General features: G+C 63.2%; 50 protein-coding genes (2 of these 50 only partly in view). 37 read left to right on the top strand and 13 right to left on the bottom strand.

Annotated elements, in window-relative coordinates; genetic code table 11:
* On the bottom strand, window position 1 holds a 1-nt sliver of the coding sequence (locus AB3X94_RS22955; RefSeq protein ID WP_176111558.1) for a patatin-like phospholipase family protein. It extends 1,043 nt beyond the left edge of the window; a 1-nt sliver of its 1,044-nt coding sequence is all that appears in the window; its start codon straddles the left edge of the window (only 1 of its three bases is visible, at window position 1); its stop codon lies off the left edge, out of view.
* Between the two features lie 563 nt (window positions 2–564).
* Here AB3X94_RS22955 and AB3X94_RS22950 point away from each other — a divergent pair.
* The 7 genes from AB3X94_RS22950 (at window position 565) to AB3X94_RS22920 (ending at window position 6,911) form a co-directional block, all read left to right on the top strand.
* On the top strand, window positions 565–936 hold the full coding sequence (locus tag AB3X94_RS22950) for a GFA family protein (RefSeq protein WP_176111559.1): 372 nt from the start codon (window positions 565–567) through the stop codon (window positions 934–936).
* Window positions 933–1,055 carry a hypothetical protein gene (locus AB3X94_RS22945; RefSeq protein WP_255208695.1) on the top strand — a complete coding sequence of 41 codons (123 nt, stop codon included), beginning with the start codon at window positions 933–935 and terminating at the stop codon, window positions 1,053–1,055. The genes AB3X94_RS22950 and AB3X94_RS22945 overlap by 4 nt, the downstream gene beginning before the upstream one ends.
* Window positions 1,056–1,062: 7 nt before the next feature.
* Window positions 1,063–1,803, top strand: a complete 741-nt coding sequence (locus AB3X94_RS22940; protein ID WP_176111560.1) for a response regulator — start codon at window positions 1,063–1,065, stop codon at window positions 1,801–1,803.
* A complete protein-coding gene (locus AB3X94_RS22935) occupies window positions 1,800–3,143 on the top strand; it encodes an ATP-binding protein (RefSeq protein ID WP_368612806.1) in 1,344 nt (447 codons plus the stop codon). The genes AB3X94_RS22940 and AB3X94_RS22935 overlap by 4 nt, the downstream gene beginning before the upstream one ends.
* A gap of 376 nt (window positions 3,144–3,519) precedes the next feature.
* The gene (locus AB3X94_RS22930; RefSeq protein ID WP_368612805.1) at window positions 3,520–4,941 is read left to right on the top strand and encodes a basic amino acid/polyamine antiporter; all 1,422 of its coding nucleotides are present in this window, start codon (window positions 3,520–3,522) and stop codon (window positions 4,939–4,941) included.
* Between the two features lie 50 nt (window positions 4,942–4,991).
* Window positions 4,992–6,251: an arginine deiminase gene (gene arcA, locus AB3X94_RS22925; protein WP_176111563.1), complete on the top strand. Its 1,260-nt coding sequence runs from the start codon at window positions 4,992–4,994 to the stop codon at window positions 6,249–6,251.
* A 324-nt stretch (window positions 6,252–6,575) separates the two neighbouring features.
* Window positions 6,576–6,911 carry an RcnB family protein gene (locus tag AB3X94_RS22920; RefSeq protein ID WP_176111564.1) on the top strand — a complete coding sequence of 112 codons (336 nt, stop codon included), beginning with the start codon at window positions 6,576–6,578 and terminating at the stop codon, window positions 6,909–6,911.
* A 100-nt stretch (window positions 6,912–7,011) separates the two neighbouring features.
* On the opposite strand, the gene AB3X94_RS22915 is transcribed toward AB3X94_RS22920, so the two are convergent.
* The 4 genes from AB3X94_RS22915 to AB3X94_RS22900 all read right to left on the bottom strand — a co-directional run bounded on the left by AB3X94_RS22915 (window position 7,012) and on the right by AB3X94_RS22900 (window position 12,148).
* Window positions 7,012–8,268: an MFS transporter gene (locus AB3X94_RS22915; protein WP_176111565.1), complete on the bottom strand. Its 1,257-nt coding sequence runs from the start codon at window positions 8,266–8,268 to the stop codon at window positions 7,012–7,014.
* The gene (locus AB3X94_RS22910) at window positions 8,265–8,828 is read right to left on the bottom strand and encodes a GAF domain-containing protein (RefSeq protein ID WP_368612804.1); all 564 of its coding nucleotides are present in this window, start codon (window positions 8,826–8,828) and stop codon (window positions 8,265–8,267) included. The genes AB3X94_RS22915 and AB3X94_RS22910 overlap by 4 nt, the downstream gene beginning before the upstream one ends.
* A 39-nt stretch (window positions 8,829–8,867) precedes the next feature.
* Window positions 8,868–10,295 (bottom strand): MFS transporter, encoded by a 1,428-nt coding sequence (locus AB3X94_RS22905; protein ID WP_368612803.1) that lies wholly within the window; start codon window positions 10,293–10,295, stop codon window positions 8,868–8,870.
* Between the two features lie 68 nt (window positions 10,296–10,363).
* Window positions 10,364–12,148, bottom strand: coding sequence for a gamma-glutamyltransferase family protein (locus tag AB3X94_RS22900; protein WP_368612802.1), 1,785 nt, complete (start codon window positions 12,146–12,148; stop codon window positions 10,364–10,366).
* Window positions 12,149–12,369: 221 nt separating this feature from the next.
* On the opposite strand from AB3X94_RS22900, the gene AB3X94_RS22895 reads away from it, so the two are divergent.
* Complete coding sequence (locus AB3X94_RS22895; protein WP_368612801.1) at window positions 12,370–13,047, top strand: FadR/GntR family transcriptional regulator; 678 nt, start codon at window positions 12,370–12,372, stop codon at window positions 13,045–13,047.
* A 42-nt stretch (window positions 13,048–13,089) separates the two neighbouring features.
* Here AB3X94_RS22895 and AB3X94_RS22890 read toward each other — a convergent pair whose 3' ends face one another.
* Together AB3X94_RS22890 and AB3X94_RS22885 are read right to left on the bottom strand one after the other, a co-directional pair.
* Window positions 13,090–14,415 carry a type II toxin-antitoxin system HipA family toxin gene (locus AB3X94_RS22890; protein ID WP_368612800.1) on the bottom strand — a complete coding sequence of 442 codons (1,326 nt, stop codon included), beginning with the start codon at window positions 14,413–14,415 and terminating at the stop codon, window positions 13,090–13,092.
* Between the two features lie 2 nt (window positions 14,416–14,417).
* On the bottom strand, window positions 14,418–14,894 hold the full coding sequence (locus AB3X94_RS22885; RefSeq protein ID WP_176111571.1) for a helix-turn-helix transcriptional regulator: 477 nt from the start codon (window positions 14,892–14,894) through the stop codon (window positions 14,418–14,420).
* A gap of 877 nt (window positions 14,895–15,771) precedes the next feature.
* On the opposite strand from AB3X94_RS22885, the gene AB3X94_RS22880 reads away from it, so the two are divergent.
* From AB3X94_RS22880 to AB3X94_RS22870, 3 genes are all read left to right on the top strand, one after another.
* Complete coding sequence (locus AB3X94_RS22880; RefSeq protein WP_176111573.1) at window positions 15,772–16,149, top strand: hypothetical protein; 378 nt, start codon at window positions 15,772–15,774, stop codon at window positions 16,147–16,149.
* 11 nt (window positions 16,150–16,160) lie between these two features.
* On the top strand, window positions 16,161–16,376 hold the full coding sequence (locus AB3X94_RS22875; protein WP_368612799.1) for a hypothetical protein: 216 nt from the start codon (window positions 16,161–16,163) through the stop codon (window positions 16,374–16,376).
* A gap of 384 nt (window positions 16,377–16,760) precedes the next feature.
* Window positions 16,761–18,326 (top strand): alpha/beta hydrolase, encoded by a 1,566-nt coding sequence (locus AB3X94_RS22870; RefSeq protein WP_368612798.1) that lies wholly within the window; start codon window positions 16,761–16,763, stop codon window positions 18,324–18,326.
* A 40-nt stretch (window positions 18,327–18,366) separates the two neighbouring features.
* On the opposite strand, the gene AB3X94_RS22865 is transcribed toward AB3X94_RS22870, so the two are convergent.
* Together AB3X94_RS22865 and AB3X94_RS22860 are read right to left on the bottom strand one after the other, a co-directional pair.
* On the bottom strand, window positions 18,367–19,551 hold the full coding sequence (locus AB3X94_RS22865) for an endo-1,4-beta-xylanase (RefSeq protein ID WP_368612797.1): 1,185 nt from the start codon (window positions 19,549–19,551) through the stop codon (window positions 18,367–18,369).
* Window positions 19,552–19,896: 345 nt separating this feature from the next.
* On the bottom strand, window positions 19,897–20,205 hold the full coding sequence (locus AB3X94_RS22860) for a BON domain-containing protein (protein WP_368592094.1): 309 nt from the start codon (window positions 20,203–20,205) through the stop codon (window positions 19,897–19,899).
* Between the two features lie 846 nt (window positions 20,206–21,051).
* Between AB3X94_RS22860 and AB3X94_RS22855 the strand changes: the two genes are divergently transcribed.
* The 9 genes from AB3X94_RS22855 (at window position 21,052) to AB3X94_RS22815 (ending at window position 31,036) form a co-directional block, all read left to right on the top strand.
* Window positions 21,052–22,206 carry a porin gene (locus AB3X94_RS22855; RefSeq protein ID WP_176111578.1) on the top strand — a complete coding sequence of 385 codons (1,155 nt, stop codon included), beginning with the start codon at window positions 21,052–21,054 and terminating at the stop codon, window positions 22,204–22,206.
* A gap of 191 nt (window positions 22,207–22,397) precedes the next feature.
* Window positions 22,398–23,489 (top strand): LacI family DNA-binding transcriptional regulator, encoded by a 1,092-nt coding sequence (locus tag AB3X94_RS22850; protein ID WP_368612796.1) that lies wholly within the window; start codon window positions 22,398–22,400, stop codon window positions 23,487–23,489.
* 185 nt (window positions 23,490–23,674) lie between these two features.
* Window positions 23,675–24,922: an ABC transporter substrate-binding protein gene (locus AB3X94_RS22845; protein ID WP_368612795.1), complete on the top strand. Its 1,248-nt coding sequence runs from the start codon at window positions 23,675–23,677 to the stop codon at window positions 24,920–24,922.
* A 129-nt stretch (window positions 24,923–25,051) separates the two neighbouring features.
* Window positions 25,052–26,086 (top strand): carbohydrate ABC transporter permease, encoded by a 1,035-nt coding sequence (locus tag AB3X94_RS22840; RefSeq protein ID WP_368612794.1) that lies wholly within the window; start codon window positions 25,052–25,054, stop codon window positions 26,084–26,086.
* On the top strand, window positions 26,083–26,913 hold the full coding sequence (locus tag AB3X94_RS22835) for a carbohydrate ABC transporter permease (protein ID WP_368612793.1): 831 nt from the start codon (window positions 26,083–26,085) through the stop codon (window positions 26,911–26,913). The genes AB3X94_RS22840 and AB3X94_RS22835 overlap by 4 nt, the downstream gene beginning before the upstream one ends.
* A gap of 58 nt (window positions 26,914–26,971) precedes the next feature.
* A complete protein-coding gene (locus AB3X94_RS22830) occupies window positions 26,972–28,309 on the top strand; it encodes a GH1 family beta-glucosidase (RefSeq protein ID WP_368612792.1) in 1,338 nt (445 codons plus the stop codon).
* 115 nt (window positions 28,310–28,424) lie between these two features.
* On the top strand, window positions 28,425–29,555 hold the full coding sequence (locus AB3X94_RS22825; protein WP_368612791.1) for an ABC transporter ATP-binding protein: 1,131 nt from the start codon (window positions 28,425–28,427) through the stop codon (window positions 29,553–29,555).
* An 861-nt stretch (window positions 29,556–30,416) separates the two neighbouring features.
* Window positions 30,417–30,647 (top strand): type II toxin-antitoxin system Phd/YefM family antitoxin, encoded by a 231-nt coding sequence (locus AB3X94_RS22820; RefSeq protein ID WP_013093946.1) that lies wholly within the window; start codon window positions 30,417–30,419, stop codon window positions 30,645–30,647.
* Entirely contained in the window at window positions 30,647–31,036 is a 390-nt protein-coding gene (locus AB3X94_RS22815) for a type II toxin-antitoxin system VapC family toxin (RefSeq protein WP_018433686.1), read from the top strand. Before AB3X94_RS22820 ends, AB3X94_RS22815 begins: the two co-directional genes overlap by 1 nt.
* On the opposite strand, the gene AB3X94_RS22810 is transcribed toward AB3X94_RS22815, so the two are convergent.
* Entirely contained in the window at window positions 31,015–32,064 is a 1,050-nt protein-coding gene (locus AB3X94_RS22810) for a LacI family DNA-binding transcriptional regulator (protein WP_176111585.1), read from the bottom strand. The two genes, AB3X94_RS22815 and AB3X94_RS22810, sit on opposite strands and share 22 nt — an antisense overlap.
* Window positions 32,065–32,399: 335 nt before the next feature.
* On the opposite strand from AB3X94_RS22810, the gene AB3X94_RS22805 reads away from it, so the two are divergent.
* From AB3X94_RS22805 to AB3X94_RS22750, 12 genes are all read left to right on the top strand, one after another.
* Entirely contained in the window at window positions 32,400–33,632 is a 1,233-nt protein-coding gene (locus AB3X94_RS22805; RefSeq protein ID WP_246392326.1) for an extracellular solute-binding protein, read from the top strand.
* A gap of 60 nt (window positions 33,633–33,692) precedes the next feature.
* Window positions 33,693–34,610 (top strand): sugar ABC transporter permease, encoded by a 918-nt coding sequence (locus AB3X94_RS22800; RefSeq protein ID WP_312883693.1) that lies wholly within the window; start codon window positions 33,693–33,695, stop codon window positions 34,608–34,610.
* A gap of 3 nt (window positions 34,611–34,613) precedes the next feature.
* Complete coding sequence (locus AB3X94_RS22795) at window positions 34,614–35,444, top strand: carbohydrate ABC transporter permease (protein ID WP_176111587.1); 831 nt, start codon at window positions 34,614–34,616, stop codon at window positions 35,442–35,444.
* 69 nt (window positions 35,445–35,513) lie between these two features.
* A complete protein-coding gene (locus AB3X94_RS22790; RefSeq protein WP_176365351.1) occupies window positions 35,514–36,644 on the top strand; it encodes an ABC transporter ATP-binding protein in 1,131 nt (376 codons plus the stop codon).
* Window positions 36,645–36,924: 280 nt separating this feature from the next.
* Window positions 36,925–39,330: a glycoside hydrolase family 3 N-terminal domain-containing protein gene (locus AB3X94_RS22785; RefSeq protein WP_176111589.1), complete on the top strand. Its 2,406-nt coding sequence runs from the start codon at window positions 36,925–36,927 to the stop codon at window positions 39,328–39,330.
* Window positions 39,331–39,395: 65 nt separating this feature from the next.
* On the top strand, window positions 39,396–40,163 hold the full coding sequence (locus AB3X94_RS22780) for an SDR family NAD(P)-dependent oxidoreductase (protein WP_176111590.1): 768 nt from the start codon (window positions 39,396–39,398) through the stop codon (window positions 40,161–40,163).
* On the top strand, window positions 40,160–41,044 hold the full coding sequence (locus tag AB3X94_RS22775; RefSeq protein ID WP_368612790.1) for an SMP-30/gluconolactonase/LRE family protein: 885 nt from the start codon (window positions 40,160–40,162) through the stop codon (window positions 41,042–41,044). Before AB3X94_RS22780 ends, AB3X94_RS22775 begins: the two co-directional genes overlap by 4 nt.
* A 156-nt stretch (window positions 41,045–41,200) precedes the next feature.
* The gene (locus AB3X94_RS22770) at window positions 41,201–42,196 is read left to right on the top strand and encodes a LacI family DNA-binding transcriptional regulator (protein WP_368592106.1); all 996 of its coding nucleotides are present in this window, start codon (window positions 41,201–41,203) and stop codon (window positions 42,194–42,196) included.
* A 180-nt stretch (window positions 42,197–42,376) separates the two neighbouring features.
* Window positions 42,377–43,783 (top strand): MFS transporter, encoded by a 1,407-nt coding sequence (locus AB3X94_RS22765; protein ID WP_176111593.1) that lies wholly within the window; start codon window positions 42,377–42,379, stop codon window positions 43,781–43,783.
* 42 nt (window positions 43,784–43,825) lie between these two features.
* Window positions 43,826–45,610, top strand: a complete 1,785-nt coding sequence (locus AB3X94_RS22760) for an IlvD/Edd family dehydratase (RefSeq protein WP_368612789.1) — start codon at window positions 43,826–43,828, stop codon at window positions 45,608–45,610.
* A gap of 84 nt (window positions 45,611–45,694) precedes the next feature.
* Window positions 45,695–46,882, top strand: a complete 1,188-nt coding sequence (locus AB3X94_RS22755; protein WP_368612788.1) for a fumarylacetoacetate hydrolase family protein — start codon at window positions 45,695–45,697, stop codon at window positions 46,880–46,882.
* A 39-nt stretch (window positions 46,883–46,921) separates the two neighbouring features.
* Window positions 46,922–48,364 carry an aldehyde dehydrogenase family protein gene (locus tag AB3X94_RS22750; protein WP_018433696.1) on the top strand — a complete coding sequence of 481 codons (1,443 nt, stop codon included), beginning with the start codon at window positions 46,922–46,924 and terminating at the stop codon, window positions 48,362–48,364.
* A gap of 153 nt (window positions 48,365–48,517) precedes the next feature.
* On the opposite strand, the gene AB3X94_RS22745 is transcribed toward AB3X94_RS22750, so the two are convergent.
* The 3 genes from AB3X94_RS22745 to AB3X94_RS22735 form a co-directional block, all read right to left on the bottom strand.
* A complete protein-coding gene (locus AB3X94_RS22745) occupies window positions 48,518–48,784 on the bottom strand; it encodes a DUF4148 domain-containing protein (protein ID WP_368612787.1) in 267 nt (88 codons plus the stop codon).
* Window positions 48,785–48,982: 198 nt separating this feature from the next.
* Complete coding sequence (locus AB3X94_RS22740) at window positions 48,983–49,816, bottom strand: DUF2182 domain-containing protein (protein WP_176111998.1); 834 nt, start codon at window positions 49,814–49,816, stop codon at window positions 48,983–48,985.
* Window positions 49,816–50,577 carry a DUF899 domain-containing protein gene (locus AB3X94_RS22735; RefSeq protein ID WP_176111597.1) on the bottom strand — a complete coding sequence of 254 codons (762 nt, stop codon included), beginning with the start codon at window positions 50,575–50,577 and terminating at the stop codon, window positions 49,816–49,818. Before AB3X94_RS22735 ends, AB3X94_RS22740 begins: the two co-directional genes overlap by 1 nt.
* A gap of 167 nt (window positions 50,578–50,744) precedes the next feature.
* Here AB3X94_RS22735 and AB3X94_RS22730 point away from each other — a divergent pair, with 167 nt between their 5' ends.
* The 5 genes from AB3X94_RS22730 to AB3X94_RS22710 all read left to right on the top strand — a co-directional run.
* Complete coding sequence (locus AB3X94_RS22730) at window positions 50,745–51,974, top strand: helix-turn-helix domain-containing protein (protein ID WP_368612786.1); 1,230 nt, start codon at window positions 50,745–50,747, stop codon at window positions 51,972–51,974.
* A 14-nt stretch (window positions 51,975–51,988) separates the two neighbouring features.
* The gene (locus AB3X94_RS22725; protein ID WP_368612785.1) at window positions 51,989–52,663 is read left to right on the top strand and encodes a glutamine cyclotransferase; all 675 of its coding nucleotides are present in this window, start codon (window positions 51,989–51,991) and stop codon (window positions 52,661–52,663) included.
* A gap of 432 nt (window positions 52,664–53,095) precedes the next feature.
* A complete protein-coding gene (locus AB3X94_RS22720) occupies window positions 53,096–55,492 on the top strand; it encodes an alkaline phosphatase family protein (RefSeq protein WP_368612784.1) in 2,397 nt (798 codons plus the stop codon).
* 106 nt (window positions 55,493–55,598) lie between these two features.
* Window positions 55,599–57,029, top strand: coding sequence for a cytochrome-c peroxidase (locus tag AB3X94_RS22715; RefSeq protein ID WP_368612783.1), 1,431 nt, complete (start codon window positions 55,599–55,601; stop codon window positions 57,027–57,029).
* A 32-nt stretch (window positions 57,030–57,061) separates the two neighbouring features.
* Window positions 57,062–57,671, top strand: partial view of a hypothetical protein gene (locus tag AB3X94_RS22710; RefSeq protein ID WP_368612824.1) — the 5' portion only. It continues 68 nt past the right edge of the window; only the first 610 of its 678 coding nucleotides appear in the window; it begins with the start codon at window positions 57,062–57,064; its stop codon lies beyond the right edge, outside the window.

Below are 57,671 nucleotides of genomic sequence, written 5' to 3'. Positions count from 1 at the left end.
AGACGACTCCCGTGATGAGGAGTGCTCCATTTCGAGCTGACGCCGCATGCGCGGCGGACGAATGAACTGCTGGCCAATGCTTTGAATTACCGAATGACGTGAGGCGTGTTTCAGAGGTGAGGCATCGCACTGCACCATAGGTATTGGAAGTGGCTAGTGATTAAAAGTCAAGCGTATTCGAGGCGCCGCGCGGCTGTGCCTGGCAATGCCGGCCAGTCAGGCGGGACAGAGAAACCCGGTTGGTCACGCCGAGGTCAAAAGCAGCGTGTAAGGAGCCCGGCTGGCGTACCACGCCGAGGCGCTCACATAATCATGGATAAGCGGAGTATCTTTGCAGGGGGAGCGCGACAATGCGGCGGCAATGAATCAACCCGCATTATCCGTTTTGCGCGTGCCGCTTAAATGCTAATTCGCGCGCGCTTTAACTTCGCTGTTTCGCCTTGCGCTAATTGCCACGGCTTATTGCAATGTAATGTATCGTCTCGGCGGCCGGATACATTACGACATAATTCGACTGATGAACCAGGCTATAAAAGCAGGCATCGTCAAATCACGGAGATCACCATGAGCGCCGGGTTGCTGCAAGGGTCCTGTCACTGCGGGGCCGTCAAGTTCGAAGTTCGCACCGAAATCGTTCCGGCCGGCCGCTGTAACTGCAGCCTGTGCCGCCGCAAGGGCGCGCTGATGACGCCGCCCTTTCCCGCGAGTCAACTGAAGATTCTGAGTGGCGAGGATTCGCTGACGCTGTACCAGTTCAACACGAAGGTCGCGAAACACTACTTCTGCAAGCATTGCGGCATCTATCCTTTTCATCAGACGCGCAGGGATCCGCTGCAATGGCGCGTCAACATCGGCTGCCTCGACGGGGTCGATCCTTATGTGCTCGAAGCCAGCGTGGCCGACGGCGCGAGTCTTTCCGTGCTGGAGGACGCATGAAACGCCTGTTTGCCATCGCCGTGTTCGTCGTGGGCGGCTTCGCGGCGGAACTCGCGCATCCGTTGCAGTGTTCACTGATCCAATCGAGCGGCGTGCAACTCAAACGCCGCGGCAGATAATCCGTCGATGGAAACCTCCGACCACGTACTGATCGTCGACGACGATCGCGGGATCCGCGAACTGCTCGCGGGATACCTCGAGAAAAACGGCGTGCGCGTCACGCTCGCGGCCAATGGCCGCCAGATGCGCGCCGCGCTCGAGAACGGCGCGCCCGACCTGATCGTGCTCGACCTGATGCTGCCCGGCGAAGACGGCCTCGTGCTGTGCCGCGAGCTGCGCGCGGGCAAGTTCCGCGCGGTGCCGATTCTGATGCTGACGGCGCGCAGCGAGGAAGCGGACCGGATCGTCGGACTCGAAATGGGCGCCGACGATTACCTGACCAAACCGTTCGCCGCACGCGAGCTGCTCGCGCGAATCCGCTCGGTGCTGCGCCGCGCGCGCATGCTGCCGCCCGGCATGGAGGTGACGGAGTCGGCGCCGATGCTGTGCTTCGGCGACTGGCGGCTCGACACGACCGCGCGCCATCTGCTCGACGCGGACGGCACCGAAGTGGCGTTGAGCGGCGCGGAGTACCGTCTGTTGCGCGTGTTTCTCGATCACCCGCAGCGCGTGCTCACGCGCGACCAGCTGCTGAACCTGACCCAGGGACGCCAGGCCGATCCGTTCGACCGCTCGATCGATCTGATGGTGAGCCGCCTGCGTCAGCGCCTGCGCGACGGCGCGCGCGAGCCGCGCTACATCAAGACGCTGCGCAGCGAGGGCTACGTGTTTTCGGCAGCGGTCACCGCGATCGGAGATCCGCAATGAGCGTATCTGTGTCACCGTCGTTGCTGCGCTGGCCGCATTGGCCGCGCACGCTGTTCGCGCGGCTCGCGGTGATTCTGTTCATCGGGCTCGCGCTCGCGCAGGCTTTGTCGTTCTGGCTCACGATGACCGAGCGCGACCAGACGATGACCAACATCATGATGGGCTACATCGAGCGCGAGGTGGCGAGCTCGGTCGCGCTGCTCGACCATCTGCCGCCCGACGAACGCGCCCAATGGCTGCCGCGGCTTGCGCGGCGCAGCTACGAGTTCGTGCTCGGCGAGGGCGTGGCCGGCGCACCGGTCGACGCAAGCCTGTCGGCGCGCGTCGCGCAATCGATCGGCGACGGCATCGGCACGCGATATCCGTTGACCGTCAACGCGGTGCCAGGCGATCGCGAGCGTCTGCAGGTGCACCTGAAACTGAGCGACGGCACGCCGCTCACCATCGACCTGCGACCGATGCCCGGCGCACCGTTGTCGCGCTGGCTGCCGCTCGTGCTGACGCTGCAATTGCTCGTGCTCGGCGCCTGCTGCTGGCTGGCGGTGCGGCTCGCGACGCGCCCGCTCAATCAGCTCGCAGTCGCGGCCGACACGCTCGGCCCCGACCTGAAGGCCGACCGTCTGCCCGAAGCCGGTCCGTCCGAAGTGGCGCGCGCCGCGCGCGCGTTCAACGCGATGCAGGATCGGATCGCCACGTACATGACCGAGCGCATGCAGATTCTCGCGGCGATTTCGCACGATCTGCAGACGCCGATCACGCGCATGCGTCTGCGCGTCGACACGATGGACGACGACAGCGAAGCCGCGAAGCTGCGCCAGGACCTGCAGGAAATGGAGGCGCTGGTAAAGGAAGGGGTCACGTATGCGCGCACGATGCACGGCACGACCGAAGTGCCGCGCCGCATCGATCCCGATGCACTGTTCGATAGCCTCGTCTGCGATTACGTGGACGCCGGTCAGCAAGTGTCGCTGCAGGGCCAGTTCGGCCAGTCGCTGAGATTGCGTCCACAGGCGTTGAAGCGCATCGTCGGCAATCTGGTCGATAACGCGCTGAGGTACGCCGGCGCCGCGCAGATCGAGATCGGCGCGTTGCACGATGGCGAGGCGACCGTGTCGGTGCTCGATCGCGGTCCCGGCATTCCGGCCGAGTCGCTGGAGACGGTGTTCGAGCCGTTCGTGCGACTCGAAGATTCGCGCAATCGTCAAACAGGCGGCACGGGGCTGGGGCTCGCGATCGCGCGGCAACTCGCGCTTTCGATGGACGCGACGCTCACGCTGCACAACCGCGTTGGCGGCGGCCTCGAAGCGCGGCTGACGTTGAGGAAGTTGCGCGAGTCATAGTTGGACCCAAAACCCGCCACTGCGAAATCGTCATCGGGTTTGGACCATTGATGACGTTCGCGCGTCATTCCGAGCTGTCGCTCAACTGCTTATCAGTAGTTCTGAGCGACCACATTTTCAGCTCGCTTCAGCGATTCCCATCATTCGAGAAAACCGCGTTGGTGATGCGACACGTCGCATTATTGTTAAATCATCGATATTGAATGCGACTTATCGATGCGAGCGGCGATAAATTGACAAACGTCAGCGGACAGACCATTCTTTTCGTGTGGTGGTTGCAGAGTAACGCGGCTGATCAACAGCAAGATTGGCCGAGAGACACGTTTCGTTCGAATCTGATTACAGATCCTGGTTGGGTCACTAAAAAGGAATCCGAATGGCGTCCACTCCACAAAAGCTTTCAAAAGTGCAGCTCACCGGGATGGTCGTTGGCGGCATGGTCGGAGCCGGGATATTTTCCCTACCGCGTACCTTCGCCGACGCCACCGGTCCGCTGGGCGCCCTGATCGCATGGCTGATTGCGGGCACGGGCATGTATATGCTGGCGCGCGTGTTTCAGACGCTGGCGGAAAGAAAGCCAGAACTGGACGCCGGCGTGTTCGCGTATGCGAGAGCGGGTTTTGGCGACTATCCGGGCTTTCTTTCCGCATTTGGCTACTGGATCAGCAGTTGTATCGGCAATGTTTCTTACTGGGTGCTGATCAAGTCGACACTCGGCGCATTTTTTCCGGTGTTCGGCGAGGGTAATACGGTCGTCGCGATCGTCGTTGCTTCGATCGGCATCTGGCTATTTCATTACATGATCCTGAAAGGCGTGCAGCAGGCGGCCTTCATCAACAGTATTGTTACGGTCGCCAAGATCATTCCGATTCTGGTGTTCATTCTGATCCTGTTGTTCGGCTTTCGGATGGACCTGTTCCAGGCCAACCTCTACGGCGGCGGTCTCGAAGGCAATATCTTCGAGCAGGTGCGGGCCACGATGCTGGTCACCGTGTTCGTATTTATCGGCATCGAAGGGGCGAGCGTTTATTCCCGTTATGCAAAGAAGCGCTCCGACGTCGGGCAATCGACGATATTCGGCTTCGTCGTCGTCACCTCGCTGATGGTGCTCGTGACGATGCTGCCTTATGCGGTGCTCGAGCGCGTGGACATTGCGGCGATGCGGCAGCCGTCGATGTCTGCGGTGCTCGAAGCGGTGGTCGGTCACTGGGGAGCCGTTTTCGTCAGCATAGGTCTGCTGATTTCGGTGCTCGGCGCTTATCTGGCCTGGTCGTTGATCTGCGCCGAAGTGTTGTTCTCGGCGGCGAGGACCGAAGACATGCCTGCGATCTTCGGCAAGGAAAACGTCAACAAGACGCCGGCTAATGCATTGTGGCTGACCAACATCGTGGTGCAGTTGCTCGTCATCAGCACGTACTTCTCGCGCGATGCATTCGCGCTGATGTTGAATCTGACGAGCGCGATGTCGTTGATTCCGTACCTGCTCGTCGCGGTGTTCGGATGCATGAACGCGAATCGCGGCGACGGTTACGACCTTCGCGCCGACGAGCGCCGGCGCGACCTGATCATGGCCGCGATCGCCGTGATCTATACCGCATTCATGATCTTCGCGGGCGGCCTGAAATTCATTCTGCTTGCCGCGGTGCTGTACGCGCCCGGCACAGCACTTTATTTTTGGGCGCGACGAGAGCAGAGCAAGAACGTTTTCATCATTTCCGATTGGTTCATCTTTACCGTCATCGTCATTGGCGCAATCATCGGCATCTACGCCCTCGTAACCGGAAGGATCACAATCTAACGACATCAGATTGAACAGAGCGGGTCACCACTGATATTCAGGAGGTCATCATGGCGAACACGGACGCGAAAGCGGGTGAATTGGGCGTCTACTCGGAAGTCGGGCAGTTGCGCAAAGTGATGGTCTGCGCACCGGGGCTCGCGCATCAACGTCTTACCCCGAGCAATTGCGATGAACTGCTGTTCGACGACGTACTGTGGGTCGAGAACGCGAAGCGCGACCACTTCGACTTCGTCACGAAGATGCGCGACCGTGGCGTCGAAGTGGTGGAGATGCACAATCTGCTCTCCGAAACGGTCGCGGTGCACGAAGGCAAGAAATGGATTCTGGACAACCAGGTGGTGCCGAATCAGGTCGGCCTCGGCTTTATCGATGAATTGAGAAGCTATCTGGAAGGGCTCGACAATCGCAAGCTGGCCGAAACGCTGATTGGCGGGCTATCCACGCACGACTTCCCGGAAGCGCACGGCGGCAAGGCGCTGGAGGTTGCGAAGGAAGCGGCGGGCGGTACCGAATATCTGCTGCCGCCGTTGCCGAACACGCTGTACACGCGCGACACGACCTGCTGGATCTATGGCGGCGTCACGCTGAATGCGCTGTACTGGCCGGCCCGTCACGAAGAGACGATCCTGACCACGGCGATCTACAAGTTCCACCCCGACTTCGCGGGCAAGGTCAACGTGTGGTGGGGCGATCCGACCCAGGATCACGGTCTCGCCACGCTGGAAGGCGGCGACGTGATGCCGATCGGCAAGGGCGTCGTGCTGATCGGCATGAGCGAGCGCACTTCGCGTCAGGCCATCAGTCAACTGGCGGCAACGCTATTCAAGAAGGGCGCGGCCGAGCGCGTGATCGTCGCGGCGATGCCGAAGATTCGCGCGGCGATGCACCTCGATACCGTGTTCACGTTCGCCGATCGCGATTGCGTGCTGGTGGCCCCGGACTTCATGGCGAAGACGCGCACCTATTCGTATCGGCCGAGCAGTCATCCGAGCGGCGTCGAATTGCACGCCGAAAACAAGCCGTTCACCGATGTCGTCGCCGAGGCGCTCGGGCTCAAGCATCTGCGCGTAGTCGAGGCGGGCGGCAGCGACTATCAGCGCGAGCGCACGCAGTGGGATAGTGGTGCGAACCTCGTGTGCGCGGCGCCGGGCGTCGTCTATGCATACGACCGCAACACGTACACGAACACGCTTTTGCGCAAGCAGGGCATCGAGGTGATTACGATCGTCGGTGCGGAGCTGGGCCGTGGACGTGGCGGCGGTCACTGCATGACCTGCCCGATCATTCGCGATGCGGTCGACTATTGATCAGCCACGCGGATCGATTTGACGGTGAGTGGCGAATGCCGCCCCGCTCGCTGAAGTGGCGAGCGACAGCGCCGCGCGCGCGTGCGCCGCCGCCAGGCGGTCCGGCTTGAAGTCGAACTTCCTTTTACTATACTTTTTAACGACTTAGAGGCAGGCCTGAAATATCGAATTTGGCATCTCGCGATTTGCGAGGATCACGTTCGATAGACCAGCGATCGCTGCAATGAAGTTCGAGTTAATGAATCTGCGAGTAGCTGGACGATTACTTTTCACGTCAATCACGTGAATGCCCGGAGCTTTCTTCCACCGCACGGAGGTTCGAACATGAATAATCGCTTTGTTGCGCAACTCGTCGCCTTGTCGTTTGCCGGGGTGTCGGCGTTCGCGATTGCGGCTGGACCGCAGCCGCAGGACGAGGGCGGCCAGATGGCCGGTACTGGCCGTCAGCAGGTGATGCCGTCGATTCCGCATCGTGACTGGCACAAAGGCCAACGTGTGCCGACCGAATACCGTCATTACAATTTCATAATGGACGACTGGCGCGGACACGGCCTCAATGCGCCGCCGCGCGGGCATAAATGGCTAGGCGTCAATGGCGATTATGTGCTCGTAACGACGAACAACTGGACCATCTCCAACATCGTCGCCGGAAACGAGTAGTGCTTCATCCTGGTGCCCAGGTAATCCGGCGACCAGGATTTAGCGCCGGGTCCCGGGCATTTCTTTGACACGACATCATCTCGTCATGGTCGCTATGGATTCACTGTTGCGTATCGTATAGCCGGTCAGGAACGAACAATGCAGTCGCGCCGCTCAAAAAGAACACCGCGCCGACCACGAGAAAGCCGAGTCCGATCGAGAACTGCGTCGCGATAAAACCAATGACGATCGGCGCCGCCCCCGAACAGAAGCGCCCGAGGTTATACGAGCCGCCCACCGCGGTGCCCCGCACCGACGTCGCGAAACTCTCGGACATGAACGTGCCGATCGTGCCGAGCGGCACGCCGTACAGAAAGCCGAAGAACAGCATCAGCGTGGAAATGTTGTCGCGCGTGTGCCAGAAAATGATCACCGGCAGAAAGAGCGCCGCACCGATGCAGCCGAGCACGTACACGCCGCGCCGGCTCCAGCGATCACCGAGCCAGCCCGCGAAGATCTTACCGATGAAGGCGACCACGTACGTGCCGATCATATAGCCGGTCAGCGAACCGAACTTGATGTGCAGTTCTTTCTCGAGGTACGTCGGCAGCCAGTTGTTCAGACCGTAAAAGCCGGACAGCACGAAGATCGACGCGAAGGTCCACAGGATGAACATCGTGCGTGCCTGGCGGTCGCGGAAAATCTGCGCGTAGCGATTGTCGACGAGTCGCGTCTCGTTCGCGCGGTCGGCGGCCCGGCTCGCGAGCCATGCGGCCGGTTCGGGAACCGCGAACTTGATCGCGAACGCGAGCAGCACCGGCACGGCCGACACGTAGTACAGCGTGCGCCAGCCGTACTGCGGCAGGATCCAGCTGCTGAGCGCGATCACGACGATATAGCCGGCCGAAATGCCGGTTTGCAGCATGCCGAGCACCAGCGAGCGCCGCTCGGTCGGCACGTATTCGGCCACCAGCGTGGTGACCAGCACCATGCAGCCAATGCCGAGCGAACTGATGAAGCGCACCGCCGCGAATTCGATGAAGCTGTGCGTGAACCCGAGCATCCCCGCGCCGAGTGAGAACAGCGCGAGCGCCCACGCGACGACGCGCACGCGGCCCAGACGATCGCTCGCCCACCCGCCGGCGATACCGCCGATCGCCATGCCGAGCAAGGTCAGACTACCGAGCGCGCCCGCTTCGACGTTGGTCAGCCCGAAGTCGTCCTTGATGCGCGACAGGGTCAGGCCGTACATCATGACGTCGGCGCCATCGGCGATCAGCGCGAGGTAGCCGAGCACGAAGACCAACACCCAGCGGCCTTGCGAGACGGCCGGATGGGGCACGGCTTGATAGTGTTGCAGATCGGATGGTGTTTTCATGAACGCGCGACGCAAGCGGGGGATTGCGTACTCTGTTTGATGAGAGCGGGGGCAAGGAAGGCGCCGATCAGCAGGCCCATGCTTTCATGGCGGCTGGTGTACCAGCCTTCCTCGTGCGTCAGGTTCATCGTACCGATGCACACGCCGTCATAGGCGATCGGGACGTTCAGGATCGAGCCGAGACCCATCCCTGTCATCACTGCGTGATCGTCGAAGGCCTCGCGAATGCCTTTCGACGTGGCGGCGCGAAACGGCTTCAGCTCCTGGAGTATCTGCCGCGCCCAGGGGGTGCCTTGCTTCCTTTTGCGGCCGCCCAGTGGATAGACGTCCGGCATGTTCGTGTAGACCCGTTCGACCTCGTGTCGCTGCGCATCGTAGGACATGATCGTAATCAGGCTCAGGCCTATCGCCTTTGCCGCCACCGCGTGAACCGCGCGGAACAGCTCAAGTGGTTGGCCTTTCACGCGCATCGCCAGCGCGAGGCGTTCGAGGTCCGCGATATCCAGCATCTGCGTATCGTGCGGTGCGGATTCGGTCAGGTTGCCTTGCATCGTTTGCATCGCGTTTGGATCGGGAAATGTGAAGAGTCGCAGTGCGATTCAGCTGTGCATGCGGGTGGAGTTCAACTGGCCTCGCGCGTCGTGAGTCGGTTCGAGCTCGCTCGCTTCGATATCTTCGAGCGAGCGGTTGCGCGTTTCGATGCCGAGGAAGAACACCACGCATGCGCCGATCACCAGCACCGTCGTGGTCATCGCGAACACACCGAGAAAGCCGAACAGCGGATAAACGAGGCCGACGAGAATCGGCGCGCTGACCGAGCCGATGCGGCCGAACGATGACGACGAACCCGTGCCCGTGGTGCGCACCGCGGTCGGAAACACTTCCGGCGTATAAGCGTAGACGCCGGCGAATGCGCCGTTCATGAAGAACGACAGCGCGATGCCCGCGGTCATGATCTGTATGCCGGTGTGAGAAAACGCTAGCGTGATCGCAGCGATCCCGCCGAGCAGCATGTAGGAAGCGACCACCGCCTTGCGCCCGATTTTCTCGTTGAGCCACGCGGCCGAGAAGTAGCCGGGAATCTGCGCGCCATAGATCGCGATCGAATAGCCGAAGCTCTTCGTCATCGTCAGTCCTTCCTTGACCAGCAGGCTCGGGATCCACGAGAAGAACGAGTAGTACGCGAACGCAACCGAGAACCACATCAGCCAACTGACCGTGGTCGTGCGCGCGAGTCGCGGCGACCACAGCGCGAGCACGTTGCGCCACGCGTTGCCGCGCTTGGGCGTCGAGGCCGGCGTGGGCACCGCGTGAAGCGCGTTGGCCGCGCTCACGGGAGCAAGCGCAATGCCGCGCTCGACGAACGCCGCCTCGATGCGGCCGACGATGCCGTTCGCCTCGGCCGCGCGGCCCTGGCTTTCGAGCCAGCGCGGCGATTCGGGCAGCGTGCGGCGCCACCACAGCAGCATCACGACGGGCAGCGACGTGATCACCGCCAGATAGCGCCAGCCGTCGGCGAAGTTGCGCACCACCGCGAAGCCGAGAAGCGACGAGGTCAGGTAGCCGAACGACATGAAACCTACCAGCGCGCCGCAGAAAATACCGCGATAGCGGCGAGGCACGAACTCGGCGAGAAACGGCGCGATCACGACGGTCTCCGCGCCCGAACCGAAGCCCGCGACGACGCGCAATGCGAAGAACGTGTGCCAGTCTTGCGCGGTTGCGCTCGCGAGCGACGCGACGCAATAGATCGCGAGCGCGCTCATCATGATGCGGCGTCGGCCGATCACGTCGGCGAGCACACCCGACAGGAACGCGCCGAAAAAATAGCCGATATAGGTGCTGCTCGCGACCAGCCCGGTCTGCGCGCTCGTCAATTGCCACAGCTTGCTGACGACCGGCAGCAGGAACGCGAGCGACGACGAATCGAGTCCGTCGAACATGTACCCGAGCCCGCCGATCAGCAGCAGTCTGCGGTGAAAGCTCGATATCGGAAGTCTTTCAAGACGGGCAGCGACGGCGGACACGGCAATTTCTCCCGAGGAAATCGCGCGACGAGGTCGCGCGTTCTGTGCTGATGGCTGCTTCGGGCCGCTTATCGGCCGATCGCGTAAGCCTGCATCTGACGCGGCGTGGCCGCGCCTCGCATCAAACCGTTGCGGATCGCGACCGCGCAGACCCGGCCGAGCGCCCACGGCTCCGCGACGGTGAGATCGTGGCCGCGCGCGCGCAGTTCGGCGAGCGTGCTGTCCGGAAAGCGCGCCTCGGCGGACATCTTGCCGAGCTGCATCGCGCGCGGATAGAACGAGCCGGGGAAGTGCGCGGTCTGGAACGACGGCGCGTCGGCGGCTGCCTGGAAGTTCATCCCGCCATGCACGTGCTTGAGGAACAGTTGCAGCGACCACTGATCCTGCTGGTCGCCACCCGGCGTGCCGAAGGCTGCGTACGGCTTGCCGTCGCGCGTGACGAGGGTCGGCGATAGCGTGGTGCGCGGGCGGCGGCCCGGGCCGAGTGATGAAGGCAGGCCTTCTTCCATCCAGAACATCTGCGCGCGAGTAGTCACGTTGAAGCCGAGACCCGGCACCGCCGGCGATGCCTGCAGCCAGCCGCCCGACGGCGTAGCCGAAACCATGTTGCCCCAGCGGTCGACCACGTCGAGATGCACGGTGTCGCCGCGCAATTCGGGCAGTGGAGCGAAGGTCGGCTCACCCTGACCGAAGCCGCCGGCCTGCTCGCGCCCGGCGTTCGCGACGATGCGCGCGGCGCGTTGCTCGCTGTCGCCGAGCAGCCCGGGGCGGAATTCGAACGACGCGCGGCGCGGATCGATGAGGCGACGCCGCTCGTCGTTGTATGCGTCGCTGAGCAGCACGTCCATCGGCACATGGGAAAACGCCGGGTCGCCGTAGAACACTTCGCGGTCGGCGAATGCGAGCTTCGAGCACTCGATCACCGTGTGCACGAAATCGGGTCCGAGGGGGTCCATCGCGCTGAGATCGAAGCCCTTCAGCAGCGCGAGCTGCTGCAGGAACATCGGGCCCTGGCCCCACGGGCCGGTTTTGTGCACGCGCATGCCGGCGTAATCGTACGACACCGGGTCTTCGTAGGTCGGCTCCCAGCGCGCGAGATCGCCCGCATCGAGCAGGCCGCTGTTGCGCAGGCCCGAGGTGTCGAGCACGGCGCTCGAACGGAAGTACTGGTCGATCGCGTCGGCGACGAAGCCGCGATAGAAGGCATCGCGCGCGCGTTCGCACTGCTCGGCGCGGTCGCTGCGTGTGTTCGCCTCGCGCAGGATGCGCTTGTAGGTTTCGGCGATCGCGGGATTCGCGAACAACTGGTTCGGCATCGGCGCCTCGCCGTTGCGCAGCCATTGCTCGGCGGAGGTCGTCCATTCGGTGCGAAAGAACTCCTGAATCGCGAGAATCGACGATGCCATGCGCGGCAGCACCGGATAGCCGCTTTCCGCGTAGCCGATCGCATAGCTCAGCACGTCTTCGAGCGGCAACTGGCCATAGTCGCGCAGCAGCGCCATCCACGCGCCGAACGCGCCCGGCACGACCGCGGGCAGCAGGCCCGTGCCCGGCACCACGTCGAGCCCCATCTTGCGCATCCGCTCGATGGTCATACGCGCGGGCGTCACGCCCTGTCCGCACAGCACGCGCACGCGTTCTTCGCGCGCACTGTAGAACACCACCGGCAGTTCGCCACCCGGACCGTTCAGATGCGGCTCGACGATCTGCAGGACGAAGCCGGCGGCAGCGGCGGCGTCGAACGCATTGCCGCCTTTTTCGAGGACCGCCATCGCCGATGCGCTCGCGAGCCAGTGCGTCGAGGCCACCATGCCGAAGGTGCCGATCAGTTCTGGACGGGTTGTAAACGACATGCGCGGCTCCTTGGTGACGACGGCTCCGAACGATCAAACCAATGTTTAATGGTTCGACTGGAGAAAATGAAAGCGTAAGTCTAACGAAGCTGGGTTGCACCCGGTGTTAACCCGCGAGTTGCGAGCCAGTATAGCGAATCAAAAATCGCCGGGTGCTGCCGTGTCAAGTCGCTGCGATTCTGGTATCGTTGAGACCAATACAAATTGGTTCAGGGAATGACATGGAAAAACCGGTACTGGGTGTACTGCTCGACTACATCGCCGAACATCAGTTGAAGGACGGTGACGCGCTGCCGCCCGAACGAAAGCTCGCCGAAGAACTGGACGTGAGCCGCCGCGAGTTGCGCGCGGCGCTCGCTTCACTCGAGGCGTCGGGGCGCGTTTGGCGCGGTGTCGGCCGCGGCACCTATCTGGGCGCGCGGCCGCTGAAGTTTGCGCCGACGCTGCGCGGCTTGCGCGCCGGTACAAGTCCCGCGGATATCGCGGAAATGCGGCTGTTGTTCGAGCCGGCGCTGGCCGCGCTGGCCGCTACGAAAGCGAGTGGCGACGATCTGCAGGAACTGGAGAAATGCGCACGCAAAAATGCCGCCGCGAAAAACGACGAAGAGTGGCAGCAATGGGATCATCGCTTTCATTTGCTGATCGGACATGCCACGCGCAATCCCGCGTTGATCGCTTTGATGGAGGTGATCAACGGCATGCGGGTGAAGCCGGAGGTTCGCGAGAAAACGTCCGCGCAGGAGACGCGGCAGTTTTTCGCACAACAGCATCAGGTGATCGTCAATGCGCTGAAAGCGCGCGATGCGGACGCGGCCGCGCAATGCATGCGCGAGCATCTGCTGAGTGTGCAATGGCGTGCATCGGCGAAGACCGATGCAGCGGCGGCGCGGCGTGCGTGAGGTTGCCGTGGCGCCGCGCACTGGTTAAGCGATGGCGGAGCTTTACTGCGCAAGCTTCCGGTTCAACCGGCGCATGCCGTCGAAGACCGCATCGGCCACGTCCAGCGGAAAATCGGGGGGCAGTCGCGACGAGACGGTATCGATCACCGTCTCCGTTTGCGCGCTCAACTGATCGATCAGCGCATCGACATCGGTGGCGGAAAAGCCCACGCGCTGTCCTTCTGCGACCCAATGCCGGCGCTGGATCTGATTGAGCAGGTAGTGGACGTTCTTGCCGCGAACCGCCATCGCCAGTTTCACTTTTTGCGCCGCGAGACGTCCCGCACCGCTGCCGATGATCGGATGCGCGGACAGCACGTCGTAGAGCGGCGTGGCTTCGTAGCGATTGCGGGGCAGATGCGCGATGCTGAAGTTCTTCGCGTGGCCATCGGTCGCGGCGAGCAGCCAGAAAACCAACTGCGTCGCGAAGAAGTTGCGGCGGTCCGTCGTCGCGCGGGCGGAGCCCGCGAGTATCTCCATGATCGCCTCGATGCCCGGTCCGCCGTCGGACTCGTACTTGTGCAGCGCCGACGTACCAGTGGCCTGGCACATGTCCTCCTGCGGCAAACGCACGATCCACGTGGCGTCGCTCGACAAACGGCGATCGAAGCGCTCGACGATCAATACCTTCTGTTCGTCGAATCGCGCGATTTCGCAACGCGCGACCGGGAGGCCGTAGGCCGCGACGATCCGCGAGCACAGCCATTCGTTTTCCACCGACGTGCGCATATCGGCGCGCATGTTGCCGACGAGCCCGAGCGGCAGCTTGAAGATGTGCGTGGTCGGCGTGCTGCCTTCGGGCAGCAACCAGCGGTTGTGATGACGGAGCAGCGCGGTTTTTTCCTGCGCACCGGCGATCGACAGACGCAGGTCTTCGAGCGGATCGTGCTGCCCGAGCGGCGCCGCCGTCGTCGTGCCGCGCAGCAGCGCCGCGATGTCGCTGTCGCTGAGTTCGCGGCCGTGGATGCTCGTCAGGTCGCTCGGCTCTTCGTCCGGCGGCAGCAGTTGCAGAGCGCCGACGCAGTCGCGTCCGAGCGTGGTGAGCAACGCAAACGGCGCGGTGCTGCCGGTCCGGTAGCGCGCGGCGATGCGGCGCCGGATCGGTTCACTGTCGGGCAGCAGATTGTCGAAATAGTCGGCGACGATCTGGCCGCGATACGGCTGATTGCCTGGTGTGAACGGCAGCGACAGCGATAGCGGGCGTCCTTGCGGATCGTCAATCCATTCGTCGGCATAGGTCAGACGTTCGGCGCTGCGTGCCGTTTCCCAGGCGCCGACCCGCAGGCCGTTCATCCATAGGTTCAGACGGTTCGGTGTGCTGCGCGCCATGCTTACCAGTCCTCCCGTTTCTTGCTCGTGCTGGCCGCTTTGGTTGCCTTGGCGGGCTTGACCGCTTTGGGCTTTTGGGCGGTGCTGGCGGATTTGGCCGCTTTGGCGTTGGTGCCCGATGCCTGGGCTGCGGCGCGGTCGCTGGCCTCGCCGGGCGATGTCGTCGCCGCGCGCTGTGCCGCAGCCTGCGCGCGCGTGGCGCGTATGGCGTTGCCTTTTGCTGCGGCCGGCGGCGCGTCTTCCACGGCCACGCTTTGCGTCGATCCGCTCGGCGTGAGCTTCAGATCGACCTGCAAGACCCGTAACACCCTGAAGAGCCGTTCGACGCTGACGGCCGAGGGATTCGCTTCGAGTTGCGCGTAGGTCTGTTGGGTGACGCCGAGATGGGCGGCCATCGCGGTTTGAGTGAGCCCGGCGGCCTTCCTGAAGCCCTGCAGGATCGGTCTGAGCTGGCTCAGTGTCTTGATCGCGTAGTCCACGGTGGATCTCCGGTTCGGCTGCGGCGACGTAACAGGTTAAAACCTGTAAATTGCGGATACAGTCTATACCCTGTATTTCGTAAATACAAGCTAAAGACTGTTAATGGTGAGCGCGGAATCATTTGAAACGCTGTCCCCTTCACGCCAGCCATCACGCAACTAACGGTCCACCGCGCACCACCACTCCCTTCGCTGCTACGCAGCCAACCGCCGCAGGCAAGCTCCGCTGGTCACCGATGAAGATGATGGACAAACGCATCAATAGAAAATCGCATGTAATGCCAGAACAAGCGTCTCGAACGTAAATCGACAGATTCACCTCGTTTTCAATTAATGCGATCCAATCAGGAAGACGAACATTCACGAAAGGAAGAAGAAACCGTGTTCGGATTGCGTGGATAGAACACTGAATAGCCATCGATAAAACTCGCTAGCAATATCGCCAGCGCCCAATCGAGCGCAGGATAACCGATGAATGTTGACGCGCATTGCATCGCACTCCTTTCGCTCGTCGAATGAAATTGACACAAATTTCACGCGGCGTGCATCGAGCGGAAATGAGCTTGGAAATTGCAGAAAAGGCTGTAGACTCTATAGCGTGTGTTACGCGGCGATGCCAACGCGATTCCAATCGTTGCGCGCACACCGCATGTGTGCAAATCACTCCAATCCGTCACGAGATTTTCTGCCATCAAGGTGTCTATTCGCTGATACGACTCAACGCTAATAGAACCTGAACCGGCGAACCACGCCGACCGATGAACCTGAAAGGAGAATCGACGAGACCCACGGACCACTCTTCCAAATAACGCGATCGACACCGCCGGATGCGGTCGCCGGCCGGCCGCTGGAGAACATAACTTCCCTGGAGTATGTGATGGCAAGCAAACCACAATGGCGAACGCTGTTATCCGTGACTTTTCTGTCGCTGGCAATGATGGGCAACGTCGTGCGTGCGGAAAACATTCCAATCGTCACGGGCCAGCAATGGATGCAGTCGACCGACGAGCAGAAGAAAGCGTATCTGGTGGGTATCTCGAATGTGATCGACATCGAGCGCGCCTATGCCGGCAACACGGCGAACAGCAATGACATCGCGCAGCGCTTCGGCAAGGGCATGCAAGGCCAGACGCTCGACAGCGTGCGTCAAGGCCTCGACAGCTACTACGCGGCCAATCCCACGATGATCCAGCACCCGGTGATCGAGACCCTCTGGTTCCAGATGGTCGTGCCCGGCCTGAAGAAAAATCAATAAGGAGAACGATCATGAAACGACTTGGGTGGATCGTCAGTATTGGCGCGTTGGCCGCGATGATGGGTTGCACGGACATGAGCCCGCGGACGCAGGGAACGATAGGCGGCGCGGCACTCGGCGCGGGCGCCGGTGCGGGCATCGCGGCGATCTCTGGCGGCGACGCGTGGACCGGCGCGATTATCGGCGGCGCGGCGGGCGGCGTGGCCGGCAATATCCGCGGCCGTTAGTCATTGCCAGCGAGCAGGCAAGCCGGGGCGCGTCATGGATTGCATCCCGGCTTTTCGTTATTGACGCGCACGGCCCGATGATGCGGCCTTGATGGGCAGCACATAGGCGTCGGGCGAAGCGAGCTCGGAAGCGTCGCTGAAGGACTCTCCTTGCAATCATTCGCGCCTGGCATATCTTGCCTCTCCAGCATGCCGTGCCAATCATCCGGTCATACACAGTCTTCGTCGATGCCGCGCCGCGCGCGCTCGGACGACAAAGTTTGAACCGCTGATTAAAAGCCCTTAGGATATCCACACCGGAAGCCGTCGCGATGACGGCATGCGCACACCACGCAGAGAGCAGCCTGCGCGCGGTGCAACCTTCATCTCATCAAGAGAACACGAATGCTGCGCACGTCGCTGAAGGTAATAAAGATAAGTGCATGGGTCGTGGTGCTGCTGGCGGTGCTCGCATTGGGACTACGCGCGTGGTATTCGCAGCGCGGGCCAGAGCTGTCGGTATGGCACACTTATGTGCCGCGCGAAATGACCGTCGAAGAAATGAACACCGCCGACTGGAACGCGTACATCAAGGCGGAAAACCGGATTTTCGAAGCCGTGCGCGTCAATGTCGTCGATAAGATCCGGCCGTCCGAGCGCATTGCGGCGAACCGTTATTACGAGGGCTCGCCGATCTTTCCGTGGAATTTCGCCGAAAACTGGAATCGCTCGTACATTCTCGAACCGTCGGGCCCACCCGTCGGTGCGGTCGTGCTGCTGCACGGCATGACGGATGCGCCGTACAGCATGCGGCATATCGCGCGTCGATATCGCGATCGCGGTTTTGTCGCGATCGGCATCCGCTTGCCGGGACATGGCACGGTGCCGGCGGGGCTCACCGACGTGCACTGGAAGGACTGGACCGCGGCCACGCGGCTCGCGGTACGCGAAGCGCGACGTCGCGTGGGGCCGGACAAGCCGATCGAGCTGGTCGGGTTTTCGAACGGCGGCGCGCTCGCGCTGCAATATGCGCTCGACGCGATCGAGAATCCCGCGCTCGCGCGTCCGACGCGCGTCGTGCTGATCTCGCCGATGATCGGCGTTACGCGCTACGCGCGCTTTGCTGGTCTCGCCGGATTGCCCGCGGTGCTGCCGGCCTTCGCGCGCGCCGCGTGGCTCGGCATCGTGCCGGAGTTCAACCCGTTCAAGTACAACTCGTTTCCTGTAAATGGCGCGCGGCAGTCCTATCTCCTCACGAGCGTGATTCAGGAACAGATTGCGCGCCTCGAGCGCGAGAACCGGCTCGATTCGTTGCCGCCTATTCTGACGTTCCAGTCGGTGACGGATTTCACGGTCAGCACGCCGGCGGTGATGTCGTTGCTCTACGACAAGCTGCCTGAGAACGGCAGCGAAGTCGTGCTGTTCGACGTGAACCGCAGCGTGCGTTTCAGGACCTTCCTGCGCAACGCGTCGTACACGGCGCTCTCGCGACTGCTGCGCATCGGTCCGCAGAACTATCGCACGACGGTGATCGCCAACGCGTCGCCGGATTCGGCGCATACCGTCGAGCGCAGCGTTTATGCGGGAGAAGTGCAAAAACGCGTGAAGCCGCTGGACATCGATTATCCACAGGATATTTTCTCGTTGTCGCACGTCGCGATTCCTTTCCCGATCACCGACGCGCTGTACGGCATCGCGCCGGACGATTCGGAGAACTTCAACGAAAACCTCGGCACGCTCGCGCCGCGCGGCGAACGCGGCACGCTGATTCTGACGCTCGATTCGATGTTCCGCATCGCGTCGAATCCGTTCTTCCCGTATCTGCTGCAGCGGATCGACGAAGGCATCGGCAAAATGCCGCCGCCGGTGGTCAAGTCACCGCCGCGCACGCACGAAACGGCGGGCGGTCCACCCGACGATTTCGCGGCAGACCTGAACGCGCTCGAGGAGGCCGGCTCGGACGAGCCTTGAGGTGTGGATCGCCATCCGCTTTTCCGCGCGAGGAGCGACGTTACGGCTGATACGACGAATCGACGATCGTCCACAGCGCCGCTTTCGGCTTCAGGTTCGCATCGAACGGCAGCGGCAGGTTGTTGCGCGGCACCGGCGCCGACGTCAGCCACGTGTGCTTGTCCGAGTAGCCCCAGAACGTCACCGCCTTGATGCTTGGCTCCTGCTCGAATAGGGCGAACACCGCGCGATAACGCTCGGCCTGCGCACGCATGATGTCGTTCGGAACCGGATGGCCGAGGTCTGGCAGACACGCATGCGGATTGCTCCAGCATTCTCCCGGATCGGCATAGAGGCTCACGTCGAGTTCGGTTACCTGGTTTTCGAGGCCTAGCGCGGCGACATCGTCGAATGCCTGCTTGATATTCGGCAGTGGCGGCCAGTTCACGCTGATGTGCATCTGATGCCCGACACCGTCGATCGGCACCCCCTGCGCTCGCAAGTCGCGGATCACGGCGACCAGCTTTGCGCGCTTGAACGGATCGTCGGTGTTGTACTCGTTGATATAGAGCTTCACGTCCGGGTCCGCCGCGCGCGCCGCGCGGAACGCGATCGCGATGTAGTCCTTGCCGAGAGCGCGATACCACGGACTGTCTTCGCGATAGACCTGATGCGGATCATCGCTGATCACTTCGTTGACCACGTCCCACGCATAAACCTTGCCTCTGAAGTGTGTGACGACGTCGGTTATATATCGATCGAGCCGCTTCCCGACGATGTCGCGATAGTGCGGATCTTTCGGATCGCCGGCGAAGAACCAGTCCGGCGCCTCGGTCCAACCGCCGGCCTTGAAGTGCCACACGAGCGTATGGCCGCGCACTGCAATGCCGTGCGCCCGAGCGAACGCGACGATCCTGTCGGCCGGCTCGAAGTTGTACTTGCCTTCCGCGACGCCGATCGTGCCCGGCTTCATCTTGTTCTCGGCGGTCAGGCTCGAGAACTGAGCGGCGATCAGCGTCGCGTCGGCGGGGCTGTCGATCGAATCAGGTTCGATCGCCGCGCCGACCTTGAAGTGCGCGGCCATCACACTGCGCAGAGGCGGCAGCGTTTCGGCGGGCGCCGCGGCGAGCGGCGGGCCGTCATGAGCGACGGCCGCCCGGTCGAGCGCGCAGCTTGCGGTCCATGTGAGCGTACAAATGGTGGCGGCTGCGCAGAGCATGCGCATCGAGGTCCTTAGAGGACGCACTCCTGGTCTCCTGTGAGGAAATGCTGGTTCGGCTGCTTTTCTAACTACTTGTAACGTTATCGGTAACAGTGACGATGTTAAGCAGCGTGCCGCATCCCCGCTATGAGGGATTTACCCGACAGATCAACGAGATGACGAATGATGGATGAGCGTCGAGTCGACCGGTTTGACCCGGCGCGGGATGAAAGCGCTTTCAGGTAGGGGTGCACAAACGGGCCGCGCGGCTGACCGTGCGAAAACAGGGCGCCAGTCATCCAATCCAACTGGCGGAACAGGAAAACCGAATCCCTTCAACGCGCGGGGTCTGCTTCAATCGTCGTCCGCGCACCGCGATTCAGTTCGATCTCAATGCCCGTTCAACGAGCCACCGTCGGGCGTGAGCCGGTTGTCCACCGAGGTGACACCGGGCACCGACATCGCAGCCCGTTCGGCACGCGCGACATGCTCCCGCTCGGGCACAAATCCGAGCAGCATGATTTGCCCGGAGTGGGCAAAGACAAACACATGTGACATCCCGACGCCGCTGTGCGCCTCCGCAACCCGGACGCTATGAGCGAGTTGTTGGTCGGTGGCTTGCGAATCCTGGGCATAGGCAACCGGCGCGATTGCGCCTGAAACCAGCAACGCGAGCGTAGAAACAAGGGTTGTTTTCACGATACCTCCTTATTAGCACCAAGGTGTGCCGGCAAAATCCGCCGGCAAATCTTCCGGTCCGACTCAATGCGAGGCCTCGGAAGTGCATTGGACAAAACCCCTCTTTCACTGCTTGCGTCGCGGTTATCGCGATTGCGCGTCGAGGTTTGGCCAGTTGGGGGCGTTGGGCGGTCAAGCCGTCGCCCGCAGAAAAGTTCGCAAGGGCAGCGCGTTCGAGCGGGACGCCGCAGGCGCGGCGTGGCGGGGAACAGCGAGAGCCGAGGGATGGGAGCTGGTTGGAGCGTTCGTGACGGAGCGCGAGAGCCAGACGGATGCGCTGACAATCCCGCACTCAGCCTGCAATGCGGCTGAGCCCGGCTCGTTGCCCGGCATCGTATGCATTGATGATAGTCGGTAATGTCCGCCGCTGCTGACTGCTCCGACGCCGGTTCGTCAAGCGCAAACCGTCAATGCACGTGAGCCGGGTCGTTGCATCTTCGCAACAACAAGCGCGAGATTTTTCTTGCATTTGAGTGCGCTTCCCTTGTTAAGCGAGCGCTGAGCGACGCGCGAGACGGGTTTGCGCATCGTCTCGGTTCGTGAATTCAAACGGAGTTCCGACGCTTGTGACCATCACGTAATGGTCACAAAGCAGGGTGCTACTGCGGGATCGGGCGGCGCGCAACTGTTATCGATAACAGCGTTTTCCCTGAGCCGTTAGTTCGATGCGCGGCGCAAGGTCATCCCTATAATCGCCTCGAAATGTGATGCGGATACGAAGCGAACATTTCGGCAAGAGGGGAAACGTGTGAGAACGCGTGCGTCCTGTGCGGCTTGGAGACGCCAAAATATATATAGGATATCTAAATGAAGAAGAAGCTTATTGCTGTGGCTGTGATGGCAGCCGCGACGACGGTGGCTCATGCGCAGAGCAGCGTCACCCTGTACGGCCGTATCGACAATGGCATCCAGTTTGAAACCGGCCTCCCGGGCGGCCACCAGTGGTCAGCCCAAAGCGGCGATTGGGGTTGCTCGTGGTTTGGCCTCATCGGTTCTGAAGACATCGGCGGCGGCACGAAGACGATCTTCCAGTTGGAGGGTCAGCTCAATACGATGACTGGTGCATCGGCGGGCAATCTGTTCGGCCGTCACGCAACGGTGGGCTTTACGAACGACAGCTGGGGTCTGTTCAAGATCGGTAACCTCGGCGCCGGCGAACTGGCGCAGGACAGCTGGGGCACCGACCCGCAGGTGATGCAGCGCTACGCGATCTCGACCCTGGTGCGCGGCCGTAACTGGACGAGCACCAGCAACGGCGCAGAGTACAACTCGCCGGTGCTGTTCGGCGGCCTCGTGCTGAAGGGCCAGTATTCGCTGACCAACAACACGAGCTGGAACTCGGCGCCGGTCAACGCGGCGGGCGTGCCGACCGGCCAGGGTCGTACGAATGCGGTTGAGGGTATCTACACGTGGGGCTCGGGCGACTTCCGGGTGATCTACGACGAAGTGCGCGGCGCCAACGGCACGTTCAATAACGTGTACTCCGCTTCGCGTTACGTTCTCGCGGGCGGTACGTACGTGCTCGGTCCGGTCAAGCTGTACGCTGGCTACCAGCACCTGAGCGCGCCTGACGCAACCAACGCGAGCGTGGGCGTGACCAATGCGTCGCAGCCGCTCGGCGTCAGCGCGCCGACCAGTGTGAACCACGAATGGTTCGGGGCCGCATGGCAGGTCACGGCGCCCACGCTGTTGACGGCCGCGGTCTACCACGCGAACGCGAACAACGGCAACGGCAACGCGACGCTGTTCACGCTCGCCGGCACGTACGCGCTGTCGAAGCGCACGTTCCTGTACACGGAAGCGGGCTATGTGCACAACAGCTCGACGTCGAACCTGAACCTCGGCAACGGGCCGTACGGCAACAACAACTTCAATCCGGTGACGGGCACGTCGTCGAACAGCAACCCGAACTATGGTCAAAGCCAGACTGGTGTCTTCGCCGGGATCATGCATTCGTTCTGAGTTGAGGTTGCCTGATCAGCAATCGTAGTGATCTCTTTGTTTCAAGGACTGTTTCTTTCTCTTTCATAGAGAGGCCGGTGCGACGCCTCCTCCACCCTCGTCGCACCGGCTGCTTTTTCGATTTCATCATCGGACGGACCGCGTTTCTTCGTATCTGAAAGCGCTTTCATCACAGGATTCAGGCAGAACTCATGACCGACGACGGCTCAAACGACAACCCCGGCGCGCCCAAGGTACCCAACGTACCCGTTGCGCCCAACGTGACGCTCGAGGCCATCGCGCGCGCGGCCGGCGTTTCTCCGAGCACCGTATCGCGGATCCTGAACGGTTCTGCGCGCGTGCTTCCCGCCAAGCAGCAGGCGGTGGAGGAGGCAATCGCGCGTTTCAACTATCGGCCGAACGTGCTCGCGCGCAGTCTCGCGAGCGGCCGGACCGAAACGATCGGCGTGTTGACACAGGCCGTATCGAGCCCGTTTTACGCCGAGTGGCTGCGCGGTATCGAAGAGTCGCTTTCCGAGCCGGGCTTTACGCCGATCTTCGTGAGCAGCCGCTGGAACATCGCCGACGAAAAGGCGCGCCTCGAACAGTTCATCGCGCGGCGCGTCGACGGAATCATCCTGCTGCACGCGCAACTCGATGAGTCGACTTTGACCGACTACTCGCGGCACGCACCGATGCTCGTATTGGGCCGCTCGGTGCACAACAGCGCAACGCTCGCGGGCCTGCCGATCGACAACATGCAGGGCGCGCGCGACGCGACCCATCATCTGATCGAGCAAGGCCATCGCGAGATCGCGTTCATCGCCGGTCCGGCCAGTCACGAGGATGCGATCGAGCGCCTCGTCGGCTACCGGACCGCACTCGAGGAAGCGGGCATCGGCTTCGATGCCGACCTCGTCGAGCAGGGCGATTACCTCGAAACGGGTGGCGTCGCCGCGATGGAGCGCCTAATGGCGCGCCATCCATCGTTCAGCGCGGTGTTCTGCGCAAACGATCAGACCGCGTACGGCGCGCGCCTCGCGATGTTCCGCCGCGGCGTGCGGGTGCCGGACGACGTGTCGCTGGTCGGCTTCGACGACCTGCCGACTTCGTCGTACATGACGCCGCCTTTGACGACGGTTCGCCAGCCGACTTATGAAATCGGCCGACTCGCCGCGCAGGGCATCGTGCAAATGATCCGCAAGCAGTCGATCGCACTCAGCCCGATCCCGCTCACGCTCGTGACGCGTGAAACCACGCGGCGAATCACCCCGCCGGGAGAGCGGGGGGATACGCATGGGTAGCGGTTTTTTGTGCCTCGGCGTGAAAGCGCTTTCAGGTATCCAGTCAAGCAGAGATTCAGCAGCACATTCGGCACCAAGCAAAGCAGCACCAAGCAAAGCAGCAACAAAGACAACAGGGGAAGTAGGTCGCAGCAACCGGGTATTCATCAAATGCAGTTCAAACAGGTTTTTTTAGGAGACGAGTAATGAAATTCCGCTTTTCAGGCTCTGCCGCCGCCGTTCTGCTCAGCCTGGCCGCAGCCGGCGCGCACGCCAACACCACGTTGAACGTCGCGGTCTTTCCGAAGCTGGATCAGGAAATCAAGGACGCGCTGCCGGAGTGGAAGAAGCTGCATCCGGACGTCGACGTCAAGGTGTCGTCGCTCCAGATCGCCGATCACCACAACGCGATGACCACCGCTCTCGCGACAAGCTCGAATCTGCCCGACGTGATGGCGGTCGAGGTCGGCTTCATCGGCCGCTTTGCGGCGGGTGGCGGTCTCGAAGATCTGTCGAAGGCGCCGTATAGCGCGGGCCAGTACAAGAGCCAGTTCATCAACTACACGTTCGCGCAGGCGACCACGCAGGACGGCTCGATCGTCGGCATGCCGGCCGATATCGGTCCGGGCACGCTGTTCTATCGCAAGGACATTCTCGACAAGGCGGGCGTGACCGAAGCCGATCTGACGAAGTCGTGGGACTCGTATCTGGCGTCCGGCGTGAAGATCAAGAAGGCGACGGGTGCGTACCTGATGGCATCGTCGCGTGATATCGAGGACATCTACATTCGCGCCGACCTGAAGGAAGGCGACGGCGTGTACTTCGACAAGGCCGGCAATCCTATCGTCACCTCACCCCGTTTCGTGAAGGCGTTCGAACTCGCGAAGAAAGCGCGCGAGCTCGGTCTCGACGCGAAGATCACGCCGTGGTCGAACGAATGGGCCGAGAGCTTCAAGCGCGGCACCGTCGCGACGCAAATGATGGGCGCATGGCTCGGCGGCCACCTGTCGTCGTGGATCGCACCTGACACGAAGGGCCTGTGGCGCGCGGCCAATCTGCCGAATAACGCGTACGCATCGTTCGGTGGCACGTTCTGGTCGATTCCGGTGAAAGCGACGCAAAAGCCGATGTCGTGGGAATTCATCAAGTTCCTGACGACCCGCAAGGAAACGCAGCTCGCCTCGTTCCGTTCGATCGACGCATTCCCGTCGCTGCTCTCCGCGCAGACCGATTCGTTCTTCGCCGAGCCGGTCGCGTTCCTCGGCGACGAGAAGGCGCGTTTGATCTGGCGTGATGCGGCATCGCACATCCCGGCGATCCAGCGCAGCAAGTTCGACCAGGTCGCCGAGGAAGCGGTGCACTCGGCGCTCGACAAGGTCGTCGACGATGGCGCAGACGTGCATACCGCGCTGCAGGAAGCGCAGGACCAGATCGCCCATCGGGTCCGCCGTTAAGCGGTATAGATGCAAGGTCGCGGCACGCTGCGTGCCGCGGCCGAAGTGTCTCGCAGTGCGCTGCAAGTCTGCTGCAAACAGCGTGGCCGGTCATCGACCCATCCCACGCCCGACTGGACGGAACTATTGATGAACACTCCGCTGCCCACGACCGAAGAGGTCGCCCGCGATGCACGCGTGAGCGATGTGCTGAGCTCGCCCACGCCGTTCGCCGCGCCGCGCAAAACTTCGCGGCTCGATCCGGTGAAGGTCGCACCCTACCTGTTTCTCGGCCCGTTTTTCCTGCTGTTCGCGCTGTTCATGGCGTTCCCGCTGCTGTTTTCGCTGTACCTGTCGTTCCAGAGCTGGGACGCGACGGCAGGACTCGCGAGCATGAAGTGGGTGGGTCTGTCGAACTTCACGTTCACGCTGACCGACCCGTGGTACTGGAAGTCGCTGTACAACACCGCGTCGATGGCGGTCATGTCCGGCGTGCCGCAGCATCTGGTGGCGCTGCCGCTGGCGTTCTTTCTGCAAACCGCGTTTCGCCGCTGGCGCAACCTGATGGTCGGCCTGTACTTCCTGCCGTTCATCACGTCGAGCGTTGCGATCGCACTGATCTTCTCGTCGCTGTATTCGACCGACTTCGGCATGATCAATCTCGCGATCGCCGAGCTCGGCAAGCTGCCCGGCCTGCACTGGATCGTACCCGCGCATCCGATCGAGTGGCTATATAACCCGAAGAACGTCAAGCCGGCGGTGTCGGTGGTGATCTTCTGGCGCTATGTCGGCTGGAACACGGTGCTGTATCTGTCGGCGCTGCAAACCATTCCGAAAGACCTGTACGAGGCCGCACGCATCGACGGCGCGAACGGCTGGCAACAGTTCACCCGCATCACGATTCCGCTGATCAAGCCGATGATTTTCTTCGCGGTCACGCTGTCGATCATCGGCGGGCTGCAACTGTTCGAAGAGCCGTTCATCTTGCTGCCGAACGAAGGCATGGGTACCAGCCAGTCCGGCCTGACGACGGCCGTCTATATGTATCGCACCGCATTCCATGACGGTGATTTCGGCACCGCGAGTTCGATCGCATGGCTGCTGTTCATCTCGATCGGTGCGTTGATGTGGTTGAACACGCGGATCTTTCACCGCAGCGGCATGAACGAGGAGACACAGCGATGAAATCGTCGAACAACAAGGGCCGCTATATCGGCTATGCGATCGTGGTGGCCGGCGGGCTGCTGATGTTCTCGCCGTTCTACTTCATGTTCGTGTTCGCGACGCACACCAGCTCGGAGATTTTCTCGATGCCGCCCCCGCTGTGGTTCGGCAGCGCGTTTCTCGACAACATGGCCTCGCTGATGCGGCACATTCCGTTCTGGCGCAATCTCGGCTGGAGCTTGTATACGGCCGCGATGCAAACCGTGCTGACGCTGCTGGTCACGTCGATGGCCGGCTACGCGTTCGCGATGTACGAGTTCCGCTTCAAGAAGACGCTGTTCGCGATCGCGCTGACCGCGATGCTGGTGCCGCCGTTCCTCAGCATGATTCCGACCTTCATGACGATGAACCTGCTCGGCTGGATCGATCAGCCGCGCGCGCTGTATGTGCCAGGCGCGGCCGCCGCGCTCGGCGTGTTCCTGATGCGCCAGTACGTCGCATCGGCGATCCCATCCGAGCTGATCGAGGCGGCGCGCATCGATGGCTGCGGTGAATTCCGCATCTACTGGAGCATCGTGATGCCGCTGCTGGGACCGGCGCTAGGCACGCTCGGGCTGATCAGCTTCATTCAGGCATGGAACAACTTTCTGTCGGCGCTGGTCGTGCTGCGTTCGCCGTCGATGTACACGCTGCCGCTCGCGCTGCGCATTCTGCAAAGCCCGACCAATTCGGATTGGGGCGCGGTGATGGCGGGTTCCGCGGTCGCGGTGCTGCCGTTGCTCGTGCTGTTTGCGTTCACCTCGCGGCGTTTGATCGACGGTCTGACGACCGGCGCGGTCAAGGCCTGAGATTTTTCCTTTCATCTTCACGCCCTGGCGGGCATGACCATTCGGGACAACAACATTTATGTCGACGTATCGATTCAACGAAGACTTCGTCTGGGGCGTGGCCACCAGTTCCTACCAGATCGAAGGCGCAGCGCATGAGGACGGCCGCGGCCCGTCGATCTGGGACGCATTCTGCAAAGTGCCGGGCAAGGTCGTGAACGGCGAGAACGGCGATGTCGCATGCGATCACTATCACCTTCTCGAGGAAGACCTCGATCTGCTGGCTGAACTCGGCGTCAATGCTTACCGCTTTTCGATCGCGTGGCCGCGCGTGCAGCCGACTGGACGCGGCGCATTCAACGACAAGGGTCTCGCGTTTTACGATCGTCTCGTCGACGGTTTGCTCGAGCGCGATATCCAGCCGTTCGCGACGCTGTATCACTGGGACCTGCCGTTGTCGCTGCAGCATACGCAAAACGGCTGGGAAAGCCGCGACACCGCCTATCGCTTCGCGGACTACGCGCGCAAGATCGGCAGCGTGCTCGGCGACCGCGTTGCATCGATCGCGACGCACAACGAGCCGTGGTGCACCGCATGGCTCGGCAACGCGACCGGCTATTTCGCGCCGGGCAACGCCGATCTGAAGAAAGCCGCGCACGTCGCGCACCATCTGCTGTTGTCGCACGGTCTCGCGTTGCAGGCGTTGCGCGCCGATGGCGTGAAGGCGCCGCTCGGCATCGTTCTGAATCAGTCGCCGGCGCATGGCGCAACGGATTCGCCTGAAGACCAGGCCGCCGCGTCGCTCGAATACGCGAAGTTCGTGCGCTGGTACATGGACCCCCTGTTCAAGGGCGAGTATCCGGCCGAGGCGCTGGAATGGTATGGCGCAAACGGTCCACAAGAGGCGATCCTGAGCGGCGACTTCGACGTGATCGGCACGCCGATGGACTTCCTCGGCATCAACTACTACACGCGCATCTTCGCGAGCGCATCGGGCGAGAAGCGTCCGCCGGGCGTGCTCGGCTTCACCGATATGGATTGGGAAGTCTATCCGCAAGGCCTGACCGAATTGCTGACCCGCATCAACGCCGACTACAAGCTGCCGCCAATCTACATCACCGAGAACGGCTGCGCGGCGAAGGACGTGCTGGCTAACGGCCGCGTGCATGACGCCGAGCGAGTGCGCTTCTATGACCTGCATCTGGCCGCGTTGTCGGACGCGGTGAGACAGGGCGTCGACGTGGCCGGCTATTTCGCCTGGAGCCTGATGGACAACTTCGAATGGGCGTCGGGCTACGACAAGCGCTTCGGCATGGTCTACGTCGACTATGCGAGCCAGGAGCGCACGCTGAAGGACAGCGCGTTCTGGTATCGCGACGTGATCGCGCAACACGCCGGCGTCGCAGCCGTGCGCTGACGCGCACGCCCGGCGGCGGGCGCACCGAACCTCGCGTGGCGCGACAGTAGTGGGGCAGTGGGATAGCGTCACGCGGGGTCTGCAAGTACAAGGACTGAGGAGGAGGAGGCATCAAATGGGCGAACTCGTATTGCGCAACGTCTCGAAGACGTATGGCGAAGGACCGCAGGTGATTCAGGGCATCGATCTGCATATCCCGGACGGCCAGTTCACGGTCTTCGTGGGACCGTCGGGCTGCGGCAAGTCGACGATGCTGCGCATGATCGCGGGGCTCGAGTCGATAACGGGCGGCGACATTCTGATCGACGGCGTACGCGTCAACGATCTGCAGCCTACGGACCGCGGTATCTCGATGGTGTTCCAGAGCTACGCGCTCTACCCGCACATGACGGTCGCGGAAAACATGGGCTTTTCGCTGAAGCTGTCGGGCAAGTCGAAAAATGAAGTACGCGAGGCGGTGGGCCGTGCTGCCGAGATCCTGCAGATCACGCATCTGCTCGAGCGCAAACCGAAGGCGCTGTCGGGCGGCCAGCGCCAGCGCGTCGCGATCGGACGGGCGATCGTGCGCAAGCCGCGCGTGTTCCTGTTCGACGAACCGCTGTCGAATCTCGATGCGGCGCTGCGCGTGCAGATGCGTATCGAACTCGCGAAGCTGCATCGCGAACTCGGCACGACGATGATCTACGTCACGCACGATCAGGTCGAGGCGATGACGCTCGGCCAGCAGATCGTCGTGTTCAACAAAGGCCACATCGAGCAGACCGGCGCGCCGCTCGAACTGTATGAGCGACCGGCGAACCGCTTCGTCGGCGGCTTCATCGGTTCGCCGCAGATGAACATACTGGCCGCGACGCTGGTGTCGCAAAGCGATACGCAAACCGTCGTGGCGCTCGCCGGCGCGAGCCAGCGCATCGTGCTGCCCGGCCGGTCGACGCAGTCGCTGAGCGGCGAGCTGACGCTCGGGGTGCGCGCCGAGCATCTGGGCATCGGCTCGCTCGACGACGGTCTCGCCGCGCGTGTCGAACTGGTCGAGCATCTCGGCGACGTGTCGCTGCTGCATGCGCGACTCGATGGCATGGCGCACGCGATCACGCTGAAGCTCGACAAGAAGGACGCGCAGCATGCGGTCGGCGCGCGCGTCGGGATCAAGGTGGCGTCGTCGTCGGTCACGCTGTTCGATGCGGACGGCGCCGCGGTGAGTCTCTCGCGACCCAAAGTCGGCGAGGACGTAGGCGCGGTCGTTTGACAGGCCGATGCCGACGAGCGAGCACCAGCACACCGATGGCGGATAGCGCGATGGAGAAAAATGTAGCGAAGGACGATGGCGCGGCCGCGGCTAGCGGCCCGTCCGGGCAGCGGTATGCGCAGACGCCTGGTGAAACGGCGGCTGCCGCGGACCGCGGGCAATCGGCTATCGAACGAGCGCCGCAGCAGCGAGGAAGGTTGAAGAAGCCGCGCGAATCGCTGCATGCGTGGATCGTACATTTCGATGCGGAGCCTTCATCGAGGCCACCTGCATCGGACGACGAAGAGTGAGGCAAAAGCAGGGATGTCGTTAGTTGGTCTGCATCAAATATTATGCTTTGCTGTCTATGCCTTGCACGGAGCTTTCATCCTTGCTGGGCTTGGCTTTGAGGGTCGGGTCGGGTGGTTCCGGATAGTGGTTCCGAGCTTAGGTTAACTCCGCATGGCGGCGGCGGGTCGGGGCCATTAACATCCGCTAACGTTAAGGGTAACGTTCCGGCTGTTTACATCTATTCGAAGAGCTAAAACACGGAGCAGACATTGAAACCCGAGACGCGTCGCGCTCCTGTCCGGCACGACCCTGTATGGCCGGAGCGTTCTGCGTAAAACGTATCGATTAGATGGAAGCGCAGCGGTTGCGCGCAGGGATTGGCGCTACCGGTGCGGGCTGTGCCGCGGTTACGGCAATCGTCGCCGCGAGTTGGACGGGAGTTCGAGGGAGCTCCTGGCAGTAGGTTGGGAAGAAGTGCCTGAGAGCAAGGTTGATAAAGAATGTCGGGCCGCGCATCGCGGGCGTTCGCATGCGCGCGCGTCGGCCCGACACAAAAAATAACCGTTGGAATTTTGCTGGGTGGAGAGCGTCATGGAAAAGCGAGTATCTAAAGCCATCTTCAAGTCCCGGGCCTGCGAGCTGTTCCGTCAGGTCGAGGCATTGGGCGAAACCGTGGTCGTCACCGACCGCGGGCAACCCACCATCGAAATTCGGCCGTATCGCAGCAAACAGGAAAATCCGCTCGAGCTGCTGCGCGCGTCGATTACGCATTTCAATCTGAAGCATGCGTTGCAACCGGTCACCGCCGACCAGGAAGAGTAATGATCACGCTCGACACGCTTGCGCTCGTGTGCTGGCTCGGCAGGCAGAAAGCGCTGAGCCAGGCCGCGCACGATGCGATCGATCGGGAGCTCGCCGGCGGCGAGATCCTGATCTCGGCGATCAGCGCGTTCGAAATCGCGGAGTTCGTGAAGGTCGGCAGTCTCGGGCTGTCGATGGACGCGCGCAGCTGGATGTCGACGTTTCTGTCGCTAGACGGCGTGCGGATGATTCCGGTCGACACCGAGATCGCGTTTCGCGCGGCCACGCTGCCGCCTTCGCTCAGCTTGCATCAACGCCTGATCGTCGCGACCGCGCGCACGCATGGCGGCGCGCTCGTGACTTCGGATGCGAAGGTGCGCGCGTCGACTTACGTCGAAACGATCTGGTGACGGCCGCGGCGCTGCTTGGTGCGGACAGGGCCGGTGGAATCGCGCACCACCAGTTCCGCCGGCAGCGTGATGCGCTGCGAAGCGGCGTCGATCCCGGCGATTTGCGCGAGCAGCGTGTTGACCGCCGAGCGCGCCATTTGCTGGAACGGTTGACGGATCGTGGTGAGCGCCGGATGGAACTGCTCGGACATCGGGATGTCGTCGAAGCCGATCACCGAGATGTCGTCCGGCACGCGCAGGCCGGCTTCGCGAATTGCGGCGATTACGCCGAACGCGCTCTGGTCGTTGGCCGTGAAGATCGCGGTGGGGGGCTCGGCGAGGTTCAGCAGATCGAACGTGACGTCGAACGCCATCATCTGCGACAGGTCGCCCGCGGCGACCAGCGAGTCTTCACGCGGCAGGCCGAGACGAGCCAGCGTGTCGTGGTAGCCGCGTTGCCGGTCGCGCACACCTTCGATCGTTTCGTCGCCCGCCAGAAACGCGATCCGCTTGTGACCGAGCTCCGCCAGGTGTTCGACCGCGAGACAGGCGCCGCCGTAGTTGTCGACCGACACCGACGGGAAGCCCGTCAGCGTGCCGCGCTGATCGACGACGACGACCGGCACCTTCGCGGTGGCGAGCGCCTCGAGGCACAGCGACTCGCGCGGAAGAATCGCGAGGATGCCGTCGGAGAATTGCTGGATCAGTCCGAGCAGGTCGTGATGCGTATGACGATCTTCGTCGAACACCGTGTAGACCAGCATCTCGCAGCCCGCGCCACGCGCCGCGCGGCCCGCGCCGAGAATCAGTTCGCTGGAGAATTGCGTGTCGAGCGTCGGCGTGATGATGCCGATGATGCCATTGCGGCCACCCGACAGTTTCTGCGCGGTGCGGTTGACGACGTAACCGATGTCTGACGCGATTCTCAGTACTTCGTCACGGGTTTCGCGCGACACGCCAGGACGGCCGTTCAGAGCGCGCGATGCGGTCATCTGGGACACCCCGGCAAGCTTGGCGACGTGCTCAAGTGTGGGGGTTTGCCTTGCCATGCGGGTCGGAGCTGTGCGAGAGGTCATTGGATGGGTCGACTCGCTAATCGCGTTAGCGATACCGTTTATGTAGTCGCTATTCTAGCAGAACCCTATATATTTCCGCTTTCCCACAATCAATCAATCTTATGCAGGTGTTGCGTCGCAGCCCGCCGAGACCAGGTAAAATCCCGCATAGCCTTACTTCCCGCATCGACCTAACATTCACTAACGTTAAGGCTAACGTTAACGTTTCGGCGGTTTCTTAAAAATCCACAAGAGGGGACACACACATGGCGTACCCGGCGTTGTTTAAAGCGCGGTCCATTGTCGGCGCGACGGCGCTGCTGTTTTCGTTGTCTGCAGTTGTTTCGAACGCCCTAGCGGCGGACTCCAAGACGATCACGGTATGGGACCAGCAGACCAATGCGTCGTCGAGCAAGATCATTCGCGACGCGTCGGATCGATTCGAAAAGGCGGTTCCGGGCTACAAGGTCGAGAATTCGCACGTGCTGAACGAAGCGTACAAGACGAAGCTGAAGGTCGCTTTCGGCGCGAACCAGCCGCCGTGCGTGTTCGAGAACTGGGGCGGCGGCGGCCTGCACGAGTACGTGAAGTCCGGCCAGATCGCCGACCTGACGCCGTACCTGACCAAGGACCCGGCGTATCGCAACCGCTTCATGCAATCGTCGTGGGATGTCACGACATTCGACGGCAAGACCTACGGTGTTGCTGCCGAAAACGCAGCGGCCGCGGTGATTTTCTACAACAAGGAAGTTTTCAAGAAGTACGGCATCACGCCGCCGAAGACGTGGGATGAACTGATGCACGTCGTCGACGTGCTGAAGCAGCACAACGTTGCAGCGTTCTCGCTCGCGAACAAGAACAAGTGGACCGGTTCGATGTACTACATGTACCTCGTCGACCGTATCGGTGGTCCGCAAGTCGTGAAGGACGCGATCGCAGGCAAGGGCAAGGGCTTCGAAGATCCGGCGTTCGTCGAAGCCGGCAAGCGCATTCAGGAGCTCGTGAAGGCTGGCGCGTTCGCACCGGGCATCAACGGTCTGGATTACGACTCGGGTGCGTCGCGCCGTCTGCTGTACACGGGCAAGGCCGCCATGGAGCTGATGGGCGCCTGGGAAGCTTCGACGATCGCGAACGAAAACCCGACGTTCTCGAAGGATCTGGACTTCTTCCCGTTCCCGAGCGTGCCGGGTGGCAAGGGTGACCCGCGCGACCTGATCGGCACGGTGGGCGACGGCTTCCTCAGCATCTCGGCCGAGTGCAAGACGCCGGACGCAGCATTCAAGCTGATCCAGGCACTGACCGACGAACAGGCAATGCAGGCTCGCGCGTCGGATGACCACAAGCTGCCGCCGGTCAACAACGTCAAGATCGAGGATCCGTTCACGCAGCGTCTGCAGCAACTGCTGGCCGCGGCTCCGAGCGTGCAGCTCTGGTACGACCAGGCACTGCCGCCGGCCCTCGGCGAAATGCACAAGGACACGACGCAGGCGCTGTTCGGCCTGTCGGTGACGCCTGAAGCTGCTGCGCAGCAAATGGAAGCCGCTTCGAAGAAGGGCGGTTAATCTCCAGTCTCAAAGAAAAGTCCGGCCAGCACCGCAAGGTGCCGGCCGGCATACAAGCCCGTGAATATCGCACTTTCCGCTACACCCGAACGCCGGCTGAGATTCTCATCGCAAACGCTCGTCACGGTGGTGTTTCTTGCACCGTCGCTGCTGCTGCTGGCCGTGTTCCTGCTCTATCCGCTCGTCTCCAGCCTGCGGCTGTCGCTGCTCGACTGGAACGGCCTCGGCAACACTGCCCGTTATATCGGGCTCGCGAACTGGGAGCGGCTCGCGCACGACATGGTGTTCTGGCAATCGCTGCGGAACAACGTGATTCTTGCTGTCGCATCGATCGTCATCCAGCTTCCGATCGCGCTCGCGCTCGCCGTGCTGCTGGAAAAGGCCGGCCGTGGCTCGCGCTTGCTGAAGGTTCTGTATTTCCTTCCTCTGTTGATGTCGAGCGTGGCGATCGGCGTGCTGTTCAAGCAAATCTACGATCCGAATTTCGGTCCGGTCAACGTCGCGTTGCAGGCATTCGGGCTCGATGGCCTCGCGAAGGACTGGCTGGGCGACCCGCATTTTTCGCTGGGCGCGACGATTGCCGTGATCATCTGGCAGAACGCGCCTTTCTACATGATTCTGTTCCTCGCCGGGCTCTCGTCGATGCCGGCCGAGGTCAACGAGGCTGCGCTGCTCGACGGCGCATCCGAATGGACCATTTTCTGGCGCATCAAGCTGCCGCATCTGCAGGGCACGGTGCGCACGGCAGTGCTGCTGTCCGTGCTCGGCTCGCTGCGTTACTTCGATCTCGTCTTCGTCATGACCGGTGGCGGCCCCGAAGGCTCGTCCGAGGTGATGGCCACCTACATGTATCGCACGGTGTTTAGTTCGTTCCAACTCGGCTACGGCAGCACCATCGGCTCGGCGATGTTCCTTATCGTCATCACGGTGGCGGCGGTGTCGATGTACTTCACCCGCCGTTATGCAACCGAGGTCTGAACCATGAACAAGAAACTACGCTTCCCCCGCGTCGGGATTCCTCTGCTGGCACTGATCTGGCTGGCCGTCACGACGATTCCGTTTCTCTTCATGGTCGCGTCGAGCCTGAAGAGCCAGGAGGAGACTTTCGCGACGTCCGTGTGGGCGCCCCCGAGCCATCTGTACTGGGGCAATTACGCGGCTGTGCTGCAGGGGCCGTTCTTCACTTATTTCCGTAACAGCGTGTTCACGGTGGGCGTGTCGGTGCTGCTGATCGTCATCATCAGTGCGATGGCGGCCTACGTGTTTGCGCGCTTGCGCTTCTCGCTGAACAAGACGCTGTTCGGACTGGTGGTCGCCGGCATGATCGTGCCGCTGCATGCGACGCTCGTGCCGATCTATCTGCTCACGCGCAACCTCGGCCTCTACGACACCGCGTTCGCGCTGCTCGGCCCGTATGTGGCGCTCAGTCTGCCGGTGTCGATCTTCATCCTGACCGAGTTCATGCGCCAGATTCCGCGCGAGCTCGAAGAAGCTGCGCAGCTCGACGGCTGCAGTCCGTTTCGCATCTTCTGGCGGATTTTCTTCCCGCTTTCGGCACCGGGGCTCGCCACTGTGACGATCTTCAACGGCATTGGCCTGTGGAACGAGTTCATCTTCGCGTACATGCTCACGTCGACGGCCGAGCACCGTACGCTGCCGCTCGCGATCTGGGACTTCATGGGGCAATACGCGTCGAACATTCCTTCGATGCTGTCCGTCCTCGTGCTCACCTCGTTGCCGCTGATCGTTGCCTACGCGTTCGGTCAGGAGCGCGTGATCAAGGGGATGATGGCTGGCTCGCTCAAGGGCTGATCCGCATCGCACACCACCTCGAATCGTGTGGGCCGCAGTGGCCCGCACACCGAACTTCGCAAAAACGACATGGCAAGCATCTCTCTCACTAACGTACAGAAGTCCTATACGAGCGGTAACTCGGTGATCCGCGACGCCAACCTCGAAGTCGGCAAGGATGAATTCTGCGTGTTCCTCGGGCCGTCTGGCTGCGGCAAGTCCACGCTGCTGCGCATGATTGCCGGCCTCGAATCGATCACCGACGGCGAACTGCGCATCGACGGTGAACTGATGAACAACGTCGAACCCGCGAAGCGCCAGGTAGCGATGGTGTTCCAGAACTACGCGCTGTATCCGCATATGAGCGTGTACGAGAACATGGCGTTCGGTCTGCGTCAGGCGAAAGTCGACAAGGCCATCATCGACAAGAAAGTGCGCAGCGCCGCTGCCGCACTGCAACTCGACAGCTATCTCGAGCGCCGCCCCGCTGCGCTGTCCGGCGGCCAGCGCCAGCGCGTGGCAATCGGCCGCGCGATCGTGCGCGAGCCGGGCGTGTTCCTGTTCGACGAGCCGCTGTCGAATCTCGACGCCGCGCTGCGCGTGCAAACGCGTACTGAAATCGCCCGTTTGCATCGCGAGTTCAACCGTGCGAGCGCGGTGTACGTCACGCACGACCAGATCGAAGCAATGGCGCTCGCCGACAAGATCGTGCTGCTGCACGCCGGCGCGGACATGGAAAAACACGGCAGCATCGCGCAGATCGGCGCGCCGCTCGATCTGTATCACCGGCCGAAGAGCCGCTTCGTCGCGGGCTTCATCGGTTCGCCGAAGATGAACTTCATGCCGGCCACGGTCCTCGCGGTCGACGAAAAGGGCATTCAGGTAGAACTGACCACAGGCGAGCGCGTGCGCGCCGAGGTCGACGGCCGCAGGCAGCGGGTCGGCTCGCAGGTCACGCTCGGCATCCGGCCGGAGCATCTCGCCCTGCCGTCGGCGCAGCCCGGCGTGCAGACGATTCGCTGCGCCGTGCGTCTGGTCGAGCGGATGGGCGAGCACAGCTACGTGCACGTGGACGGTGGCGTGCGAGACGGCAACACGATGATCGCCAAACTGCCCGGCGACGGTGGCGTGAACCACGACGAACGCGTCGAGTTGGCGTTCGCACCGCACGCGTGCCACGTCTTCGACGACAAGGATTTCGCGCTGCCGCGTCTGCACTGATCCGCTTGTGACCGCGCTCGCTGCGCGAAGCGGGCAAGCGCGGTCCCACTGAATCGCGTCGCTAGACGCACCGAACGACCCGCAGCCGATCAAACACCGCGAATCTCGAGTCGCGGCCGCGTTCGGTCGATTAGCAGGACTGCGAAGTACGGAAAGTTATCTGAAATGGAACCGGATGGCTCCGGGCCGAAGCAAAGCCCTGCCGCACGCTTGTCAGGAACTACGGATTTGTCGGCGCTTCATGCGCTTCGTACACCAGCATAAATAAAAGGAGTTTTCGATGTTGCTTCGCCAAAGTGAGATGCCGCTCTACCGCAGTCCCGCCGCAACCGTAGAAGAGCGCGTGGCCGATCTGCTCGCGCGCATGACACTCGACGAAAAGATTGCGCAGCTTCATGCCGCGTGGCTGGTGCTGTCGGCCGATGGCAATCACAAGGCGCGTAGCATCGATTTCGCGCAGAGTGCCAACCAGATCACGGTCGACGAAATCTTGCAATATGGCCTCGGCCAGATCACGCGTCCGCTCGGCACGCATACGGTCGATCCGAAGGAAGGCGTGCGCGCGCTCAACGAACTGCAGCGCAAGATGGTCGAAGATACGCGCCTCGGCATTCCGGTGATGGCGCACGAGGAGTGCCTCGTCGGCCTCATGATCAAGGACGCGACGCTGTTCCCGTCGCCGTTGAACTATGCAGCGACGTGGAATCCGCGACTGGTCGGCGAAGTCGGCACGATCATCGGCGAGCAGGCGCGTTCAATCGGCTGTCACCAGGGGCTAGCGCCGGTGCTCGACGTGTCGCGCGATCCGCGCTGGGGCCGCACCGAGGAGACGCTCGGCGAAGACCCGTATCTGGTCGGCGTGCTCGCTTGCCATTACGTGAAAGGCCTGCAAGGCGAACAGCGCGATCTGCTCGCGACGCTCAAGCATTTCGTCGGTCATTCGGCGAGCGAAGGCGGCCGCAATCATGCGCCGGTGCATGTCGGTCCGCGCGAGCTCAACGACGTGTTCATGCTGCCGTTCGAAATGGCCGTGAAGCTCGCGAACGCGGGCTCGGTGATGCCCGCGTATCACGACGTCGATGGCGTGCCTTGCCATGGCGATCGCACGCTGCTGCACGACACGCTGCGTGAGAAGTGGGGCTTCGACGGTCTCGTCGTCGCGGATTACGCGGGCGTGGACCTGCTTTACAGCCATCATGCGGTAGCGCGCGACAGCGCGTCGGCCGCGGCTCTCGCGTTCAACTCCGGCCTCGACGTCGAGCTGCCGGGCCACGAGTGCGCGGTGCATCTGAAGGAGGCGCTCGAGCGCAACGAGATCACCGAAGCGACGATCGACACCGCCGTCACGCGCGTGCTGCGCGTGAAATTCCAGCTCGGCCTGTTCGAGAATCCGTATGTCGATCCCGAACGCGTCGACGTGAAGAGCGCGGCCGCGGGCGATACCGCGTATCAGGTCGCGCTCGAATCGGCGGTGCTGCTGCGCAATCAGGGCGACGTGCTGCCGCTCGACGCGAACGGCGCCGACAAAATCGCGGTGATCGGCCCAACCGCCGACGATCCTCTCGCGCTGCTCGCCGGCTACAGTTTCCCGGTGCATCTCATCAACAGCGGCGAGCAGTCCACTGCTTCGATCGCGACGCCGCTGCGTTCGCTGCGCGCGTTGCTCGGCAATGAGCGCGTGATTCACGCGCAGGGCTGCGACATCATCAAGGAACGCCGCGCGGGCGCGCCGGTGTTCCCGGGCGACGTGTCGCTCGATCTGACCGGCGACGCGCATTGCGACGAACTGATCAGCAAGGACACCGACGGCATCGCGGCGGCGGTCGAGGCCGCCCGGCAAGCCGGCGTCGCGCTGGTGTTCGTCGGCGATCTGGCGGGCCTGTTCCAGTCCGGCACGGTCGGCGAAGGGTCCGATACCGACAGCCTCGACCTGCCGGGCGTGCAGCAGGCGTTGCTGCAGGCGGTGGTCGACAGCGGCACGCCGACGGTCGTCGTGATGACGGGCGGCCGCCCGTACAATCTCGGCGGCCTCGAAGATCGCATCGCCGCGCAGATCATGGCGTTCGCGCCGGGCGAGCGCGGCGCCGAAGCGCTGGCCGATCTGCTCGTGGGCCGCGCCAACTTCAGCGGCCGTCTGCCGCTGTCGGTGCCGAAGAGCGCGGGCGCCGTGCCGTACGTGTATAACCATCGTCTGAAAAGCGCTGGAACGCCGATTGCATACCATTTCGGTTGCCGCTATCCGTTCGGCTTCGGTCTCGGCTATACGCAGTTCCGTTACGGCGATCTCGCGCTCGCGCACAGCGAAGTGCCGATCGAAGACGGGACGATCGAGCTGAGCTTCACGCTCGACAACATCGGTGCGCGCGACGGCACCGAGATCGTGCAGATCTATGTGCGTGACCGTCACGCGTCGGTCGCGCGGCCGGTGCGCGAGCTGAAAGCGTTTGCGCGCGTGCCGCTCGCGGCCGGTGCCTCGGCGCGTGTGCGCGTGAAGCTGCCGGTCGATATGCTTAACTTCACCGACGCGCGCGGCGAGCGTATCGTCGAGCCCGGTGATTTCGATCTGCTCGTCGGCAGTTCGAGCCGCGACATTCATCTGAGCGGCACGGTCGCGGTCGCGGGCTCCGCGACCAGAACGCTCGAACGCAACTGGCGCATGCTGAGCGAAGTCGAGATCGTGGCCTAAGCGGCGGGTCGGGGCGGCGAGTGCCGCCCTGTGTGTGGTCCTACTCGTTTCAAGTGGAAAATCTGATGTCGTACGCAACCTATCCAAGCCTGGCGGACAAAACCATCGTCGTAACCGGCGGCGGCAGCGGGATCGGCGCCGCGATCGTCGAGGCCTTCGCGCAGCAAGGCGCGCGCGTGTTCTTCCTCGACGTCGCCGAGCACGATTCGCTCGCGCTGCAGGAAACGCTTCGCCACGCGAAGCATCAACCGCTGTTCCGCCGCTGCGACCTGAAAAATGTCGATGCAATCGAAAGCACGTTTGCGGCCATCGTCGAAGCGGCAGGTCCGATCGATGTGCTCGTCAACAACGCCGGCAATGACGACCGGCACGAAATCGGCGATCTCACCGCGAGCTACTGGGACGACCGTATCGCGGTGAATCTGCGCCACCAGTTCTTCTGCGCGCAAGCCGCCGCGAACGGCATGCGTCGCGCGGGGCGCGGCGTGATCCTGAATCTGGGCTCGGTGTCGTGGCATCTCGCGCTGCCGAACCTCGCGATCTATATGACGGCCAAGGCCGGCATCGAAGGGCTCACGCGGGGTCTCGCGCGCGATCTGGGCGGCGCGGGCATCCGCGTGAACTGCATCATTCCGGGTGCGGTGAAGACGCCGCGGCAAATGCAGCTGTGGCAATCGGCGGAGAGCGAAGCGAAGGTCGTCGCGAGTCAGTGTCTGCAACTGCGCATCGAGCCCGAGCACGTCGCGCGCATGGCGTTGTTCCTCGCGTCCGACGACGCGTCGCGCTGCTCCGGTCGTGATTACTTCGTCGACGCAGGGTGGTACGGAGAATGAGCATGCCGGTACCTGTGTGCGTATGGGCGGTCGGCGCCGAACTGGCTGAAGGGCCGCTGTGGCAGGCCGCCGAGAACGCCGTGTATTTCGTCGATATCAAGGGGCGCCGGATTCATCGGCTGTCCGTCGCGACCGGCGAGCAGCGGACGTGGCAGGCGCCCGACCAGCCCGGTTTTCTGGCGCCGCTCGCTAACGGCACGTTCGTGTGCGGGCTGCCAGGCGGCCTGCATCGCTTCGATCCGGCGAGCGGGGAGTTCAGCAAACTCGCCGACGTCGAACCCCATCTGCCGGGCAACCGCCTGAACGACGGTTTCGTCGATGCCCAGGGGCGCTTGTGGTTCGGCTCTATGGACGATGCCGAAGAGGCGCCGAGCGGCACGCTGTATCGCGTGAGCGAGCGAGGCGCGGCGATCGCGCAGGACGATGACTACGTGATCACGAACGGCCCGGCGATGAGCCCGGACGGCCGCACGCTGTATCACAACGACACGATGCGGCGCGTGGTCTATGCGTTCGACGTCGCCGCGGACGGCACGCTGTCGGGCAAGCGCATCTTCGCCGCGATCTCGGGCGACGGCCATCCCGACGGCATGGCCGTCGATGCCGACGGCTTCCTGTGGATCGCGCTGTTCGGCGGCTGGCGGATCGAGCGTTACTCACCGGCGGGCGAACTGGTCGATCAGGTGCCGTTGCCGTGCGCGAACGTGACGAAGCTCGCGTTCGGCGGCGACGATCTGCAAACCGTCTATGTGACGACCGCATGGAAGGGGCTGACTGCCGTCGAGCGCCAGCATCAGCCGCAGGCGGGCGGGCTGTTCTCGTTCCGAGCACCAGTGGCGGGACAGGTTCATGCTCGCTGCACGGTGGGCTTCGAGCGTTAAGACGACAAAACACAGCGACAGGACAAGCCGCAATACGCAACCCTGACGTTGCCTGGTCGCTCCGCAAGGAGCGGCCCGCTATCATGTGCGTTCCATGACTTCCGCGCATTCGCCCCGATTCCTATCATGACGTCCAGGCCGCCAGTCCCGCCCCGCATGTCCGATGTTGCCGAACGTGCGGGCGTCTCGAAGATGACCGTGTCGCGCGTGCTCGCGGGCCGCAACGTGTCGCAAGCGACCCGCGAACGCGTGCAAAAGGTCATCGACGAACTCGGTTACGTCGCCGATGCGGCGGCGGGCGCGCTGTCGTCGGGACGCTCGGAGTTCGTCGCGGTGCTGGTGCCGTCGCTGTCCAGCTCGAACTTCTCCGACACCGTGCGCGGCCTGAATGCCGCACTGAATCCGCATGGTCTGCAACTGCTGCTCGGCGATACGGACTACCTGCTGGAACAGGAAGAACTGCTGGTGCGCTCGATGCTGCGCCACCAGCCGCGCTGCGTCGCTTTGACGGGCGGCCGGCACACCGACGCGACGCGCATGCTGTTGCAGCGCGCCGGTATCCCGGTCGTCGAAATGTGGGATTTGCCCAGCGATCCGATCGATACGGTCGTCGGCTTTTCGAACTCGGCGGCGGCGCGCGCGATGGTCCGCCATCTGCACGAGCGCGGTTATCGCCGGATCGGCTTTATCGCGGGCGCCAGCGAGCGCGACCGGCGCGGGCACGACCGGATGCGCGGCTACGTCGCCGAAGTCAAGGCGCTGGGACTCGGCGAGCCGCGCGTGATCCGGCTTGGCGATTCGCCGATCACGATGAGCCACGGCGCGCCGGCGATCAGCGCGTTGCTGGACACGTGGCCCGATACCGAGGCCGTGATGTGCGTGAGCGACATGTCGGCGTTCGGCGCGATCATGGAGTGCCATCGGCGCGGGCTGTCGGTGCCGGGCGACATCGCGGTTGCCGGTTTCGGCAACTTCGAGGTGTCGTGGTGCTGTCAGCCGAGCATCACGACGGTATCGGTCGATGCGTACGGCATCGGCCTGCGCGCCGGCGAGACGCTGCTCGCGGCGCTCGCTGACCGCGAAGCCGGCGGCGTGCATCGCAGGAAAGCGGTGAAGATCGATTTCACGGTGATTGCGCGCGATAGCGCGTAATGGGCGCGTCGCTGAATTCGCAAGCCGCGAACGCGTCGAACTACCCCTTAATCAGACAGATCAGGGATATCCCTTGGTTGTCCGGACGGTAGGCCGGGCGTAACATCCACAGCCAGAAATGTTACCGGTAACTTTGCCGGCAACGGCATTTGCCAACAAAACACGCTGATGGAGAAACGAATGACCGCTGTACCGTCCGCCATCGCCGCGCCCAGCGCGCGCGTCGACGAGTTCGAGGAAAGGACCTATCGCAAGGTCGTACGCCGGCTGCTGCCGATACTGTTGCTGTGCTATGTGGTTGCGTATCTGGATCGCGTGAACGTCGGCTTCGCGAAGCTGCAGATGCTCGACGATCTCGGCCTGTCCGACACGATGTACGCGATCGGCGCGAGCGTGTTTTTCTGGGGCTATTTCATCTTCGAAGTGCCCAGCAACGTGTTTCTGCATCGCTACGGCGCGCGTTTCTGGATCGCGCGCATCATGTTCACGTGGGGGCTCGTGTCGATGGCGCTCGCGTTCGTCGCGCCGCTCGCGCAGATCGCGCACGTCGAAACCGCGACGATGTTCTACATCCTGCGCTTCCTGCTCGGGCTCTGCGAGGCTGGCTTCTTCCCCGGCGTGATTCTGTATCTGAACTTCTGGTTTCCCGCGCAGCGCCAAAGCCGCGTGATGTCCGGCTTTCTGATCGCGATGCCGGTCAGTCTGATGCTCGGCGGGGTCGTGTCGGGCTGGCTGATGGAACATACGGCGGGCCTGCTCGGCTATCAGGGCTGGCAATGGATGCTGCTGATCGAGGGCGTGCCGTCGCTGCTGACCGCGTTCGTCGTGTACTTTTCGCTCGACGACGGCATCGACCGCGCCCGCTGGCTCACGCCGCAGGAAAAGAGCCTGCTCGCGGCGAATCTGCAGCGCGAGAGCGCGCACAAGACCGCGCGCTTCGGCTCGGCGGTGCGCGATCCGCGCGTCTGGCTGCTGGTCGCGATCTTGCTCACCTTCAATACCGGCTTCTACGGCCTCGCGTTCTGGCTGCCGTCGATCATCAAGGCGACCGGCGTACAGGACCCGCTGCATATCGGCCTGTTGACCGCGATCCCGTACGGCGTGGCGATCGTCGCGACGCTCGCGAACGCCGCGCATTCGAAGAAGACCGGCGAGCGGCGCCTGCATGCGGCGATTCCGGCGCTGATCGGCGGAGTCGGTCTGATCATGAGCGCGGCTTTGGCGCATCATGTGGTGTGGGCGATCACGTTTCTGACGATCGCCACCGCTGGCATCCTCGCGTTGATGCCGATTTACTGGACGTTCCCGGGGCAGTTGCTGTCGGGCGCCGCGGCGGCGGCCGGCATCGCGATGATCAACGCGATCGGCAATCTGTCCGGATTTACTGGTTCGATGATCACCGCCGTGGCCAAAAACCTGACCGGCGACATCAACAACGGCACCTACGCACTCGGTGCGTGTCTGCTGGTCAGCTGCGTGCTGATCCTGCTCGTGCCGCGCACGATGCTGACGCGGGCCACGTCGAATGAAGACAGCGCGCCTGGCCGCGAGACGGCGCGGGCACGGAAACACGCAGAGCACGCATAAGCGCGTATCAGCAACCCTCACCCAGACAGAGAGACACGCATCATGTCAGCATCCACCCCGCGCCGGCTGCGCAGCCAGGAATGGTTCGACGATCCCTCGCATGCGGATATGACGGCACTGTACGTCGAGCGATTCATGAACTACGGTCTGACGCGCGAAGAGCTGCAGTCGGGCCGGCCGATCATCGGCATTGCACAGACGGGTAGCGATCTCGCGCCGTGCAACCGCCATCACATCGAACTGGCAGCGCGCACGAAGGGCGGCATTCGCGACGCGGGCGGCATTCCGATGGAGTTTCCGGTGCATCCGCTCGCCGAGCAAAGCCGCCGGCCGACCGCCGCGCTGGACCGCAATCTCGCGTATCTGGGCCTCGTCGAAATCCTGCACGGCTTTCCGCTCGACGGCGTCGTGCTGACCACCGGCTGCGACAAGACCACGCCCGCGTGCCTGATGGCCGCGGCCACCGTCGACATGCCGGCGATCGTGCTGTCCGGCGGCCCTATGCTCGACGGCTGGCACGACGGCAAGCGCGTCGGCTCGGGCACCGTGATCTGGCATGCGCGCAATCTGCTCGCGGCCGGCGAGATCGACTACGAAGGCTTCATGGAGCTGACCACCGCATCGTCGCCGTCGATCGGTCACTGCAACACGATGGGCACCGCGCTGTCGATGAATAGCCTCGCCGAAGCGCTCGGCATGTCGCTGCCCGGCTGCGCGAGCATTCCGGCCGCATATCGCGAGCGCGGCCAGATGGCCTACGCGACCGGCAAGCGCATCGTCGATCTGGTGCGCGAGGACGTGCGGCCGTCGAAGATCATGACGAAAGAAGCGTTCGAAAACGCGATCGTGGTCGCATCGGCGCTCGGCGCGTCGACCAACTGCCCGCCGCATCTGATCGCGATCGCGCGGCACATGGGCGTCGAGCTGAGTCTCGACGACTGGCAGCGCGTCGGCGAGCAGGTGCCGCTGATCGTCAACTGCATGCCCGCGGGCGAATATCTCGGCGAGAGCTTCCATCGCGCGGGCGGCGTGCCGGCGGTGATGCGCGAGCTCGCGAAGGGCGGCCTCGTGCACGAGGAATGTCTGACGGTGTCGGGCCGCACGATGGGCGAAATCGCGGCCGCCGCGCCCGCACCGGACCGCGAGGTCATCAAGACGACCGAGGAACCGCTGAAGCACGGCGCGGGCTTCATGGTGCTGTCGGGCAACTTCTTCGACAGCGCGATCATGAAGATGTCGGTGGTCGGCGATGCGTTCCGCAAGACCTATCTGAGCGAGCCGGGCGCGGAGAACACCTTCGAAGCACGCGCGATCGTGTTCGACGGCCCCGAGGACTATCACGCGCGCATCAACGACCCGGCCCTCGAAATCGACGAGCATTGCATTCTCGTGATTCGCGGCACCGGCACGGTCGGCTATCCGGGCAGCGCCGAGGTCGTCAACATGGCGCCGCCGGCGGCGCTCGTGCGCCAGGGCATCACGTCGCTGCCCACACTGGGCGACGGCCGTCAGAGCGGCACGTCCGCGAGCCCGTCGATTCTGAACATGTCGCCGGAAGCGGCGGTGGGCGGCGGCCTTGCGCTGCTGCGCACGAACGACCGCATCCGTGTCGATCTGAATTCGCGCAGCGTGAACGTACTGGTCGACGAAGCCGAACTCGCGCGACGCCGTGAAACCGTGAAGTTCGAGATTCCGGCCGCCCAAACGCCGTGGCAGGAGCTGTACCGCAAGACGGTCGGCCAGCTTTCGACCGGCGGCTGTCTGGAACCGGCGACGCTTTATCTGAAGGTGATTGCCGAGCGCGGCAATCCACGGCATTCGCATTGACCTGCAGGTGACAAGGCCGGACTTCGCACGCAAAGCGACGCCCGGCCTTGCCCGTTTCTCCACTTATTCGAAAGAGCCCATCCCATGTCCGCAACTTCCTCCTCCAGCTTTCTTCCCGGCGATCTGAACGACGCGCTGCTGATCGGCCGCGTGTGGCGCAAGACCGAGCAGCATGAAGGACCGTGCGTGGTCGTCGTGCGCGGCGGCGAGGTGTTCGACATCACCGCGAGCGTGCCGACCACCGCCGATCTATTCGAACGCGACGATGCCGCGCAATTTGCGCGCAGCGCGCCGGGCGCGCCGCTCGGGCCGGTCGCGCAACTGATCGACGCAAACCTGCCGGGCGCGAGCACCCCCGCCGTGCGCCTGCTCGCGCCGTGCGACGTGCAGGCGATCAAGGCCTGCGGCGTCACGTTCGCGGTGAGCCTGATCGAGCGCGTGATCGAGGAGCAGGCCGGCGGCGATCCGGCGAAGGCGAAGGAAGTGCGCGAGACGATCGCATCGACGATCGGCACCGATCTGTCGAAGATCAAGCCGGGCTCGGAGGCCGCGATGAAGCTGAAGGCCGAGCTCGAGCGTCGCGATGCGTGGTCGCAATACATGGAAGTCGGCATCGGTCCGGACGCCGAAGTATTTTCGAAATCGCAGCCGATGTCGGCGGTCGGCTTCGGCGCGGACGTCGGTCTGCTCGCCGCGTCGGTGTGGAACAACCCGGAGCCGGAGATCGTGCTCGCGGTGAATAGCCGCGGCAACATCGTCGGCGCGACGCTGGGCAACGACGTGAACCTGCGCGACATCGAAGGGCGCTCGGCGCTGTTGCTCGGCAAGTGCAAGGACAACAACGGCTCGTGCGCGATCGGCCCTTTCGTGCGGCTGTTCGACGACACCTTCTCGCTCGACTCGGTGCGCAGCGCGAGCGTGTCGCTGCGCGTCGAAGGCACCGACGACGAGTTCGTGCTCGACGGCGTGAGCCATATGAGCGAGATCAGCCGCGACCCGGCCGACCTCGTCGCGCAGACCTGCGGCCGTCACCATCAGTATCCGGACGGCTTTATGCTGTTCCTCGGCACGATGTTCTCGCCGATCAAGGACCGCGACGCGCCCGGCGCCGGGTTCACGCATCACCTCGGCGACCGCGTGACGATTTCGACGCCGCAGCTCGGCGCGCTGACCAACACGGTGCGCCTGTCCACCGAAATCGAACCGTGGACGTTCGGCGTGCGCGCGCTTTATCGCAACCTCGCGGCTCGTGGCCTGCTGGTTGCTCAATAACTGGATTGTCGCTGCAATTTTCGAAAGGAGAATCAGGACATGAGTCAATTTGCAAACTACATCGACGGACAGTGGGTCGACGGCGCGAGCGTATCGCGTAACGTCAATCCGTCGAATCTCGACGACGTGATCGGCGAATTCGCGCAAGCCGACGCCGAGCAGACGCACCGCGCGATCAGCGCCGCGCGCAAGGCTTTCGCGACGTGGTCGCTGTCCACGCCGCAGCAGCGCTTCGACGTGCTCGACCAGGCGGGCAGCGCGATCCTCGCGCGCAAGGCAGAGCTCGGCAAGCTGCTCGCGCGTGAAGAGGGCAAGACGCTGCCCGAGGCGATCGGAGAAGTGGGCCGAGCCGGCCAGATCTTCAAGTTTTTCGCGGGCGAAGCGCTGCGCGTCGGCGGCGAAATCGTGCCGTCGGTGCGGCCGGGCATGACGGTCGAAATGACGCGCGAACCGGTTGGCGTGGTCGGCCTGATTACGCCATGGAACTTTCCGATCGCGATTCCGGCGTGGAAGATCGCGCCGGCGCTCGCGTACGGCAATACGGTCGTCATCAAGCCGGCCGATCTGGTGCCGGGCAGCACGTGGGAGCTGGTCAAGATCATCGCCGAGGCTGGCGCGCCGGCGGGCGTGATCAACCTCGTGATGGGCCGCGGCTCGGTGGTCGGCGAGGCGCTGGTGTCGTCGCCGCACGTGGATGCGATCAGCTTTACCGGTTCCGTCTCGACGGGACGCGCGATCGGCGCGAAGTGCTTCGAGTCGGGCAAGAAATTCCAGCTCGAAATGGGCGGCAAGAATCCGATGGTCGTGCTCGACGACGCCGATCTCGATGTCGCGGTCGAAGCCTGCATCAACGGCGCGTTCTACTCGACGGGCCAGCGTTGCACGGCATCGAGCCGGCTGATCGTCACCGCGGGGATCTACGACCGCTTCATTGACGGCATGAAGGCGCGCATGCGCGCGCTGAAGGTCGGCGATGCGCTCGCGGACGGCACGCAGATCGGCCCAGTCGTCGACGACAAGCAGCTGGAGCAGGACGAGCGCTATCTGGCGATCGCGCGCGAAGAGGGTGGCACGGTGTTCGGCGGCGAGCGCGTCCAAGGCGTGACGCCGGGCAACTTCCTCGCGCCGGCGCTGGTCACGGAGACGACCTCGGCGATGCGCATCAACCGCGAAGAGGTGTTCGGGCCGGTCGCGTCGGTGATCAAGGTCAAGGACTACCAGGAAGCGCTCGCGGTCGCTAACGACACCGAGTTCGGTCTGTCGGCCGGCATCTGCACGACGTCGCTGAAGTACGCGAGTCATTTCCGCCGCCATGTGCAGGCGGGCATGGTGATGGTCAACACCGCGACGGCGGGGGTCGATTATCACGTGCCGTTCGGCGGCAGGAAGGGATCGAGCTATGGTCCGCGCGAGCAGGGCGCGTACGCCCGCGAGTTCTATACGTCGGTGAAGACCGCGTATATCAACCCGGGCGCGGTCTGACGCGACCCTAGCAGGGCTTCCCAAAACGGAACTGGCCCGCCATCGCATTCAATCGCGATGGCGGGCCAGCAGGGGAAGCTGCAAGAGCGCTATGGCAAAGCGCTCCGGCAGGTACAGCTACATCAACGGCAACTTTCCAACCGGGAACGCGGCTTACTGCGCTGCGCGGCCCTCTTGCGACGAACCGCTGGTCACGCCGCCGACCGCGCTGTTTTGCGCCGCGACGCGGGCTTCGGCAGCTTGAATGTTCGACGGATATTCGTTCGGGTTCGAACGCGCAGGGTTGTAGCCGGCCTTTTCGATCTGAACCAGCTCTTCACGAACTTGCGCGCGGGTCAGCGGCTGGTTCGATTGAGCGAAAACAGCAACCGGAGCAGCGAGGGTAGCGGCGATAACGACAGCTTGAACGAGCGATTTCATTTTTACTACCTCCAGGTTTTGTCTTGTTAGGCTGCGAAACCGTTTGTTTGCAGCAGTGATGACAGTCTAGGGGGAGTCGGAACTAGGGTAAATACCTAATTCCTGAACTCACTGTTTCCATAACTAAAACAATATTGGGGCGGCAAGGCTGTCGAGCCTCGATTTGCGAAGCGATCGACGGTGGATCGGGCGCGTGTATCAGCCGGCTGACACGGCTTGGACAAGCAGCCAGCCAGCGACGCCGATGGCTATGGCGCCGATCGCCCGTGCGACGCGCGCGCCGTCCGGCGCCATTCGCTCGGCGGTGATGGCGGCCGTCACGGCAGCCATCAAGCGCAAATCAGTCATGCCGGCGACCAGCAGGATCGCCGTCAACCCCGCGCAGCAACCGGCACAATCCACCCCGATGCGCAGCCCGTAGCGCCACGCGCTTGCCGCGTCGGCGGCGAGGCTCGGTGTTGCGCGACAGCAGGCGAGGCGGCGCGTTTTCCACGTGCTGAACTGCAATGCGCCAGCGAGCAGGACGACCACGCTGGCCGCTAACGGCACCGAACGAGCGAGAGCTAGCCACCGCAACTCGAACGCCGCGAGCGACGCACCGAGCGCAAACACCGCCACGCCGAGCGCAGTCCATACGACGGCGTACGCGCCGCTCACTAGCACCGTCAGCAGCGCCAGTCGCCCCGCGCTCGCCCGCGCGCCGACCGCGTCGCGATAGCGCAGCAGCGTCGGCATCAACGACGGCAGCATCATCGCCGCCATCATCACGATCCACATGCCGATGAACGATGCCGCGGTGCGGGCCCACGTGCGCCCGCAAGTCGGCATCCACAGCGTCGACATCGACCAGCCGCCGGGCATCGGCAGCGCGCCCATCGCCGACATCGACGCGTTGTGCGCCAGTGTCGCCGCGACGCTCGCGATGAACACCAACGCGCAGACGCCGACGAACACGCGCTGCGATGAGCGCATCGCGCGCCACGTGGAGAAGTGCTGCCCGCTCATGCAGGCAGCGCGCACGAGCGGGCCCATCACCGCTCGTACTCGTCGTGACGGCGCCACCAGATGCCTGTCTCGTTGCGTCCCTTCGGCGCGCGATCGAGCCACTGGTACATGCCCCACAGCGCATCGACGCCGCGCGCGTAGGTCGAATACGTGTGATAGACGACGCCGTCTTCGAGCACGAACGCGCTCATGCCGGGCCGGTCGCGCGAATAGGTGGCCGCGTCGGTGCCGCAGGTCGCCGCGAATTGCGCGACGGGTTCTGGCGCGGGACTCACGTCCATCGCGTGACTGTTGCGTGCGTAGTTGTATTCGATATCGCCGGCGCGCTGCTGTGCTTCGGTGAACGAGACATTGAAGTCGAAATTGAAATCGCCGCTTGCCGACGACGCCCATGGAAACGTCCAGCCCATGCGCCGCTTATACGCCTGCAACTTCTCGAGCGGCGCGCGCGACACCGCCATCAGCATCACGTCGTGATGCGCGAGATGCACGGCGAAGCCGCCGAAGCCGTCCGCGATCGACGAGCACGACGGGCAGCCCGCCTTGTAGTCGGGCCCGAACATGAAGTGGTAGACGAGCAGCTGCGAACGTCCGCTGAACAGCTCGGCGAGCGACGCGCTGCCTTCGTCGGTATCGAAGCGGTAGGCCTTATCGACCTTCACCCACGGCAGCGCCTGGCGTTGCCGCGCGAGCTCGTCGCCGTGTCGCGTGTGGGCTTTTTCCGCGTCGAGCAGCGCGCGTCGCGCGTCGAGCCACTGTTCGCGTGTTCCGACCGGATGCGTGGTCATTGTGGGTTCCTCCGTGGGTCGTGCCGCGCCGCGCGAGCTCTTGCCCGAAGGCGTCGGTGACGGTTGATGGTCGTGCTAGATTAGGACCGGGCGTCGATCGGATGGGAGTGACAAGTGTGGCGGGATTCGCTTGATGCATTGACGTGCTACGCGCGGACTCGTACGCCGTGGACGCGCTGATTGAGGCGGCGGCGCGCGCGCTCGCGGCCGGCGATCCGCTCGGCGCGCTCGACCGCGTCGCGTTGCGCGACGACGCGCCGGCGCTCGCGCTGCGCGGCATTGCGATGGCTCAGCTCGGCGATTTCGTGCGCGCAAGGGCGCTGGTGCGCGGCGCCGCGCGCGCGTTTGGCGCGCAGCATGCGGTCGCGCGTGCGCGCTGCGTGGTCGCCGAAGCGGAGATCGCGTTCGCGTCGCGCGATCTCGCATGGCCCGCCAGAACACTCGATGCCGCGACCGCCACGCTCGACGCGCACGGAGACCGCGTCAATGCCGCGCATGCGCGGTATCTGGCGGCGCGGCGTCTGCTGCTGATCGGCCGTCTCGACGAAGCGGAGCGCAAGCTTGCCGCGCTCGATCCCCGGCCGTTTCCGCCCGCGTTGCGTGCCGCGCATGAGCTGGTGGTCGCGGGGGTCGCGCTGCGGCGTTTGCGCAGCGCCGCCGCCCGTGCCGCGCTGGCGCGGGCCGCACGCGCGGCACGCGAGGCCGGCATTCCGGCGTTGATCGCGGAAGTCGAAAGCGCTTCGGCCGCACTGAGCGAGCCGGCGGCGCGCATGATCGCGCGTGGCGAAGAAGAACCGATCCTGCTCGATGAAATCGAGAAGCTGCTGACCTCGAACCAGGCGGGCGGTCCGCTCATCGTCGATGCTTGCCGCTACGCGATCTGCGACGCCAACGCGGCGATTGCGCTGGCGAGCCGACCGGTGTTGTTCGCGCTTGCTCGCATGCTCGGCGAGGCATGGCCCGACGACGTGCCGCGCGACGCGCTCGTCGCACGCGCGTTCCGCGCCAAACGCGCCGACGAATCGCATCGGGCGCGGCTGCGCGTCGAGATCGGCCGGTTGCGCGCGGCGCTCGGCACGCTCGCAAGCGTCAGCGCGACGACGCGTGGCTTTGCGCTCGCGCCGCGTCAGGCGCGCGAGGTCGTCGTGCTGGCGCCGCCGGTCGAAGGCGAGCATGCGGCGCTGCTCGCGTTTCTGTCGGATGGCGAATCGTGGTCGAGTTCCGCGCTTGCCCTCGTGCTCGGCGCGAGTCAGCGCACCGTGCAGCGCTCGCTCGACTCGCTCGCCGCGGCCGGCAAAGTGCAGCCGGTGGGCGAGGGGCGCGCGCGCCGCTGGATGACGCCGCCGCTCGCCGGATTCGCGACGGCTTTGTTACTCCCTTCCCCGTTCCCTTCGTGATTAGGATGGTCATCATGAACCACTCTGCCGCCAGAATCGTCCGCGAATATGGGCCCTTTACGGGCGTCGATAAAGTGCACGGAGTCACTTACGACGGCCGGCAGGTGTGGATCGCGACCGGCGAACGACTCGACGCGTTCGATCCGGCGAGCGGCGAGACGCTGCGCTCGATCGCGGTTCCCGCCGACGCGGGCACGGCCTTCGACGGCGAGCACCTGTTCCAGATCGCAAATGGCCGCATCCAGAAGATCGATCCGCAGAGCGGCCGTGTGCTGTCGACGATCGCGGCGCCCGGCGACGGCGGCCACTCCGGGCTGACTTGGGCCGAGGGTTCGCTGTGGGTCGGTCAGTATCCCGAACGGAAAATCTATCAGGTCGATCCGGACACTGGCGCGGTGTTGCGCACGATCGAATCGAATCGCTTCGTGACCGGCATTACGTGGGTCGACGGCGAGCTATGGCATGCCACGTGGGAAGGAGACGAGAGCGATCTGCGGCATATCGATCCGCGCACGGGCGAGGTGCTCGAGAGTGTCGAGATGCCTGCCGGTGCGGGTATCTCCGGACTCGAATCGAACGGCGCGGATCTGTTCTTCTGCGGCGGCGGCGGCAGCGGGCTCGTTCGTGTCGTGCAGCGTCCCGCGCGAGATAGCGGTTCGCAAATGACGGTCGATTCGTCGAGCGAGTGAGTCATCACTTAAATAGCCAGCGTCGTTATAGGTCCTGGTATCTGGTTTATTTGTACTCGTCGATAACTTAATACATCGATAATAAGAAAACGAAATATTTCTTTTCGTTACTCTTATCGCGCCTGTCGTCCCTCTTCCTGCGAGGGCGTCTTTGCCTGAAAAGGCATCGTTTTTTTCAAACCTTTATGCATTGGTTCGCCTCACGCGAGGCGAATCGGGAGTATTTTTGCTGTTTCCCCGTGCATTGCGCCTTTTCGAAAAGATGTGAACTGAACCAAGTCAGGTTGTCACGCTAATCCTTATCGCGGGCAGACATACTTTTTACACAAACCCTTCATATTATTCGCTCGTTTTACTAAGTCTTGCCCCGATAAAAGACGCGGTTGCCGAAACAACTCACACAGGGTCCTCCAAATGTCATCGCATCACAAAATGCGTCCAGCGCTTTGTCTAACGTCCGTTGCCGCTGCCTGCGTGCTCGCAGCTTGCGGCGGAAATTCGGACAGCCCCTCTGCCAGCAACAACAACCCCAGCACGACCTACTCGGGCGTGGTCGCCGCAGCTGCCTTCGTCCCGGGCAGCGCGACCGGTAACCCGAACCTGAAGGCCGGCTACTACGCCGGTGCCACCGTGTTCGTCGATGCCAATGGCAACGGTGTGCTCGACAACGGCGAAGCCTCGGCGAAAACCGACGCCAACGGCCATTTCTCGTTGACCACGACCGCCTCTGGTCCGCTCGTCGCTGACATCACGACCTCGGCCACCAACACGGCATCGGGCGCGAAGGTGGCGAGCCACCTGATCCTGCGCGCTTCGGCCGACCAGATCGCCGACCAGGGCGCCGGCAAAGTCGTGATCAGCCCAATGTCGAGCGAAGTGCAGCGCCTCGTCGAAGCCAACGGCACCAAGTACGCGACCGAGAAGGCTAATCTGTCGACCCGTCTGTCGGGCCCGTCGTTCAACAACGCGGCGGTGACTGTTTCCGGCACCGACGCCCTGGCCGACGTCAACACGCTGTCCGGCGCCGAGCAGTACGCCGTGCTGTTCGAAGACAACGCACTGACCAACCGCTACACCTACGCCACCACGAAGCTCGATCGTGGCGATATGTACCCGGACAACCTCGCTGTCAAGGGCGGCGATCCCCGTCTGGTTGGGACGAGCGCCACCGCGGCGAACATCGTCACGCCGCTCGAGAGCCAACAGCGGATCACGTTCGCGCAGGCACAGCAGGCCGCTTTCAACATCGAGGGCATCCCGGCCTACGACAATGTCTTCATCATCGTCGAAGAGAACAAGTCGACGGACGCGATTCTCCACAACTCGCGGGCTCCGGCGATCAACAAGCTGCTCAGCACGTACAACCAGCTGACGACCTACTACTCGACCGGTAATCCGTCGGAGCCGAACTACACGGCTATGGGCGGCGCCGACGACTACGGCATTACCGACGACAACTGGTGGGGCTGCGGTGCCACTGGTGCCTATGCCATCAAGGACGTTGCCTTTAACGGCGGCACTTCTTCCGACGGTCAACCGCTTCCGGCTACCGGCGTGCTTCCGCCGCAGGACAGCGCCCACCTCGCTGGTTTCAGCACGACCAGCGGCGCTGCCTGTAGCGTCAACCCGACCTCCGGTACGGTTCACAACGTGCCCGGCGACAACCTGTTCACGTTGCTGTCGAAGGCCGGTTTGACCGCGCGTACCTACAGCGAATCCATGAACCCTGGTCAGGACGCGCGCGCCGACAGCGTTGCGCAAAGCGTCTCGAAGGCGTACAGCGGCACCGCCATCGACGGCACGGTTATCCAGGATAGCCAGGCCTACCCGATGCCGGGCGGTCTGTACAAGGTCAAGCACGGTCCGTCGATCGCTTTCCAGGACGCGCGCAGCCTGCCGGAGTTCTACGCCGACAACCGCACGATCTTCGGCACGCAGTACAACGAAGCCGACTGGAAGAGCACGTCTCCGTACTCGAGCGCCAACGGAGGCACCTACGACACGTCGAAGTGGATCTACGATCAGTTCAGCCTCGACCTGGCCACGGGTGACGTCGGCAACATCAACTTCATCGTGCCCGACCAGTGCGATGACATGCACGGTGTCGGTACGGACACGGAGACCTGTAACGGCGGCGCGAACAGCAACAACGGTCAGAACGCCAGCATCACGCGGGCCGACATCTATCTGAACAATGTCGTCACCGCGATCCAGAACTCGGCGCTCTGGAAGAACCCGCAGAAGCGCGTTGCGATCGTCGTGATGTTCGACGAAGGTGAAGGTTCGTCCACGTCCTGCTGTGGCTGGAACGCCGGTGGAAAGACCTCCGGTGCAGCACCGCTGGTGATCAGCAACGGCGCTGTGACCAAGTCGACGGCGCCGAGCGGCTACGCAAGCGGCAACATCGGCCACGGCAACTCGACCTTCGGCGTTATCACCAACCAGCAAGACGTCGGTACGGCGGCCAAGGGCATCGTCGACAGCGACGCCTACAGCCACTTCTCGCTGGTGCGCACGCTGCAGGACATGTTCCAGGTCGCCGATCCGGCGGTCGATGCCTCGTATGTGAACCGCGCGAAGTACACGGAAGCGTTCATTCTGCAGAACATAGCGAACCTTCCCGAGTTCACGGGCAGCGCCGATACGCACTTCGACTCCGTTCGTCCGATCAACCACGCCTACGTGATCCCGGCTGGCCACGTGCAGAAGCTGAATCCGGCGGACATTACGGGCGTCAAGGACAACAGCGGCAACCTGATCAGCACGACCGCGCTGACGACGCAGACGGGACCGGACGCAACGCAGAAAAACATCTGGTCGCTGAAGTAAGTGTGTGGTGATGCTTCAAACTACCCGATCAGGCGGTAGATAACGCGGCACAGGGGAGCGGATTCGACCGCTCCCCTGTCCGTTATAAGTTCAAGAGAACAATACGATGCGTAAGACAGTTTTTCGCGCGGTCGCGTGCGTGGCCATCACGCTGAGCCTGGCCGCCTGTGGAAACGGCAGCGGCGACGCTTCAGCACCGAATACAACGTCAGGGGCGACTACGGGGAGCACGAGTTCTTCCGATGCGAGCACATTGAGCCTTGCCGCTCAGGCCGGTCAGAAACTGTTCTTCGACTCGAACCTGTCCGGCAACAAGAACATGGCGTGCGCGACTTGCCATGACCCTGCCTATGCCTATGGGCCGCCGAACAGCCTGTCCGTGCAACTGGGCTCCGATCCGACGCAATCTGGCGCACGCGCCGTGCCCTCGTTGCGCTACAAGGACGCGACACCGCCTTACAACGACGTAGCGGCGAATCCGGATAACGTCACCTCCAACGCGCCCGGAGGCGGCTTCATGTGGGATGGCCGCGCCGCAACGCTGGCCGACCAGGTCGCAATGCCGCTCCTCAATCCGGTCGAGATGAACTCCTCGAAAGCGGCCGTGGTACAGGCGGTGCAGAACGCCTCTTACGTGGACCTGTTCAAGCAGGCCTTCGGCGCGGACGTGTTCAGCGACCCCGACGCCGCCTTCGCCGATGTCGGCAAAGCGATCGAGGCCTATGAACATGAAGACATCAGCTTCCACCCGTACACGAGCAAGTACGATCTCTACGTGCATAACAAGATCGGTGGAACTTTGACGGCCGCCGAAACCCGCGGCCTGTTGATCTTCAACAGCGGCACCATCGGCAACTGCTCGGCCTGCCACTATGCCGGAGCCAACTTCGACGGCAACCAGGGCCTGATGACGGACTTCACCTATCAGGCGATTGGTCTGCCGCGCAACGATACTTCGATCCCGAACAATCCGTCGCCGATCCCGGCAAACCAGGATCCGACCTACTACGACATGGGCCTGTGCGGGCCGCTAAGGACCGACCATCAGCCGGGCACGGCAGGTATTGCGACGCCCGATCCCTACTGCGGCATGTTCAAGGTATCCACACTGCGCAACGTGGCGACCCGCGGCGCGTTCTTCCATAACGGGGTCCTGCATTCGCTGGTCCAGGTCGTGCATTTCTACAACACGCGAGACACCAACCCGGAATACTGGTACCCGGCCACCGGGGGCACCGGCGCGCCCATCACAAATCCGAGCTATGCGCTGTTCCCGCAGTACGCGTCGGGCGCCACGGTGCAAAAGTTCAACGACTTGCCGGCGGCCTTCCAGGGCAATGTCGACGAGGAACTCCCGATGGGCACTGGCGACGGTGGCAGCAATACCTTGGGCAGTGGCACCCAGCCGCGGGCGCAGGGCAGCACGCCCATCATGACCGAGCACGATATGCAGGACCTGATCTGCTTCCTGAACATCCTGAGCGACGGCTACAAACCGCCCGCAACGCAGCCGACCAACGGCACTTGCGTAAACTGATTCCTCAACCTTGGACCAATTGTTTTTTGACGATGAAGCGAATTTCAACTACAGCGCGTAGCGCGGGTATTGCGGTTTCCCTGGTCTCGTTGATGCTGCTCGGCGCTTGCCAAAGCAAACAGAACCTCAGCGAACCCAGCATGGAGAACTTCACCAAGACCATCAGCAGCTACCTGGGTGAGCGCGGCAACCTGTGCCTCGCGAAATACGACTGGCCGATTTACGTGGCCGACCAGGATAAGACTTCGAACTCACGCGACGCCGTCCAATTGCCTGTGCTGGAAAAACTCGGTGTGGTCAAAGGCACCGACATGACCGTCGAGCGCACGGACAATGATGGCGCCAAGGTGTCGGCGCCGGGGCGCAAGTACGAACTGACCGATGAAGGGAAGAAGTTCTTCCTGCACAAGCCCGTCGTGGTTGCAACGGCTACCAGGCGCGTCACGCACGACGCCGACTTGTGCGTGGCCACGCTGAGCCTGGACAAGGTGGTGGGCTGGGAGCCGCCGCTGACCCGCGACGGCGAGACCAGGACCTCGGTGCTCTACACCTACAAGATCGACCCGGTGCCTTTTGCCAGGACTTCCGAGTTCCAGCGAGTGTTCCCGATGGTGGCGCGCGTGATCGAAGGCGCCGGCACCA

Origin of the sequence: Paraburkholderia sp. BR10923, from assembly GCF_040948765.1 — a bacterium.
Taxonomy (GTDB): domain Bacteria; phylum Pseudomonadota; class Gammaproteobacteria; order Burkholderiales; family Burkholderiaceae; genus Paraburkholderia; species Paraburkholderia youngii.
The sequence above is the reverse complement of the archived record's forward strand: the minus strand, read 5'-3'. Positions and strand labels throughout refer to the sequence as shown.

Bases quoted from the DNA above. Each gene is read 5' to 3' on its own strand.
- AB3X94_RS22830 (WP_368612792.1), top strand. From the start codon at position 26,972: ATGTCGACGTATCGATTCAACGAAGACTTCGTCTGGGGCGTGGCCACC.
- AB3X94_RS22845 (WP_368612795.1), top strand. From the start codon at position 23,675: ATGAAATTCCGCTTTTCAGGCTCTGCCGCCGCCGTTCTGCTCAGCCTG.
- AB3X94_RS22825 (WP_368612791.1), top strand. From the start codon at position 28,425: ATGGGCGAACTCGTATTGCGCAACGTCTCGAAGACGTATGGCGAAGGA.
- AB3X94_RS22735 (WP_176111597.1), bottom strand. From the start codon at position 50,577: ATGACCACGCATCCGGTCGGAACACGCGAACAGTGGCTCGACGCGCGA.
- AB3X94_RS22810 (WP_176111585.1), bottom strand. From the start codon at position 32,064: ATGGCAAGGCAAACCCCCACACTTGAGCACGTCGCCAAGCTTGCCGGG.
- AB3X94_RS22775 (WP_368612790.1), top strand. From the start codon at position 40,160: ATGAGCATGCCGGTACCTGTGTGCGTATGGGCGGTCGGCGCCGAACTG.
- AB3X94_RS22815 (WP_018433686.1), top strand. From the start codon at position 30,647: ATGATCACGCTCGACACGCTTGCGCTCGTGTGCTGGCTCGGCAGGCAG.
- AB3X94_RS22820 (WP_013093946.1), top strand. From the start codon at position 30,417: ATGGAAAAGCGAGTATCTAAAGCCATCTTCAAGTCCCGGGCCTGCGAG.
- AB3X94_RS22785 (WP_176111589.1), top strand. From the start codon at position 36,925: ATGTTGCTTCGCCAAAGTGAGATGCCGCTCTACCGCAGTCCCGCCGCA.
- AB3X94_RS22720 (WP_368612784.1), top strand. From the start codon at position 53,096: ATGCGTCCAGCGCTTTGTCTAACGTCCGTTGCCGCTGCCTGCGTGCTC.
- AB3X94_RS22835 (WP_368612793.1), top strand. From the start codon at position 26,083: ATGAAATCGTCGAACAACAAGGGCCGCTATATCGGCTATGCGATCGTG.
- AB3X94_RS22715 (WP_368612783.1), top strand. From the start codon at position 55,599: ATGCGTAAGACAGTTTTTCGCGCGGTCGCGTGCGTGGCCATCACGCTG.
- AB3X94_RS22840 (WP_368612794.1), top strand. From the start codon at position 25,052: ATGAACACTCCGCTGCCCACGACCGAAGAGGTCGCCCGCGATGCACGC.
- AB3X94_RS22945 (WP_255208695.1), top strand. From the start codon at position 933: ATGAAACGCCTGTTTGCCATCGCCGTGTTCGTCGTGGGCGGCTTCGCG.
- AB3X94_RS22780 (WP_176111590.1), top strand. From the start codon at position 39,396: ATGTCGTACGCAACCTATCCAAGCCTGGCGGACAAAACCATCGTCGTA.
- AB3X94_RS22725 (WP_368612785.1), top strand. From the start codon at position 51,989: ATGAACCACTCTGCCGCCAGAATCGTCCGCGAATATGGGCCCTTTACG.
- AB3X94_RS22875 (WP_368612799.1), top strand. From the start codon at position 16,161: ATGAAACGACTTGGGTGGATCGTCAGTATTGGCGCGTTGGCCGCGATG.
- AB3X94_RS22930 (WP_368612805.1), top strand. From the start codon at position 3,520: ATGGCGTCCACTCCACAAAAGCTTTCAAAAGTGCAGCTCACCGGGATG.
- AB3X94_RS22740 (WP_176111998.1), bottom strand. From the start codon at position 49,816: ATGGGCCCGCTCGTGCGCGCTGCCTGCATGAGCGGGCAGCACTTCTCC.
- AB3X94_RS22855 (WP_176111578.1), top strand. From the start codon at position 21,052: ATGAAGAAGAAGCTTATTGCTGTGGCTGTGATGGCAGCCGCGACGACG.
- AB3X94_RS22770 (WP_368592106.1), top strand. From the start codon at position 41,201: ATGTCCGATGTTGCCGAACGTGCGGGCGTCTCGAAGATGACCGTGTCG.
- AB3X94_RS22870 (WP_368612798.1), top strand. From the start codon at position 16,761: ATGCTGCGCACGTCGCTGAAGGTAATAAAGATAAGTGCATGGGTCGTG.
- AB3X94_RS22895 (WP_368612801.1), top strand. From the start codon at position 12,370: ATGGAAAAACCGGTACTGGGTGTACTGCTCGACTACATCGCCGAACAT.
- AB3X94_RS22920 (WP_176111564.1), top strand. From the start codon at position 6,576: ATGAATAATCGCTTTGTTGCGCAACTCGTCGCCTTGTCGTTTGCCGGG.
- AB3X94_RS22900 (WP_368612802.1), bottom strand. From the start codon at position 12,148: ATGTCGTTTACAACCCGTCCAGAACTGATCGGCACCTTCGGCATGGTG.
- AB3X94_RS22935 (WP_368612806.1), top strand. From the start codon at position 1,800: ATGAGCGTATCTGTGTCACCGTCGTTGCTGCGCTGGCCGCATTGGCCG.
- AB3X94_RS22915 (WP_176111565.1), bottom strand. From the start codon at position 8,268: ATGAAAACACCATCCGATCTGCAACACTATCAAGCCGTGCCCCATCCG.
- AB3X94_RS22765 (WP_176111593.1), top strand. From the start codon at position 42,377: ATGACCGCTGTACCGTCCGCCATCGCCGCGCCCAGCGCGCGCGTCGAC.
- AB3X94_RS22910 (WP_368612804.1), bottom strand. From the start codon at position 8,828: ATGCAAACGATGCAAGGCAACCTGACCGAATCCGCACCGCACGATACG.
- AB3X94_RS22745 (WP_368612787.1), bottom strand. From the start codon at position 48,784: ATGAAATCGCTCGTTCAAGCTGTCGTTATCGCCGCTACCCTCGCTGCT.
- AB3X94_RS22755 (WP_368612788.1), top strand. From the start codon at position 45,695: ATGTCCGCAACTTCCTCCTCCAGCTTTCTTCCCGGCGATCTGAACGAC.
- AB3X94_RS22795 (WP_176111587.1), top strand. From the start codon at position 34,614: ATGAACAAGAAACTACGCTTCCCCCGCGTCGGGATTCCTCTGCTGGCA.
- arcA (WP_176111563.1), top strand. From the start codon at position 4,992: ATGGCGAACACGGACGCGAAAGCGGGTGAATTGGGCGTCTACTCGGAA.
- AB3X94_RS22850 (WP_368612796.1), top strand. From the start codon at position 22,398: ATGACCGACGACGGCTCAAACGACAACCCCGGCGCGCCCAAGGTACCC.
- AB3X94_RS22950 (WP_176111559.1), top strand. From the start codon at position 565: ATGAGCGCCGGGTTGCTGCAAGGGTCCTGTCACTGCGGGGCCGTCAAG.
- AB3X94_RS22750 (WP_018433696.1), top strand. From the start codon at position 46,922: ATGAGTCAATTTGCAAACTACATCGACGGACAGTGGGTCGACGGCGCG.
- AB3X94_RS22880 (WP_176111573.1), top strand. From the start codon at position 15,772: ATGGCAAGCAAACCACAATGGCGAACGCTGTTATCCGTGACTTTTCTG.
- AB3X94_RS22760 (WP_368612789.1), top strand. From the start codon at position 43,826: ATGTCAGCATCCACCCCGCGCCGGCTGCGCAGCCAGGAATGGTTCGAC.
- AB3X94_RS22940 (WP_176111560.1), top strand. From the start codon at position 1,063: ATGGAAACCTCCGACCACGTACTGATCGTCGACGACGATCGCGGGATC.
- AB3X94_RS22890 (WP_368612800.1), bottom strand. From the start codon at position 14,415: ATGGCGCGCAGCACACCGAACCGTCTGAACCTATGGATGAACGGCCTG.
- AB3X94_RS22790 (WP_176365351.1), top strand. From the start codon at position 35,514: ATGGCAAGCATCTCTCTCACTAACGTACAGAAGTCCTATACGAGCGGT.